This is a genomic window from Sphingomonas sp., assembly GCF_029239295.1.
GTDB lineage: Bacteria > Pseudomonadota > Alphaproteobacteria > Sphingomonadales > Sphingomonadaceae > Sphingomonas.
On record NZ_JAQZBC010000003.1, the window covers coordinates 111,308 to 167,845 of the forward strand.

Annotated in this window: 55 protein-coding genes, 1 tRNA gene and 1 pseudogene (2 of these 57 only partly in view); 30 read left to right on the forward strand and 27 right to left on the reverse strand. The window is 66.6% G+C overall.

The window, feature by feature from the left end:
• Together K0S66_RS04390 and hemE are read right to left on the reverse strand one after the other, a co-directional pair.
• Nucleotides 1-10 carry the 5' end (the start) of a CopD family protein gene (locus K0S66_RS04390; RefSeq protein ID WP_301073926.1) on the reverse strand. The gene continues 449 nt to the left of window position 1, outside the view, so the window shows 10 of its 459 coding nt (coding positions 1-10); it begins with the start codon at nt 8-10; its stop codon lies beyond the left edge, outside the window.
• Nucleotides 10-1,056, reverse strand: coding sequence for a uroporphyrinogen decarboxylase (hemE, locus tag K0S66_RS04395; RefSeq protein WP_301073927.1), 1,047 nt, complete (start codon nt 1,054-1,056; stop codon nt 10-12). Before hemE ends, K0S66_RS04390 begins: the two co-directional genes overlap by 1 nt.
• Before the next feature lie 287 nt (nt 1,057-1,343).
• On the opposite strand from hemE, the gene K0S66_RS04400 reads away from it, so the two are divergent.
• The 21 genes from K0S66_RS04400 (at nt 1,344) to K0S66_RS04500 (ending at nt 21,909) form a co-directional block, all read left to right on the forward strand.
• Nucleotides 1,344-2,177, forward strand: coding sequence for a pyruvate, water dikinase regulatory protein (locus K0S66_RS04400; protein WP_301074034.1), 834 nt, complete (start codon nt 1,344-1,346; stop codon nt 2,175-2,177).
• Nucleotides 2,178-2,222: 45 nt separating this feature from the next.
• Entirely contained in the window at nt 2,223-2,813 is a 591-nt protein-coding gene (locus K0S66_RS04405) for a nucleoside triphosphate pyrophosphatase (protein ID WP_301074035.1), read from the forward strand.
• Nucleotides 2,810-3,631 carry a shikimate dehydrogenase gene (locus tag K0S66_RS04410; protein ID WP_301073928.1) on the forward strand — a complete coding sequence of 274 codons (822 nt, stop codon included), beginning with the start codon at nt 2,810-2,812 and terminating at the stop codon, nt 3,629-3,631. The genes K0S66_RS04405 and K0S66_RS04410 overlap by 4 nt, the downstream gene beginning before the upstream one ends.
• A 50-nt stretch (nt 3,632-3,681) precedes the next feature.
• On the forward strand, nt 3,682-4,275 hold the full coding sequence (gene coaE / locus K0S66_RS04415) for a dephospho-CoA kinase (protein ID WP_301073929.1): 594 nt from the start codon (nt 3,682-3,684) through the stop codon (nt 4,273-4,275).
• Nucleotides 4,276-4,282: 7 nt separating this feature from the next.
• Nucleotides 4,283-4,972 carry a DNA polymerase III subunit epsilon gene (gene dnaQ, locus K0S66_RS04420; protein ID WP_301073930.1) on the forward strand — a complete coding sequence of 230 codons (690 nt, stop codon included), beginning with the start codon at nt 4,283-4,285 and terminating at the stop codon, nt 4,970-4,972.
• A 51-nt stretch (nt 4,973-5,023) separates the two neighbouring features.
• On the forward strand, nt 5,024-5,614 hold the full coding sequence (raiA, locus tag K0S66_RS04425) for a ribosome-associated translation inhibitor RaiA (RefSeq protein WP_301073931.1): 591 nt from the start codon (nt 5,024-5,026) through the stop codon (nt 5,612-5,614).
• A gap of 12 nt (nt 5,615-5,626) precedes the next feature.
• Nucleotides 5,627-6,106 (forward strand): PTS sugar transporter subunit IIA, encoded by a 480-nt coding sequence (locus tag K0S66_RS04430; RefSeq protein WP_301073932.1) that lies wholly within the window; start codon nt 5,627-5,629, stop codon nt 6,104-6,106.
• Nucleotides 6,096-6,548: a PaaI family thioesterase gene (locus K0S66_RS04435; RefSeq protein WP_301073934.1), complete on the forward strand. Its 453-nt coding sequence runs from the start codon at nt 6,096-6,098 to the stop codon at nt 6,546-6,548. The genes K0S66_RS04430 and K0S66_RS04435 overlap by 11 nt, the downstream gene beginning before the upstream one ends.
• 27 nt (nt 6,549-6,575) lie before the next feature.
• Nucleotides 6,576-6,902 (forward strand): DUF1491 family protein, encoded by a 327-nt coding sequence (locus tag K0S66_RS04440; protein ID WP_301073935.1) that lies wholly within the window; start codon nt 6,576-6,578, stop codon nt 6,900-6,902.
• Between the two features lie 166 nt (nt 6,903-7,068).
• Entirely contained in the window at nt 7,069-7,701 is a 633-nt protein-coding gene (locus tag K0S66_RS04445) for a cell wall hydrolase (RefSeq protein ID WP_301073936.1), read from the forward strand.
• A gap of 50 nt (nt 7,702-7,751) precedes the next feature.
• A complete protein-coding gene (locus K0S66_RS04450; RefSeq protein WP_301073937.1) occupies nt 7,752-8,261 on the forward strand; it encodes an MmcB family DNA repair protein in 510 nt (169 codons plus the stop codon).
• 90 nt (nt 8,262-8,351) lie between these two features.
• Complete coding sequence (locus K0S66_RS04455) at nt 8,352-9,842, forward strand: carboxyl transferase domain-containing protein (RefSeq protein ID WP_301073938.1); 1,491 nt, start codon at nt 8,352-8,354, stop codon at nt 9,840-9,842.
• Nucleotides 9,843-9,857: 15 nt separating this feature from the next.
• Nucleotides 9,858-10,649 carry an enoyl-CoA hydratase-related protein gene (locus tag K0S66_RS04460; protein ID WP_046409474.1) on the forward strand — a complete coding sequence of 264 codons (792 nt, stop codon included), beginning with the start codon at nt 9,858-9,860 and terminating at the stop codon, nt 10,647-10,649.
• Between the two features lie 123 nt (nt 10,650-10,772).
• Nucleotides 10,773-11,108 carry a lysozyme inhibitor LprI family protein gene (locus K0S66_RS04465; protein ID WP_301073939.1) on the forward strand — a complete coding sequence of 112 codons (336 nt, stop codon included), beginning with the start codon at nt 10,773-10,775 and terminating at the stop codon, nt 11,106-11,108.
• Between the two features lie 14 nt (nt 11,109-11,122).
• A complete protein-coding gene (gene bioB / locus K0S66_RS04470) occupies nt 11,123-12,130 on the forward strand; it encodes a biotin synthase BioB (protein ID WP_301074036.1) in 1,008 nt (335 codons plus the stop codon).
• Nucleotides 12,131-12,149: 19 nt separating this feature from the next.
• Nucleotides 12,150-14,111, forward strand: a complete 1,962-nt coding sequence (locus tag K0S66_RS04475) for an acetyl-CoA carboxylase biotin carboxylase subunit (RefSeq protein ID WP_301073940.1) — start codon at nt 12,150-12,152, stop codon at nt 14,109-14,111.
• A gap of 104 nt (nt 14,112-14,215) precedes the next feature.
• The gene (locus K0S66_RS04480; protein ID WP_301074037.1) at nt 14,216-15,688 is read left to right on the forward strand and encodes an efflux transporter outer membrane subunit; all 1,473 of its coding nucleotides are present in this window, start codon (nt 14,216-14,218) and stop codon (nt 15,686-15,688) included.
• The gene (locus K0S66_RS04485; protein ID WP_301073941.1) at nt 15,688-17,073 is read left to right on the forward strand and encodes an efflux RND transporter periplasmic adaptor subunit; all 1,386 of its coding nucleotides are present in this window, start codon (nt 15,688-15,690) and stop codon (nt 17,071-17,073) included. Before K0S66_RS04480 ends, K0S66_RS04485 begins: the two co-directional genes overlap by 1 nt.
• Before the next feature lie 71 nt (nt 17,074-17,144).
• Nucleotides 17,145-17,858, forward strand: a complete 714-nt coding sequence (locus K0S66_RS04490) for an ABC transporter ATP-binding protein (RefSeq protein WP_301073942.1) — start codon at nt 17,145-17,147, stop codon at nt 17,856-17,858.
• A gap of 36 nt (nt 17,859-17,894) precedes the next feature.
• The gene (locus tag K0S66_RS04495) at nt 17,895-19,103 is read left to right on the forward strand and encodes an ABC transporter permease (protein WP_301073943.1); all 1,209 of its coding nucleotides are present in this window, start codon (nt 17,895-17,897) and stop codon (nt 19,101-19,103) included.
• Between the two features lie 58 nt (nt 19,104-19,161).
• Entirely contained in the window at nt 19,162-21,909 is a 2,748-nt protein-coding gene (locus tag K0S66_RS04500) for a [protein-PII] uridylyltransferase (protein ID WP_301073944.1), read from the forward strand.
• Between the two features lie 145 nt (nt 21,910-22,054).
• Here K0S66_RS04500 and K0S66_RS04505 read toward each other — a convergent pair whose 3' ends face one another.
• The 3 genes from K0S66_RS04505 to K0S66_RS04515 form a co-directional block, all read right to left on the reverse strand.
• Nucleotides 22,055-24,811 (reverse strand): TonB-dependent receptor, encoded by a 2,757-nt coding sequence (locus K0S66_RS04505; RefSeq protein ID WP_301073945.1) that lies wholly within the window; start codon nt 24,809-24,811, stop codon nt 22,055-22,057.
• Nucleotides 24,812-25,051: 240 nt separating this feature from the next.
• A complete protein-coding gene (gene infC / locus K0S66_RS04510; RefSeq protein WP_301073946.1) occupies nt 25,052-25,570 on the reverse strand; it encodes a translation initiation factor IF-3 in 519 nt (172 codons plus the stop codon).
• A 140-nt stretch (nt 25,571-25,710) separates the two neighbouring features.
• Nucleotides 25,711-27,345, reverse strand: coding sequence for an alkaline phosphatase D family protein (locus tag K0S66_RS04515; protein ID WP_301073947.1), 1,635 nt, complete (start codon nt 27,343-27,345; stop codon nt 25,711-25,713).
• 85 nt (nt 27,346-27,430) lie between these two features.
• On the opposite strand from K0S66_RS04515, the gene K0S66_RS04520 reads away from it, so the two are divergent.
• Nucleotides 27,431-28,840, forward strand: a complete 1,410-nt coding sequence (locus K0S66_RS04520) for a hypothetical protein (protein WP_301073948.1) — start codon at nt 27,431-27,433, stop codon at nt 28,838-28,840.
• Nucleotides 28,837-29,868, forward strand: coding sequence for a hypothetical protein (locus K0S66_RS04525; protein ID WP_301073949.1), 1,032 nt, complete (start codon nt 28,837-28,839; stop codon nt 29,866-29,868). Before K0S66_RS04520 ends, K0S66_RS04525 begins: the two co-directional genes overlap by 4 nt.
• On the opposite strand, the gene K0S66_RS04530 is transcribed toward K0S66_RS04525, so the two are convergent.
• From K0S66_RS04530 to K0S66_RS04540, 3 genes are read right to left on the reverse strand one after another with little or no spacing between them, the layout of a single operon-like run.
• Nucleotides 29,865-31,043: a glycosyltransferase gene (locus tag K0S66_RS04530; RefSeq protein ID WP_301073951.1), complete on the reverse strand. Its 1,179-nt coding sequence runs from the start codon at nt 31,041-31,043 to the stop codon at nt 29,865-29,867. The two genes, K0S66_RS04525 and K0S66_RS04530, sit on opposite strands and share 4 nt — an antisense overlap.
• A 2-nt stretch (nt 31,044-31,045) precedes the next feature.
• Entirely contained in the window at nt 31,046-31,567 is a 522-nt protein-coding gene (locus K0S66_RS04535) for a DUF2141 domain-containing protein (RefSeq protein WP_301073952.1), read from the reverse strand.
• The gene (locus K0S66_RS04540) at nt 31,555-32,502 is read right to left on the reverse strand and encodes a hypothetical protein (RefSeq protein WP_301073953.1); all 948 of its coding nucleotides are present in this window, start codon (nt 32,500-32,502) and stop codon (nt 31,555-31,557) included. Before K0S66_RS04540 ends, K0S66_RS04535 begins: the two co-directional genes overlap by 13 nt.
• A gap of 120 nt (nt 32,503-32,622) precedes the next feature.
• Here K0S66_RS04540 and K0S66_RS04545 point away from each other — a divergent pair, with 120 nt between their 5' ends.
• Nucleotides 32,623-33,681, forward strand: coding sequence for a glycosyltransferase (locus tag K0S66_RS04545; RefSeq protein WP_301073954.1), 1,059 nt, complete (start codon nt 32,623-32,625; stop codon nt 33,679-33,681).
• On the opposite strand, the gene maiA is transcribed toward K0S66_RS04545, so the two are convergent.
• From maiA to pyrE, 6 genes are read right to left on the reverse strand one after another with little or no spacing between them, the layout of a single operon-like run.
• The gene (gene maiA / locus K0S66_RS04550) at nt 33,668-34,297 is read right to left on the reverse strand and encodes a maleylacetoacetate isomerase (RefSeq protein WP_301073955.1); all 630 of its coding nucleotides are present in this window, start codon (nt 34,295-34,297) and stop codon (nt 33,668-33,670) included. The two genes, K0S66_RS04545 and maiA, sit on opposite strands and share 14 nt — an antisense overlap.
• Nucleotides 34,294-35,370 carry an AI-2E family transporter gene (locus K0S66_RS04555; protein ID WP_301073956.1) on the reverse strand — a complete coding sequence of 359 codons (1,077 nt, stop codon included), beginning with the start codon at nt 35,368-35,370 and terminating at the stop codon, nt 34,294-34,296. Before K0S66_RS04555 ends, maiA begins: the two co-directional genes overlap by 4 nt.
• Nucleotides 35,367-36,290 carry a signal peptidase I gene (gene lepB / locus K0S66_RS04560; protein ID WP_301074038.1) on the reverse strand — a complete coding sequence of 308 codons (924 nt, stop codon included), beginning with the start codon at nt 36,288-36,290 and terminating at the stop codon, nt 35,367-35,369. Before lepB ends, K0S66_RS04555 begins: the two co-directional genes overlap by 4 nt.
• 31 nt (nt 36,291-36,321) lie before the next feature.
• On the reverse strand, nt 36,322-36,726 hold the full coding sequence (acpS, locus tag K0S66_RS04565) for a holo-ACP synthase (protein ID WP_301073957.1): 405 nt from the start codon (nt 36,724-36,726) through the stop codon (nt 36,322-36,324).
• Nucleotides 36,723-37,451 carry a pyridoxine 5'-phosphate synthase gene (locus K0S66_RS04570; protein ID WP_301073958.1) on the reverse strand — a complete coding sequence of 243 codons (729 nt, stop codon included), beginning with the start codon at nt 37,449-37,451 and terminating at the stop codon, nt 36,723-36,725. The genes acpS and K0S66_RS04570 overlap by 4 nt, the downstream gene beginning before the upstream one ends.
• Nucleotides 37,448-38,032 carry an orotate phosphoribosyltransferase gene (gene pyrE, locus K0S66_RS04575; protein WP_301073959.1) on the reverse strand — a complete coding sequence of 195 codons (585 nt, stop codon included), beginning with the start codon at nt 38,030-38,032 and terminating at the stop codon, nt 37,448-37,450. Before pyrE ends, K0S66_RS04570 begins: the two co-directional genes overlap by 4 nt.
• 193 nt (nt 38,033-38,225) lie before the next feature.
• On the opposite strand from pyrE, the gene coxB reads away from it, so the two are divergent.
• Together coxB and ctaD are read left to right on the forward strand one after the other, a co-directional pair.
• A complete protein-coding gene (gene coxB, locus K0S66_RS04580) occupies nt 38,226-39,386 on the forward strand; it encodes a cytochrome c oxidase subunit II (RefSeq protein WP_301073960.1) in 1,161 nt (386 codons plus the stop codon).
• Nucleotides 39,387-39,390: 4 nt separating this feature from the next.
• Nucleotides 39,391-41,070, forward strand: coding sequence for a cytochrome c oxidase subunit I (gene ctaD / locus K0S66_RS04585; protein WP_301073961.1), 1,680 nt, complete (start codon nt 39,391-39,393; stop codon nt 41,068-41,070).
• Nucleotides 41,071-41,370: 300 nt separating this feature from the next.
• Here the strand turns inward: ctaD and K0S66_RS04590 are convergent.
• The 8 genes and pseudogenes from K0S66_RS04590 to murI all read right to left on the reverse strand — a co-directional run bounded on the left by K0S66_RS04590 (nt 41,371) and on the right by murI (nt 46,778).
• Nucleotides 41,371-41,446, reverse strand: a tRNA-Phe gene (locus tag K0S66_RS04590).
• Nucleotides 41,447-41,476: 30 nt separating this feature from the next.
• Nucleotides 41,477-41,646: pseudogene (yacG, locus tag K0S66_RS04595) on the reverse strand (DNA gyrase inhibitor YacG).
• A complete protein-coding gene (locus tag K0S66_RS04600; RefSeq protein ID WP_301073963.1) occupies nt 41,643-42,569 on the reverse strand; it encodes a ribonuclease in 927 nt (308 codons plus the stop codon). Before K0S66_RS04600 ends, yacG begins: the two are co-directional and overlap by 4 nt.
• Nucleotides 42,562-43,137 (reverse strand): nucleoside triphosphate pyrophosphatase, encoded by a 576-nt coding sequence (locus K0S66_RS04605; RefSeq protein WP_301073964.1) that lies wholly within the window; start codon nt 43,135-43,137, stop codon nt 42,562-42,564. Before K0S66_RS04605 ends, K0S66_RS04600 begins: the two co-directional genes overlap by 8 nt.
• Nucleotides 43,138-43,166: 29 nt before the next feature.
• A complete protein-coding gene (gene infA, locus K0S66_RS04610) occupies nt 43,167-43,412 on the reverse strand; it encodes a translation initiation factor IF-1 (RefSeq protein ID WP_026325702.1) in 246 nt (81 codons plus the stop codon).
• Between the two features lie 181 nt (nt 43,413-43,593).
• Complete coding sequence (locus K0S66_RS04615; protein WP_301073966.1) at nt 43,594-44,463, reverse strand: 3-hydroxyacyl-CoA dehydrogenase NAD-binding domain-containing protein; 870 nt, start codon at nt 44,461-44,463, stop codon at nt 43,594-43,596.
• Nucleotides 44,464-44,631: 168 nt separating this feature from the next.
• Nucleotides 44,632-45,876 carry a 5-aminolevulinate synthase gene (gene hemA, locus K0S66_RS04620; RefSeq protein WP_301073967.1) on the reverse strand — a complete coding sequence of 415 codons (1,245 nt, stop codon included), beginning with the start codon at nt 45,874-45,876 and terminating at the stop codon, nt 44,632-44,634.
• Nucleotides 45,877-45,989: 113 nt separating this feature from the next.
• A complete protein-coding gene (gene murI / locus K0S66_RS04625; RefSeq protein WP_301073968.1) occupies nt 45,990-46,778 on the reverse strand; it encodes a glutamate racemase in 789 nt (262 codons plus the stop codon).
• Between the two features lie 157 nt (nt 46,779-46,935).
• On the opposite strand from murI, the gene plsY reads away from it, so the two are divergent.
• On the forward strand, nt 46,936-47,541 hold the full coding sequence (plsY, locus tag K0S66_RS04630; RefSeq protein ID WP_301074039.1) for a glycerol-3-phosphate 1-O-acyltransferase PlsY: 606 nt from the start codon (nt 46,936-46,938) through the stop codon (nt 47,539-47,541).
• Nucleotides 47,534-48,649: a DNA-processing protein DprA gene (gene dprA, locus K0S66_RS04635; protein ID WP_301073969.1), complete on the forward strand. Its 1,116-nt coding sequence runs from the start codon at nt 47,534-47,536 to the stop codon at nt 48,647-48,649. Before plsY ends, dprA begins: the two co-directional genes overlap by 8 nt.
• Nucleotides 48,650-48,664: 15 nt before the next feature.
• Here dprA and K0S66_RS04640 read toward each other — a convergent pair whose 3' ends face one another.
• On the reverse strand, nt 48,665-49,330 hold the full coding sequence (locus K0S66_RS04640) for a Crp/Fnr family transcriptional regulator (RefSeq protein ID WP_301073970.1): 666 nt from the start codon (nt 49,328-49,330) through the stop codon (nt 48,665-48,667).
• A 196-nt stretch (nt 49,331-49,526) separates the two neighbouring features.
• Between K0S66_RS04640 and murA the strand changes: the two genes are divergently transcribed.
• Entirely contained in the window at nt 49,527-50,825 is a 1,299-nt protein-coding gene (murA, locus tag K0S66_RS04645; protein WP_301073971.1) for a UDP-N-acetylglucosamine 1-carboxyvinyltransferase, read from the forward strand.
• 45 nt (nt 50,826-50,870) lie between these two features.
• Here murA and K0S66_RS04650 read toward each other — a convergent pair whose 3' ends face one another.
• The 4 genes from K0S66_RS04650 to K0S66_RS04665 all read right to left on the reverse strand — a co-directional run bounded on the left by K0S66_RS04650 (nt 50,871) and on the right by K0S66_RS04665 (nt 55,889).
• On the reverse strand, nt 50,871-52,331 hold the full coding sequence (locus tag K0S66_RS04650; RefSeq protein WP_301073972.1) for an NAD(P)/FAD-dependent oxidoreductase: 1,461 nt from the start codon (nt 52,329-52,331) through the stop codon (nt 50,871-50,873).
• Between the two features lie 145 nt (nt 52,332-52,476).
• On the reverse strand, nt 52,477-52,884 hold the full coding sequence (locus tag K0S66_RS04655) for a hypothetical protein (RefSeq protein WP_301073973.1): 408 nt from the start codon (nt 52,882-52,884) through the stop codon (nt 52,477-52,479).
• 172 nt (nt 52,885-53,056) lie between these two features.
• Nucleotides 53,057-55,321 (reverse strand): NADP-dependent malic enzyme, encoded by a 2,265-nt coding sequence (locus K0S66_RS04660; RefSeq protein ID WP_301073974.1) that lies wholly within the window; start codon nt 55,319-55,321, stop codon nt 53,057-53,059.
• Between the two features lie 73 nt (nt 55,322-55,394).
• Nucleotides 55,395-55,889 (reverse strand): methylated-DNA--[protein]-cysteine S-methyltransferase, encoded by a 495-nt coding sequence (locus K0S66_RS04665; RefSeq protein ID WP_301073975.1) that lies wholly within the window; start codon nt 55,887-55,889, stop codon nt 55,395-55,397.
• 203 nt (nt 55,890-56,092) lie between these two features.
• Here K0S66_RS04665 and mutS point away from each other — a divergent pair, with 203 nt between their 5' ends.
• Nucleotides 56,093-56,538 carry the beginning of a DNA mismatch repair protein MutS gene (mutS, locus tag K0S66_RS04670; RefSeq protein WP_301074040.1) on the forward strand. 2,149 nt of this gene lie beyond the right edge of the window, so only the first 446 of its 2,595 coding nucleotides appear in the window; it begins with the start codon at nt 56,093-56,095; the stop codon falls past the right edge of the window.

Below are 56,538 nucleotides of genomic sequence, written 5' to 3' on the forward strand. Positions count from 1 at the left end.
CTGCACCCATCAGCCGTGTGCTCCCGACCCACGTACCCTGGCAATCACCTGCTCGACGTGCGCGATCGGCGTGTGCTGATCGATGCCGTGGCCGAGATTGAAGATATGCGGTCGCTGCGGGAAGGCCGCAAGGATGCGATCAACCGCCTCGTCGAGCATCGTGCCGCCGGCGATGAGCGCGAGCGGATCGAGATTGCCCTGGACGGGCAGCGATTCCGGGAGGTTGGCGTCGGCCCAGAGCGGATCGACGGTTTCGTCGAGCCCGAGCGCGTCGACCCCGGTTTCGCGGGCATAGGCCGGCAATTTGCCCCCTGCCCCCTTCGGAAAGCCGATGATCGGTGTGTCTGGGTGGCGTGCCTTCAGCGCGGACACGATCGCGGCGTTGGGCGCGATGACCCAGCGTTCGAACTGCATTGGCGAGAGCGTTCCCGACCAGCTGTCGAACAGCTGCACCGCCTCCACCCCGGCGTCGATCTGCGCCGACAGATAATTGACCGTGCTGGCGACGATCGCATCGATGATCGCGCCGAATGCGACAGGATCGCGATACGCCATGCCGCGCGTTTCGGCCTGATCACGACTGCCCTGCCCGGCGACCATGTAGGTGGCGACGGTCCAGGGCGAACCGGCAAATCCGAGGAAGGTCGTTTCGGCCGGAAGCGCAGCGGCGACGCGGCGCACGGTGGCGTACACCGGATCGAGCCGCTCAGGCACCGGCCGAAGCGAAGCGAGCGCGTGATCGACCAGCCGCGGGGTGAGGCGAGGTCCCTCGCCCGGTCCGAAGGTCAGATCCTGGCCCAGCGCCCAGGGCACCATGAGGATGTCGGAGAACAGGATCGCGCCATCGAAGCCGAAGCGGCGGATCGGTTGCAGCGTGACCTCTGCTGCGGATTCCGGATCGGTGGCGAGCGCGAGGAATCCGCCCTTCTCGGCCCGGATCGCGCGATATTCGGGCAAATAGCGGCCCGCCTGGCGCATGAGCCACATCGGTGGCCGCGTGCGGCGCTGCCCTTTCAGGACACCCAACAGCGGTTTGGAATCGGTTTGGGCGTCCATGCTTCTACTCAAAAGTAAGATTCACAGGGTTGTGAGATGATGTTGGCGCGTTGGTGCCGGGGCTTATGCGTTCGTCCCCCGATTGCCAACAGGTTGACCCAGGAAGAGTCGCGGACTCCCGGGGATTCGATTCATCTGTCCCCGTTATCCACAGCCTGTGGGTGAAACCATCCGGCGTGGACGGGATTGTGGATAGATGATCGGTTTTCCACGATCCGTCCGCCCGCTTGGCCGAGGGCTACGGTTACGCTACCACTTACCCACATGTTATCCACAGATTCATGCCGATGACGGTTAAGCTGCATCTGCACCTGCTGTCGGATTCCACCGGCGAGACGCTGGAGAACATCGCAAAGGCTGCGTTGTCGCAATATGACGACGTCGAAACGGTGCGCCATTTCTGGCCGATGGTCCGCACCGAGGCGCATCTCGACCGCATCCTGCAGGAAATCGCGCAAAATCCCGGGCTGGTGATCTACACGCTGGTTAATCCGGCGACGCGGCGCGCGCTGGAACAGCGCTGCCAGTCGCTTGGCCTGCCGATGGTTGCGCCGCTCGATCCCGTCAACGATGCCCTGTCGGCGTTGCTGGGGCAGCAGGCCAAGAACAAGCCGGGGCGCCAGCACGTGCTGGACGCGGCCTATTTCGCGCGGGTCGACGCGATCCAGTTCACCATCGCGCACGACGATGGCGTGTTGTGGGAGGAATGGGAGGACGCCGAGATCCTGCTGGCGGGCGTCTCGCGATCATCCAAGACGCCGACGTCGATCTACCTCGCCAATCGCGGGTTCAAGGTCGCCAACATCCCGATCGTGGTGGAAAGCCCGCCGCCCGCCACACTGTTCACGCTGAAGAAGCCGCTGATCGTCGGGCTGACCACCAGCCCCGACCGGCTGATCCAGGTGCGGCGCAATCGATTGCTGTCACTGAACCAGGCGCCCGAGACGCCCTATGTCGATCAGGAAGCGGTGATCCGCGAGCTGAGCTACGCCCGGCGCATGTTTTCCGACCATGGCTGGCCAGTGATCGACGTGACCCGGCGGTCGATCGAGGAAACCGCGGCCGCGATCATCGCCTTGTTCAACGAGCGCGAAGGCGGCATCGGCAGGATCGAACGCTGAAGGAAGACAACCGACGTGACGCCTGCTGCCCCCGGTTCGAGCACGCTGACGCTTGTGCTTGCCTCGCAATCCGCCTCGCGCATGGCGATGCTGACCGCCGCTGGCGTGCCCTTTCAGGCGCAGCCGGCGATGGTGGATGAGGATGCGGCCAAGGCGGCGCTGGGCGATATCGCGCCGCGCGACCTCGCCGATGCGTTGGCCGAGATGAAGGCGCTGAAGGTATCGCAGCGTAACCCGCAGGCGCTGGTGCTGGGGTCCGACAGTCTGGCGGTGCTGGAGGACGGCACGATCCTGTCCAAGCCCGAAAGCCGCGAGGATGCGGCGCGCCATCTGGCGATGATGTCGGGCAAGCGCCACGATCTGGTCAGCGCGGCGGTGATCGCCGAAGGTGGCCGGCCGGTGTGGCGGCATGTCGATCGCGCGCGGATGATGGTACGTCCATTGTCCGACGCATTCATCGACACGTATCTCGACGCCGAATGGCCGGCGATTGCGGGGTGCGTCGGCTGCTATCGGATCGAGGGGCCAGGCGCCCAATTGTTCAGCCGGATCGAGGGGAGCCAGTTCACCGTGCTTGGCATGCCCCTATTACCGGTGCTGTCCTATTTGCGCGAACGGAGTGTGTTGCCGGCATGACGAGGCCCTATGCCGAGGTGATCGGCGATCCGATCGCGCATTCGAAATCGCCGATCATCCATGGATTCTGGCTGGAGAAGCTGGGCATCGACGCGGATTATCGTGCGACGCGCGTCGCCAGCGAGGATCTGCCGCGCTTCATCGATGAGCGGCGCAGCGATCCGGCATGGCGCGGCTGCAACGTCACCATCCCGCACAAGGTGGCGATGCTCGACCTAGTCGATGATCCGGGCGGGGTGCGCGACAGCATCGGCGCGATGAACACGGTGGTGCGGCAAGGGCCGGACGCGCTGTTCGGGACCAACACCGATGCGGCGGGATTCTATGCGCCGATCGCCGACGTCGACCTGACCGGCGCGCCCGTCGCGATCGTCGGTGCCGGCGGCGCGGCGCGTGCGGTGCTGTTTGCGCTGGCGCGGATGAACGTCGGGCCGGTGACCATCCTGAACCGATCACCGTTGAAGGCTGCGGCGCTGCTCAGCCGCTTCGGGCTGAAGGGCGATGTGCTGCCGCTGACCGGGCGGCTGCCGGCGGCCAAGCTGCTGGTCAATACCAGCGCGCTGGGCATGGAGGGACAGCCGCCGCTCGACCTCGATCTGCTGCCGTTGCCGGCCGACGCGCTGGTCTATGACATTGTCTATGCGCCGCTGCACACGCCGTTGCTCGACGCGGCCGAGGCGCGCGGGCTGGAGACGATCGACGGGCTGGAGATGCTGGTCGGGCAGGCGGCGGCGGCGTTCGAGCTGTTTTTTGGCCAGCCCGCGCCGCGCGAGCATGACGCGGAATTGCGCGAGCGGCTGATCGGTGCGGACGCCTAGCCAATCAATGAAGCGCCGCCGAGCGAGCGGCCGGGGACAGGAGACCAGCAATGCTGAAAGTGGGGCTCACCGGATCGATCGGCATGGGCAAGTCCACCGTCGCCGCGATGTTTGCCGAGGAGGGCATTCCGGTGTTCGACGCCGATGCCGAGGTGCACAAGCTGCAGGGACCGGCGGGGCGGGTGGTCGCCGCGATCGAGGCGCGCTTTCCGGGCACCACCGGAGAGCAGGGGGTCAACCGCACCGCCCTGGCCGAGGCGGTGCTGGGCGACGATGCCGCGATGAAGGCGCTGGAGGCAATCGTCCACCCTGCGGTGGGTGAGGAGCGGGCAACGTTCCTGGCGGCGAATGCCGATGCGCCGGTCGTCATTTTCGACGTGCCGCTGTTGTTCGAGACCGGCGGTCAGCGCGCGATGGACAAGGTGGTGGTGGTATCCGCCGCCCCGGGGGTGCAGCGCGCCCGCACGTTGCAACGCCCCGGCATGTCGGAGGGGAAACTGGATGCGATCCTGGCGCGCCAGGTGCCCGATGCCGACAAGCGCGCGCAGGCTGATTTCGTCATCCCGACCGACGTGCCCCTCGAGGAAACACGTAGCCATGTTCGCCGGGTGATCGCTTGCCTGACGGGGGTGGAAGGCCGATAAACGCATCATGCGCGAAATCGTCTTCGATACCGAAACCACCGGCTTCACCTTTGGCGAGGACCGGATGGTGGAGATCGGGTGCGTCGAGCTGGTCAATCGCTGCGAGACGGGGCGCACCTTTCACGCCTACTTCCATCCCGAGCGGACCATGCCGCCCGGCGCCCTTGCGGTTCATGGACTGTCGGACGCCTTTCTGGCGGACAAGCCGCTGTTCCCCGCGGTGGCGGAGGAACTGATCGCCTTCATCGGCGATGCGCCGCTGATCGCGCACAACGCCTCGTTCGATTTCGGCTTCCTCAACGGCGAGCTGGGCCGCTGCGGGCGCGAGCTGATCTGCACCAGCCGGATGGTCGACACGCTGGCGATCGCCAAGCAGCGGCATCCGGGCGCCAAGCTGACGCTCGATGCGCTTTGCTCGCGCTATGGCATCGATCGGTCGCATCGCGTGCTGCACGGCGCGCTGCTCGACGCGCAGCTGCTGGCGCAGGTCTATGTCGAGCTGAGCGGCGGGCGGCAGATCGGCCTGACGCTGGTCAGCGAAATGGTGGTGGAGGAGACGATTGTCGCCAGCGCATCGTCGCGTCCGATGCGCGCTCCGCGGCATTTCGCGCCCAGCGATGAGGAACTAAGCGCGCATGCAGCGTTCATGACAAAGATCAAGAATCCGATCTGGGGAGGGGCCGTGGCGTCCGGTTGACGCCCAACGCACCGGCGCAAGCACGCCGGGCCAGCAATGGAGAATGAGTCGATGGAAATCCGGGTATCTGGTCACCAGGTCGAAACAGGTGACGCGCTGAAGGATCATGTCGACACCCGGCTACAGGGCATGGCCGAGAAGTATTTCAGTCGCGCGATTTCCGCGCAGGTTACGTTCGGCACCGGGCCCAATTCGGGGTTCAGTTGCGACATCGTGGCGCATGTGATGCAGGGGCTGGTCCTGAAAGGCCGGCATGACGCGCAGGACGCGCACCTGGCATTCGACGGCGCGGCGGAAAAGATCGAAAAGCAGCTGCGCCGCTACATGCGACGCCTGAAGGACCGCAACGCCGGGCAGGTGCAGGCGCTGGCGGAGAACGGTGCCTATGACAATCTGGACAACGCCGGATACACGCTGTTCGCCGAACGGATCGGCGAGGAAGAGGAAGCCGATGCGCCGCTGATCGTCGCCGAAACGCGCGTCGACGTGCCCGATGCCTCGGTATCCGATGCGGTGATGATGCTCGATCTGCGCAACACCACCGCGCTTTTGTTCAAGAACAGCGGGACGGGCGCCTACAACATGGTCTATCGGCGCGGCGACGGCACGATCGGCTGGGTCGAGCCGCAACGAGCGGGGTAACGCCGAACCACGATGGCGAGTGATTTAAGTGACCTCCTCCACCCCGACCTGGTCGTGGTCGGGGTGATGGCGAACAACAAGAAGATCCTGTTCCAGCAGCTGGGCGCGCTCGCGGGCCCGGCGCTGGGGCTTGATGCGTCTTTGGTGACCAATGCGCTCGCCGATCGTGAGAAGCTGGGATCGACCGGCTTCGGCGGCGGGGTGGCGATCCCACATGCGCGCCTGCCGGGCCTGTCGCGCATCGTGCTGATCGTCGCCCGGCTGGCGCAGCCGATCGAGTTCAATGCGATCGACGACATGCCGGTCGACCTGGCGGTCGCAATGCTGTCTCCCGCCACGGCGGGAGCGGAGCATCTGAAGGCATTGGCGCGCGTGTCGGGGCGGTTTCGCGACCATGGTTTCGTTGCGAAGCTGCGCGGCGCCGGATCGCGCGATGCGATCTATGCGCTGCTGACGGCGGACGAGCCGGGGAGCGGGCGGAATGCAGCCTGAAGGCGCCGAGGCGCATCACCGCGCGCTGGAATCGCTGTACGCCGCCGCACCGATCAACCGCCTGTTCGCCTCCACCCTGTCGATTCCCGAGCCCGGCGTGGCGCGGATCAGTTTCGAGGTGACCCGGGATCATTACCACGCCGCCGGCGCGGCGCATGGCACGACCTATTTCAAGATGCTGGACGACGCGGCCTTTTACGCGTGCAACAGCCTGATCACCGATCGCTTCCTGCTGACGACTCAGTTCAATCTGCTGCTGACGCGCCCGCTGTCGGCGGGGCCGGTGGTGGCCGAGGGGCGCTGGGTGAACGGCCAGCGCCGCGTGTTCCTGGGCGATGCGCGGCTGATCACCGCCGATGGCGAGGAAGTGGCGCGCGGCACCGGCACGTTCATGCGCAGCCGGATCTCGCTGGCGAGCCTGCCGGGTTACCGCAGCGCGTGACGACGCCGCAGCCATGACCGGGCGCCCGTGAGCCGCCGGCTGCCCACCCATCTGCTGGTCGGCGCGTTGATCCGCCGGGTCAACGATGCCGGCGGAATCGCGGTCGTCCGTGCGCGCGGCGATGCTGATTCAGGCGCGATCCTGCTCATCCTGGAGCGCGAAAATGCGGTTGTGGAGCGCGCGATCGGGCCTGATGGCGGCGATATCCTGATCACCAGCGGACCCGCCGCGACGAGCGACGAGTCGATCGAGGATTATTGGAAACGGCGGCGTCAGCGCGATCCCGATCTATGGGTAGTGGCTCTGGACGTCGCGGACTCACAACGGTTCGCCGCTGAAACGATCCTGGGTTGATTGACTCCCCGCGCCGCTGCGGCAAATCCCGCAAGCATAGTTTGAAAGCGTTGTGCCGCGGTGGGTGCGATCCACATCGGTGACGCAGTCGGGGGGGTCCCGGGCGATCGCTGTTCCTGAGGGAACCCGATCGCGTCCGCGTAACCACCGCACTTGAATGTAGAAGATGTCGTTTCTTTCGCGGGCCGCGCTTGCCGCAGCCATGACGATCACGTTTTTCGGCCTGACTGCCCAGAGCACGGCCGGACTGGCTGCCGAGGTTGAGCATCTGCTCCCCCAGCCGACCGCTACGGCGGCGACCCCGACGGTTTTCACACCGACGCCGGTCAAGCTTTCAGATCCTACCGATCTTGCCACTGATGAACTCGCGAGCGACGAAACGGTTGCATATCCGTCGCTTGCCGCCGCAGTTGCCGCCCAGTCGACGCATGATGGCGACGACGAAGCGCTGCAGTGCCTGGCAGGCGCGATCTACTTCGAAACCCGCGGTGAACCGCTGTCGGGCCAGCTGGCGGTGGCCGAGGTCATCCTGAACCGCGCCAAGTCGGGGCGTTTCCCGTCGGACGTGTGCGAAGTGATCACCCAGCGCGGCCAGTTCGGCTTCGTGCGTGGTGGTCGCATCCCGAACATCAACGAGGACAGCAAGTCCTATCGTACTGCCGTCGCGGTGGCCAAGGTGGCGCTGAACGACGCATGGGACGATCAGGCCGGTCCGGCGCTGTATTTCAACCGCGGCCGTGCGCCTGCGTCGGGCCTGAAGAAGGTCGCGTCGATCGGCAACCATATCTTCTGGCGCTAAGCCGCTTTTTGATGCCGATTACGGGCTGAGCCCTTCTCATTGTTCCTGCAATGTTCTATGAAGCGGGCGTGCTGACCACGCCCGCTTCTTGCGTTGACGATCCCGATTCGCCGCTGTGCGCCGCCGACGTGGCGCGCGGAGTGACGCGATTGCTGTTGCGCCACGAACTGGTCGCGATGCCCGAGGTGCCGCTGGACGGCGGCCGGCGGGTCGACCTGATGGCGCTCGACGTGCGCGGGCAGATCACGATCATCGAGATCAAGGTGTCGCGCGCCGACCTGCTGGGCGACAACAAGTGGCAGGATTACCTGCCGCATTGCGACCGCTTCTTCTGGGCGGTGCCGGCGGGGTTTGATCATGGACCGATCGCCGGGCCCGCCTTCCTGCCCGAGCGGACCGGGCTGATCGTCGCCGATCGCTATGACGCCGCCGTGGTGCGCGAAGCGAAGACCGAGGCGATGAACACCCATAGTCGCAAGAAATGCACGTTGGCCTTTGCCCGGCGTGCCGCCCGGCGCCTGATCGCTCAGGTTGATCCGGACGCGATCCAGGGCTGGTAGCCGCGCGCTGACGGCCATTGCGCCCAGCCGCGGTGCCCCCTGTCCGATTCGTCATTTGCCTCCTTCGCTGCGACGGCGCAGGACGAACCCATGAGCGAGGGGGCGGACGATCAGCGCGCCGGCGATGCACGGCACGGAGGGCTTTCGCCCGACGCGCTGCGTGATCGTTTCGCCGTTGCCGCGTGCCAGCATGACAAGGGGCGGCTTGCTGCCTGCGAGCGGCTCGACATCCTGTTCGACGAAGGAACGCTGACCGCGCTAACGACCGGCGACGGGCTGATCACGGCATGGGGCCAGATCGGTGGCCGCGCGATATTCGCCTTCGCGCAGGATGTGACCGACGGGCAGGGGATCGTCACCGCGCAGCATGGCGCGCGTATCGTTGAGCTGCTGGAACGGGCGGCCGCCGCGCAAACACCGGCGGTGGGCCTGTATGATTCGGCGGGGCTCGCGGTTGAACAGGGATTGGCGGCGCTGGCGGGGCAGGGGGCGGTGCTCCGCGCGCTGGCCGCCCGCAGCGGCGCCGCGCCGCATATCGCACTGGTATTCGGGGACGCGATCGGCCCGGCCGCCTTCGCGCCCGCCATGGCGGATGTCACCTTCATGCTGGCGCGCGCCGCGAAGGTCTGTGTCGCCGGGCCGGCGGTGCTTCGCGCGGCGACCGGGGAACTGGCGACGGCCGAGGCACTGGGCGGGGCATCGCTTCATGCCACCACCACCGGGCTGGTCGACCGTGTCTTTGCCGATGAGATCGAGATGGTGTTCGCCGCGCGCAGCGTGGTGGGATGGCTGGCGGCGGAGCGGTCGGCAGCCGATGGCGAGCCGCCACTGGCGTTGCACCTCGACACGCTGGTGCCGACCGACGCCGCTGAACCCTATGACATGCGCGAACTGGTGCTGGCGATCGCCGATCGGGGTGACTGGTTCGAGCTTCAGCCCGATCATGCCGGTGCGATGCTGTGCGGGCTGGCGCGGATCGATGGCCGCAGCGTCGGTATCGTCGCGAACCAGCCACTGGTCGCCGGCGGGGTGATCGACCGCCTGGGGATCGCCAAGGCCAATCACCTGGTGACGCTGTGCGCCGCGCAGGGCCTGCCCATCGTCACGCTGGTGGATTCGCCCGGGTTGATGCCCGGCGTCAACGAGGAGGCGGGCGGGATTGTGGCGGCGGCGGCGGGCTTGATCGCGGCTTATGCGCGCGCCGACGTGCCGGTGATCAGCGTGGCGACGCGGCGCGCGATCGGCCCGGCCTGGCTGCTGATGGCGCCGCGGGCAGGGGAAGGCTCGGTGGCGCGTGGTGCCTGCTTCGCCTGGCCGAGCGCGGAGATCGGCGCGATCGGCGCTGCGGCTGGCGCACGCCTCCTGTTCGGGGGAGGCGAGGACGCGGGGACGCGCGAGAAAGTGCGTGACTATGCCGCGCGCATCGCTGATCCGGAGCATGCCGTAGCGGCAGGCGTCATCGACGCGGTGATCCGGCCCGCCGCAACGCGGGCGACAATCGCGCTGGCGCTCGGCCGAATTGATGCGCAAGGTTCCGGCAGATCACTGCCACACCCAGCTCCACAGGGAGCGGGACAATGAAGGAGAGAGACCGAAATGGCTGATTACGAAACGATCCTGACCGAGAAGAAGGGCGATGTCCTGGTCATCACGCTCAACCGTCCCGAGCGTCTGAATGCGGCGTCGATCCAGCTGGCGGAGGATCTGACGGTCGCGCTGTACGATCTTCAGGGCGCGCGCGCCGTGCTGCTGACCGGCGGGGGCCGGGCGTTCTGTTCGGGCGCGGACCTGCAGGCACGCGGTGGCGGCGAGACCCGCATCAAGGGCGGCGACACCAGCCACCGGGCGCTGATGAACTTCTACAACCCGCTGATGAGCCAGATCCTGAACCTGTCGGTGCCGGTCGTCACCGCGGTGAACGGCCCGGCGGCGGGCGTCGGCTGCTCCATGGGCTTGGCGGGCGATTTCGTGTTCGCCGGCAAGAGCGCCTATTTCCTCCAGGCGTTCGTCAACATCGGGCTGGTGCCCGACGGCGGATCGACCTGGCTGCTGGCCAAGACGATCGGCAAGGCGCGCGCGACGCAGATGATGATGCTGGGCGAGCGGATCAGCGCCGAGCAGGCCGAGCAATGGGGCCTGATCTACAAGGCGGTCGACGATGCCGTGCTGATGGACGAGGCGCTGGCGCTGGCGACGCGCCTGGCCGCCGGCCCGACGGTCGCGCTGTCGGCGATGCGCCGCAACATCATGACCGCGCTGGACGGCACGTTCGACCAGGTGCTGCGCGCCGAGGCCGAGGGCCAGCGGCTGGCGGGCGGATCGGAAGATTCGCGCGAGGGCGGCATGAGCTTCCTCGAAAAGCGCAAGCCCGTGTTCAAGGGGCGGTGAACCGTTGGCGGCCATCGTGCCGCCAGTGAACATCCATGGCGTTCCGGTGCGTTGAGCATCGGAACCGCTATGGAGACGATGATGATCAGGATGCTCACCCTTGCGACCGCGGCAACGCTGTCGATGGCGGCGCCGGCCGGCGCGCAGACCCAGGCGAGCATGAATGCGCAGGCCGGGCAGGATCTGCGCCGCGCCGATGCGGCGCTCAACGCGCAATGGAAGCGCACCTATGCCCAGATGAAGCAGCGTGACGCGCGCGACCGCTCCGGCGGTTTCAACTATGCGGCCGCGACGCTTGCCAGCCAGCGCGCGTGGCTGCAATTCCGCGACAAGCAATGCGTGATCGAAGGCGCCGAGTTCGCGGGCGGATCGCTGCAGGCGATGACGCGTGCGCAATGCCTGACCCGGCTCACCCAAGAGCGGACGGCGCAATTGAGGAAGATGATGTGGACACGTTGAACCGGACGCACGCGATGCCCAACGACGGGACCCGCAACGACTGGATCCGCGAGGAAATCGCCGCGCTGTTCGACCTGCCGTTCGATGACCTGATGTGGCAGGCGCAGGGGGTGCACCGCGCGCACCACGCCGCCGGGCAGGTGCAATTGTGCACGCTGTTGTCGATCAAGACCGGCGGCTGCCCGGAGGATTGCGGCTATTGCTCGCAATCGGTGCATGCCGACAGCGGGGTGAAGGCGACCAAGCTGATGGACGTGCGCGCGGTGCTGCAGCGCGCGGCCGAGGCGCGTGACGCGGGCAGCCAGCGGTTCTGCATGGGTGCGGCGTGGCGCAATCCGAAGGACCGCGACATGGACGCGATCATCGCGATGATCGAGGGCGTGCGCGCGATGGGGATGGAAACGTGCATGACGTTGGGCATGCTGACCCCGGCGCAGGCGCAGCGGCTGAGCCAGGCCGGGCTCGACTATTACAACCACAATATCGACACCGCGCCCGAACGCTATGGCGAGGTGATCACCACGCGCAGCTTCGACGAGCGGCTCGACACGCTGGAGCATGTTCGCAACGCCGGGATCAACGTGTGCTGCGGCGGGATCGTCGGCATGGGCGAGACGCGCGCCGATCGCGTCGGCTTCGTCCATGCGCTCGCGACGCTGCCGCGCCATCCGGAAAGCGTGCCGGTCAACGCGCTGGTGCCGGTAAAGGGTACCGTGCTGGGCGACATGCTGGCCGATACGCCGCTGGCGAAGATCGACGACATTGAGTTCGTCCGCACGGTGGCGGTGGCGCGCATCACCATGCCGCGCTCCATGGTGCGCCTGTCCGCCGGGCGCGAATCGATGAGCGAGGCGACCCAGGCCTTGTGCTTCATGGCGGGCGCCAATTCGATCTTCACCGGCGACAAGCTGCTGACGGCGGGCAACCGCGGCGACAGCGCGGACGCGTCGCTGTTCGCCAAGCTGGGGTTGCAGCCGATGGTGGCGGAAGAGCCGATGCGGGTGTGCGAAGCGGCCGCCTGATCGGGCGGGGGCGGCGCGAGTGTTCGGGAAGATCCTGATCGCCAACCGGGGCGAGATCGCGTGCCGCGTGATCCGCACCGCGCGGCGGATGAACATCGCCACGGTGGCGGTCTATTCTGACGCGGACGCGCGTGCGCCGCATGTCACGATGGCCGATGAGGCGATCAGGATCGGCCCCGCGCCGGCCAGCGACAGCTATTTGCGCGGTGACCTGATCCTGGAGGCGGCAAAGCGGACCGGGACGGAGGCGATTCACCCGGGCTACGGCTTTCTTTCCGAACGCGCCGATTTCGCCGAGGCCTGCGCCGCCGCCGGAATCGCCTTCATCGGCCCACCCGCGGCGGCGATCGCGGCGATGGGCGACAAGATCCAATCGAAGAAGATCGCAGAAGCCGCCGGGGTGAATGTGGTCCCCGGCCATCCGGGCCCGGTCTCCGACACGGCCGAGGCGCTGCGGGTGGCGGCGGCGATAGGCTACCCGGTGATGATCAAGGCGTCGGCCGGCGGCGGGGGCAAGGGGATGCGGCTGGCGCATGACGAGGCGGGCGTGCGCGACGGCTTCGACGCGACCCGGCGCGAGGCGGCGGCCGCCTTTGGCGACGACCGAGTACTGATCGAGAAATTCATCGAGCGGCCCCGCCATATCGAGATCCAGCTGCTCGGCGATCAGCATGGCAATCTGGTGTATCTGGGGGAGCGTGAATGTTCGATCCAGCGCCGCCACCAGAAAGTGGTGGAGGAGGCGCCATCCCCCTTCGTCACGCCAGCGATGCGCCGTGCGATGGGGGAGCAGGCGATCGCGCTGGCGCGGGCCGTTGGCTATCATAGTGCCGGCACCGTTGAGCTGATCGTATCGGGCGGCGATCCGAGCGGCGCCGGTTTCTACTTCCTGGAAATGAACACGCGGCTTCAGGTCGAGCATCCGGTGACCGAGGCGATCACCGGCGTCGACCTGGTCGAGCAGATGATCCGCGTCGCGGCCGGCGAGCGGCTGGCGCTGACGCAGGATCAGGTGGCGCTGAACGGCTGGGCGATCGAGACGCGCATCTATGCCGAGGATCCGTATCGCGGTTTCCTGCCCAGCACCGGGCGGCTGATCCGCTACGCGCCGCCAGCGGCCGGCGCCGATCCACACGGCGCCCGTATCCGCATCGACGATGGCGTGGCCGAGGGAAGCGCGATCACGCGATTCTATGATCCGATGATCGCCAAGCTGATCAGCTGGGCACCGGACCGGGCGGGCGCGATCGATGCGCAGGCGCGGGCACTGGAGCAGTTCGAGATCGAAGGGCCGGCGACCAACATCGATCTCGCCGCCGCGCTGATGCGTCATCCACGCTTTCGTGCGGGAGATCTGGAAACCGGCTTCATCGCGCAGGAATATCCCGGCGGGTTCGACGGTGCGCCGATCGATCCGGTGCGGCGGCGCGCGCTGATCGCGCTGGCGGTGCGGCTCGCCGCCGCGGATCTAAACGGTGCCGGCGTGCGCGATTGGTCGGTACGGATCGGGAGCGAGGATGTGGCCGCTGCGATCACCGGCAACGCCGTGACGGTCGAGGGGGGGACGCTGTCGATCGATCCTGTCGCGGTGCCCGGCTCCGCGATCGTGCGGGCCATGGTCAATGGCGATCCGCTGACCGCGCATGTCACGCGGACGCCATTGGGCATGGTGTTGCGCAGCGGCGGCGCGCGGCTGGACCTGCGCGTGCTGCCGGCGCGCATCGCGACCTATGCCGATCATCTCACGAACGGTGACAAGGACGCAGGCCCACCGGGCATCGTGGCGCCGATGGCGGGGGTGGTGGCGCAGGTCATGGTGCGTCGCGGACAGCACGTACAGGCAGGCGAGCCGATTGCTGTTATCGAAGCCATGAAGATGGAGAATGTCGTGCGCGCGGATCGCGCCGGCATCGTGGCGACAGTGATGGTGACGACAGGCCAGAACATCTCGGCCGATCAGGTGATGATCGATTTCGCCTGATCTGCGTTGTGGAGCGTTCCGGGGCGTGGGATTTCAACCGTGCGACAATTCGCGACACTAAAGTGCTGGACCGTTTTCGCGGGCACGGTCATGCCGTGATGATGATGCGATATGGGTCATCGTTCCTGCTGGCCGCGATCACGCTGGGCGGCTGCACTGTCGGGCCGGATTATCGCCCGCGCGCCGCCGCTGAATTGGGCGTGCCGGATGCCTATTCGGTCACCGCGCCGCCGACGCGACAGGATCTGACGCGCTGGTGGCGCAGCTTCGACGATCCGGTGCTGGGCGATCTGGTGGAGCAGGCGGCGGACGCCAATCTGGACATCGTCCAGGCGACCGCGCGGCTGCGCCAGGCACGGGAGGCGCTGGTGCAAAGCCGTGCCAGCCTGCTGCCGTCGATCAACGGATCGGGCGGCTATAGCCGGTCGGAGACGCTGCGCGGTGGCCAGACGCTGATCACCCTTCCTGACGGCACGACGCAGAGCATCGGCGGTGGCGGCGGTTCCAACTTCTCGCTGGGGCTGGATGCGCAATATCAGCTGGGCCTATTCGGCGAGATCCGCCGCACGGTGGAGGCGAGCCGCGCACAATATGAGGCGACGGGCTTCGACCAGGCGACGGTGCTGTTGTCGGTGCAGGCGGAGGTCGCGCGCAATTATGTGCTGGCGCGGCTGTACCAGCTGCAGCTCGCCAATGCGCGCAACAGCCTGGCGCTGCAGGACGACAATCTCGAGATCGCCGGGTTTCGCGTGCAGGCCGGCCTGGTGTCGAGCCTCGACCAGGAACAGGCGCGCGTGCAGCGCGCGCAGACCGCGGCGTCGGTGCCGCTGATCGAACAGCAATATAATGCGGCCGTCTCCCGCCTCGGCGTGCTGACGGCGCAGGCGCCGGGCGCGCTGAAGCCGATGCTGGCCGCGACCAAGCCGATCCCGCGCGGTCCCGACACCGCAGGCGTCGGAATCCCGGCCGATGTGCTGCGCCAGCGCCCCGACGTGCGCGCTGCCGAACGCAACCTTGCCGCGGCGACGGCGCAGATCGGGGTGGCCAAGGCGCAACTGTATCCGGCGCTGGCGATCAGCGGCAACATCAGCACGCGGGCAGGCAATCTTGGCGGGCTGCTCGACACGATCACCGGCGGCCTGTTCGCCGGACTGACGCAGGCGATCTTCAACGGCGGGCGGCTGACCAGCCAGGTACGCAGCGCACAGGCGGCGACCGACGCCGCGCTGGCGGCGTACAAGCAGGCGGTGCTGACCGCGCTGGAAGATGTCGAGAACGCCGTGGTGGCGCTGCGCACCGCCGAGGCGCGCGAGCGCGAGTTTGCCGTGGCGCTGGAAGCGGCGAACAACTCCGCCATCCTGAGCCGCAGCCAGTATCGCACCGGCCTCACCGATTTCACCACGCTCAGCCAGCAGGAGGCGGCGTTGCTGTCGGCGCGCAACAGCGAGGCGCAGGCCCGCGCCGATCATGCCAATGCACTGGTGCAGCTGTATTCCGCGCTGGGTGGCGGCTGGGACGCCAATATCATTCCGCAGGCTCCGGAAGCCCGGGGCATTAGCCAGGACGAGAACCGCTGATGGCGACCGAGCAACTCGACGATTTCCTCGGGACCAAGGCGCAGCCGGCCTGGCGGCGCTGGGCCAAATGGGCGGCGATCGCGGTTGGCGTGATCCTGCTGATCCTGCTGGCGTTCCGCCTGTTCGGCACGGCGGAGACGCCGGGCTATGCAACCGCGCCGGTGCGGCGCGGCGACCTGACCGTCACGGTGTCGGCGACGGGCAAGCTCGCGCCGACGAACCAGGTGACGGTCGGTTCGCAATTGTCGGGTCTGGTCACCCGCGTCGTCGTCGACGTGAACGATCGCGTGAAGGCTGGCCAGGCGCTGGCGCTGATCGATCCGGAGCAGATCGACGACCAGATCCGCGCCGGGCAGGCGCAGCTCGCGGCGCAGGTCGCTGGCGTCAATCAGGCGCGCGCCACGGTGGCGGAGGCGCAGGCGCAGCTGGCGCGATTGCAGGAAGTGTACAGGCTGTCGAACGGGCGCGTCCCGTCCAAGACCGAGCTTCAGACCGGGCAGGCCAATGCACAGCGCGCGGTGGCGGCCTTGCGGGTTGCCGAAGCGAACGTCGCCGCGGCACGCGCAACGCTGGCGCAGAGCCAGACGCAGCGGCAGCGCGCGATCATCGTGTCGCCGGTGAACGGCGTCGTGCTCGCCCGGCAGGTCGATCCCGGCCAGACCGTCGCGGCATCGTTCAACACGCCGACGCTGTTTGTGATCGCGGAGGATCTCAGCAAGATGAAGCTGGAGGTCGCGATCGACGAAGCGGACGTCGGATCGGTGAAGGAGGGGCAGCCCGCGACCTTTACCGTCGACGCCTTCCCCGGGCGCACCTTTCCCGCGGCGATCACCCGCGTTGACCTGGGGTCGAACCTGACCGCGAGCACGGCCAGCGCCTCGAGCAGCAGCACGACCGGCGCGACCAGCACGGCGGGGCAGGTGGTGTCCTATGCCGCCGACCTGTCGGTCGCGAATCCGACGATGGAGCTTCGCCCCGGCATGACGGCGACGGCGGACATCATCACCAGCGACAAGAAGAACGTGCTGCTGGTCCCCAATGCGGCGTTCCGGTTCAAGCCGACGCAGGCGGCGGCCGGTGGCGAACAGGGCGGCATTGCCGGATCGCTGACCTTCCGCCCGCGCCGTGGCAGCCGGCCGGAACGAGAGGCGACGCTGGGCCGCGGCGCGCAGCAGACGGTGTATGTGAAGGGTGCCGACGGGCAGCCGCAGGCGGTTCAGGTGACCACCGGTGACACCAACGGCAATGTGACCGAGGTGCTGTCTGGCGGGCTGAAGCCGGGGATGGAAGTGATCACCGGTCAGCTTTCGGGTGACGAAGGTGCAGCCGCGGCAAAGGGCGGTGGCCAGCGGCGGCAGCGCCCGGGAGGCGCCGGTGGCGCCTGACGCCCCGGTTCTCGCCGTGGCCCTAGCTCCAGGCCGACACGCGCCCTCGCCGATGCGGGCAGGAGCGGCGCGTGGCTGAACCGATCATCTCGCTGCGCAACGTGACCAAGGTGTACGGCACGGGGCCGACCGCCTTTCAGGCGCTGAAGGGCGTCGACCTCGACATTGCGGCGGGTGATTTCGTCGCGGTGATGGGGCCGTCCGGATCGGGCAAGTCGACGACGATGAACATCCTCGGCTGCCTCGACGTGCCGAGTGGCGGCACGTTCCTGTTTCGCGGCCACCATGTGGAAACGCTGAACCGCGACCAGCGCGCCTTGCTGCGGCGCCGCTATCTCGGCTTCGTGTTCCAGGGGTTCAACCTCTTGAGCCGGACCAGCGCGCTGGAGAACGTCGAACTGCCGCTGATCTACCGCGGCGATGATCGCAAGAAGCGGCGCGAGGAAGGGATGGCGGCGCTCGACAAGGTCGGGCTGGCCGATTGGTGGGACCATACGCCTGCCGAACTATCCGGCGGGCAGCAGCAGCGAGTCGCGATCGCGCGCGCGATCGTCACCCGGCCTGAAGTGCTGCTGGCGGACGAACCGACCGGCAACCTCGATTCGGAGCGATCGATCGAGATCATGCAGCTGCTCACCAGCCTGAACCAGGAAAGCGGGATCACCGTGCTGATGGTGACCCACGAGCCGGACATGGCGGCGTTCGCGCACACGGTGGTCCATTTCAAGGACGGACTGGTGGAGCGGATCGAGGCGAACCATCATCAGGGCGAGCAGGTGGCATGATGACGGCGCTTCACACCGCGGATCGGGGATAGGCGCATGTTCGGCACCACCTTTGTCCTCGCGATCCGTTCGATCCGGCGCCACTTGCTGCGCTCGTTCCTGACGACGCTGGGCATCGTCATCGGCGTCGCCGCCGTCGTCGCGATGGTCACGCTGGGCAAGGCGACGACCAGCGCGGTGCAGGAGCAGATTTCGGCGCTGGGCACCAACGTGCTGCAGATCCGCCCCGGCCAGGGCTTCGGCCGTGGCGGCGGCGGCCCGCGACCGCCCGATTTCGATCCCGAAGACGTGACTGCGATCGAGCGGCAGGTGGCCGGCGTCACCGCCGTCGCCCCACAGGTGTCGACCACCGCGACCGCGATCTATGAGGGCGCGAACTGGTCCACCACGGTGCAGGGCACAACCAACGCGATCTTCACCGTTCAGCCCTGGCCACTCGCCATGGGCCGGACGTGGACGCCGGCCGAGGAGCAGGCGGGAAAATCGGTCTGCATCATCGGCAATACCGTGCGGCAGAACCTGTTCCGCGGCGGCGACCCGGTCGGGCGGCGGATGCGGATCGGCGCGATCAGCTGTGACGTGATCGGGGTGCTGAGCGCGCGCGGGCAGGCAGGCTTCGGCGGTGACCAGGACGATACGGTGGTCATGCCGATCAAGGCGGTGCAGCGCCGCTTCACCGGCGATCGCAAGATCCGGCTGATGATGGTTGGCGTCAATCAGGCCTATTCGACCCAGGCCGTGCAGGCGGCGATCACTGATCTGCTGCGTGAGCGGCGGCATATCAGCGGTACCAAGCAGGACGATTTCAACATCTTCGACACCAAGCAGATCAGCGACACGCTGACCGGCACGACGACGCTGCTGACCCGCATCGTCGCGGCCGTGGCGGCGATCAGCCTGGTGGTGGGCGGGATCGGCATCATGAACATCATGCTGGTGTCGGTGACTGAGCGGACACGCGAGATCGGCATTCGCCTGGCGATCGGCGCCGTCGCCAATGAGGTACTGATGCAATTTCTGGTCGAGGCGGTGGTGCTGTCGATGCTGGGCGGGTTGATCGGGCTGGCGCTGGCACAGCTGGTGATCCTGATCGCGACGCCGCTGATGCAGGTACCCTGGACGTTCGACCCGCAAATCAACATCATCGCCTTCGGCATCTCGGCAGTGATCGGCGTCGTCTTCGGCTATTTCCCGGCACGCCGCGCCGCCTCGCTCAATCCGATCGATGCGCTGCGCCACGAATAGCGCCGCCTGACCGATCGGGCGGTGGCCGTCGGTGCGCGGCTGGCCTACATCGGTGGGCATGAACACGCGCTTCGACAATGTGCCCAACCGTCGTGCGATCGTGGATCGCCGCGCGCTGGCGGAAGAGATCGCCGCGATCGCCACCAACGATCCCGCGCTGCTGCGTCGCGACGCGATCGGCAAGTTGAAGGACGCGCTGGACGCCGGGCGGGCGGAGATTGCGCGGCGCCTCGCCGACCGGCCATCGCGCGGGCTGGAGGCGGCAAACGCGCAGGCGTTCCTGGTCGATCAACTGCTGAGGCTGCTGTACGATCTGGCCACGCAGCGGCTGTACCCGCTGAGCAACCCCACGGCGTCCGAACGACTGACGTTGATGGCGGTCGGTGGCTATGGCCGCGGCGAGATGGCGCCGTTTTCGGACGTCGACATTGCCTTCCTGACGCCATGGAAGCAGCCGCCCTGGGCCGAGCAGGTGATCGAGACGCTGCTGTATTCGCTGTGGGACATGGGGCTGAAGGTGGGCCATTCGTCGCGCTCCCTGGACGAGATGGTGCGCCAGGCGAAGAGCGACGTGACGATCCGCACCGCGCTGCTCGAGGGGCGCTACGTCTGCGGCGACACGCCGCTGTACGAAGAGGCGATCGCACGCTTCAAGGCGGAGGTGACTCGCGGCACCGAGCGGCAGTTCATCGCCGACAAGCTGGCCGAACGCCAGGCCCGCCATGTGAAGATGGGCGACACGCGCTACGTCGTCGAACCCAATGTGAAAGAGGGGAAGGGCGGCCTGCGCGATCTCCACGCGCTCTTCTGGATCGGCAAATACGTCTATGACGTCGACCGCGCGGCACAACTGGTCGATGTCGGGCTGTTCACGCCGGCCGAATACAAGCTGTTCCACCGTGCCGACAATTTCCTGTGGGCCGTGCGCTGCCACCTGCATCTGGCGGCGGGACGGGCGGAGGACCGGCTGACCTTCGACATGCAGCGCGAGATTGCCGAGCGGATGCGCTACGCCGACCGGCCGGGGAAGGCCGCGGTCGAGCGGTTCATGCAATATTACTTCCTGCAGGCGAAAACCGTCGGCGCGCTGACGGGCACGTTCCTGACGCATATCGACGAGCAATTCGCCGCGCGCGGCCGGCGCTTCGGGTTGCCGCAGCTTCGCCGGCGTCCACGCAAGCTCAACGGCTTCGTGCTGGAACGCGGCCGGCTGGCGCTGCCGAGCGACGATTTCTTCGTTGAGGATCCGGTGCGGCTGATCGAGATCTTCCATCTCGCTGACGTGCACGAACTGGAGATCCATCCGCAGGCGCTGCGCGCCGCCACGCGCGATGCCAAGCTGGTCGACGATGTGCGCACCGACCCGCGTGCCAATGCGCTGTTCCTCGACGTGCTGACATCGCCGCGCGACCCGGAACTCGTGCTGCGATGGATGAACGAGACGGGCGTGTTCGGCCGCTTCGTGCCCGATTTCGGCCGCGTCGTCGCGCAGATGCAGTTCGACATGTACCACCATTATACGGTGGACGAGCACACCATCCGGGCGATCGGGCTGCTGGCGCGGATCGAGCGTGGTGATCTGGCGGTGGAGCATCCGCTGGCCACCGCGATCATGCCGCAGATCGTGTCGCGCCGCGTGCTGTATGTCGCGGTGCTGCTGCACGATATCGCCAAGGGGCGGGGGGGCGACCATTCGATCCTGGGTGCCGCGGTGGCGCAGAAACTGTGCCCGCGCTTCGGCCTGACCCGCGCGGAGACCGAAACGGTATCCTGGCTGGTCCGCTATCACCTGCTGATGTCGGCAACGGCGTTCAAGCGCGACCTGTCGGATTTCAAGACGATCCTGGATTTCACCGCCACGATCCAGTCGCCCGAGCGGCTGCGCCTGCTGCTGGTGCTGACCATCGTCGATATCCGCGCCGTCGGCCCCGGCACCTGGAACGGGTGGAAACGGCAGTTGCTCGGCGACCTGTTCGAGGCCGCGGAGGAAGTGCTTCGGCTGGGCCACAAGCAGCGCGGGCGCGAGGAGCGGATCGCCGCCAAGCAGGAGGCGCTGGCGCAGGCGACGGGGTGGAGCGAGGCGCAGATGGCCGCCTATGTCCGCCGCTTTCCCGAGGCGTATTGGATCGCCGAGCCCGACGACATTCTGGAGCATAACGCGCGCTTCGTCGCGGCGGCGGGGGAGGCGAGGCTGGCGATCGATGCGCAGGTCTATGCCCAGCGCGGCGCGACGCTGGTCACCGTCTATGCCGCCGACCATCCCGGCATCTTCTATCGCATCGCCGGGGCGATCCATGTCGCGGGCGGCAACATCATCGATGCGCGGATCCACACCACGCGCGACGGCATGGCGCTGGATAATTTCCTGGTTCAGGATCCGGTCGGCCGCCCGTTCGACGATGAAGGGCAATTGGCGCGGCTGAAGACCGCGATCGAGGATGCGCTGGCCAATCGCGGCAAGCTGGTCGAGCGGCTGAAGGCAAAGCCGCTGCCGCGGATGCGCGCCGATGCCTTCCGGATCGAGCCCAATGTGCTGGTGGACAATCGCGCCTCGAACCGATTCACCGTCGTCGAGATCAATGCACGCGACCGGCCAGCGCTGCTGAACCAGCTGGCGCATGCGCTGTTCCAGTCGAAGGTGACGATCCATTCGGCGCATGTCGCGACCTATGGCGAGCGCGCGGTCGATACCTTCTACCTGACCGATCTTACGGGCGACAAGATTGCCGGCGGACCGCGGTTGAAGACGCTGGAGCGCCGATTGCTCGATGCCGCTGCCGGAAAGACGCTGGAAGAAGCCGCCTGATCAGGAACGGCTGACTGCGGTTGCGGCTGATCGCGGGCGGCGCCGCGCGGCGTTGCGAACAGGGCAAAAAGAAACCCCCGGGCGTCGGCCCGGGGGTGAAAAGTCGTAGCGGTGGTCGGGCGCCGCCGTGCGGCGCCCGATCCGATCAGAAGCGCTTGCGCAGCGTCAGACCATAGGTCCGCGGCTCGCCCAGGAACGACGAGAAGATCTGGTTCCCGACGCCGCCGAAGCGCTGCACCTGTGCCAGGCTGCCTGCACCCTGGAACGGCGCGTTGAACGCGACCTGCTGGTAGTTTTCGTTGAGCAGGTTCTGCGCGAAGGCTTCGATCGCCCAGTTGGAGTCGAGCCCGCGCAGGCCGATACGCGCGTTCATCACGAAGAAGCCGTCCTGCTCCTTCTCGATGAACAGGTCGGAGCCGGTGTTGTAGTCGCTCGACAGACGACCATCGACATAGAACAGCGCGCTGAGGCCCGAGTCGCCGATTTCCGGCGTCCAGCTGACCGACGAGGTCACCACGTTGCGCGGTGCGTTCGACATCTGGCGACCGGCGAGCAGGAACAGCGCCGGATCGAGCGGCTCACCGATGGCCGAGCCGACCAGGTTACGGCGGAACTTGGTGTCGGCCAGCGTGTAGCCGAGGTTCACCGCGAAGTTGCGCGCCGGGTAGATGCCGAGTTCGAGCTCGACACCCTGGCTGCGCACACCCGGACCAACGTCACCCGAGCAGGCGCCGGTGGTGGCCGAATTGTCCTGATCCGCACCGTTCAGGCTGACCGAGCACGAGCCGATGTTCTGAACGACGAAGTTGGTGCCGTTGAACGTGTTCAGCTGGAAGTTGTCGAAGTCCGAACGGAACACCGTCAGGTTGGCGGTGAACTGACGCGTGGCGTACTTGATGCCCGCTTCGTAGCTGTTCACCAGTTCCGGATCGAAGCGGAGGCGCGCGGCGCCTGCGTTGGTCACCGGGGTGAAGGCGTTGGGTGCCAGTTCCGAACGGTCGAGGTTGTAGCCGCCCGCCTTGTAGCCGCGCGAGTAGCTTGCATAGACCATCAGGTCGCGCGTCGGCTTCCACGAGATCACGCCGGTGCCGGTGAACTCGCTTTCGCTGAAGCTGTTCTGCAGATCCAGCGCGTTGAGGGCGACCGACGAGTTGCCGGTGCAGCCCAGCGTGATGATGCCGCCGGCAAGCGCCGCGGTGGCGGCATTGCCGAGCAGCGGGCCGAGGCCCTGCTGAAGCTGCGGGCAGACATTGTTGGTGTTGTCGAAGTTGGCGCGGAAGTCCTTCGACTCATGCGTCCAGCGCAGACCAGCGGTGATCGACAGTGTGTCGGTCAGCTTGAAGATGTTATGCGTGAAGAACGCATAATTCTCGCTGTCCTGATAGTAGCGCGCGTTGCGATCGCCCAGGTTGTTGAGCGTCGACAGCGTGCGCAGGCCGTTGATGAGCGCGGGTCCGGCGGTCGGACCGAAGGCGCCGCTCAGCGTTGCCGAACCGGCCGGGCTGAGACAGCCCGGTGCCGCCGGATTGCGCAGCGCCGCAACCGGACTGACCGTCGCGACGATGCGGCAGGCGGCGAAGGCGCCATATTGCGAACCGAACTGGAGGTTGTCGCCAATCACCAGGTCCTCGTTCGAGTAGAAGCCACCGACGAGCCAGTCGAGGCGATCGTCGAACAGCGAACCCTGCAGGCGGACTTCCTGCGTGAAGGTGTGGAACTGACGGAAGGCGCGGCCGTCGTCGGCGCGGAAGCCGAGGTCGACATTGCCATAGTCGATGTCGGCCGCGTTGCCGGCCTTGTACTCACGATAGGCGGTGATCGACGTCAGCGACGCATTGCCGAAGTTATAGTCGATCTGCATCGACCCGCCGTAGTCCTTCGTCTCGTTCGAATAGGCGCGGCCCGGCGAGAAGGCGATGCGACGGTTGTACGGATCGCCCGCGCTCGGGAACACGCCGCCGAGGCTCTGCAGCACGTCGACGATGCGGTTGCCGGCCGGGTTGATCGTGACCTCGCCCGGTTGGCCCGGAACGGCCTGCTTCTCGCGCAGGTCGACGTAGACCGCGCCGCAGCACTTTTCGTCACGCCACGTATAGTCGCCGATCAGGCGGACCGACAGGTCGGTGGTCGGTTCGAACAGCAGCTGGCCGCGAACGAACCAGCGGTTGCGGTTGTTGTAATCGGTGTCGTTGACGACATCGCGATAGAAGCCGTCACGCTTGTTCCACACACCATCGAGGCGGAACGACAGCACGTCCTCCACCACCGGGCCGGTGATCGCGCCGGCGATGCGGACGTTGTCGTAATTGCCGTACGTACCCTCGACATAGCCGCCGAAGGTCTGCGACGGTGCCTTGGTATAGACGTTGATCGCACCCGCCGAGGCGTTGCGGCCGGACAGCGTGCCCTGCGGACCGCGCAGCACTTCGATCCGGTCGACTTCGCCGATGTCGTTCAGGCCCGAGCCGGTGCGGCTGCGGTACACGCCGTCGATGAACACCGCGACCGAGCTTTCGAGGCCGGGGTTGTCACCCACGGTGCCGATACCGCGGATACGGGCCGAGGCGTTCGCTTCGCTGCCGGTGGAGGAGATCAGCAGCGACGGTGCAAGCTGCACCACGCCGCGGATGTCGGTCGCGCCCGAATTCTGCAGCGCTGCCTGGCTGACCGCGGACACCGCGATCGGCACGTCGGCGAGACGCTCTGCACGGCGCGTCGCCGTTACGACGATGTCACCGGCGCCACCCTGGCCCTGGTTGAGATCGGTGTCGGCGGCGGGGGCGTCCTGCGGCTGCTGGACCGAACCAGCGGCGAGCGGATCAGTGCTGGGCTGTTCCTGCGCGAGCGCCGGCAGGGCAACGAAGATCGCGGCAGTAGATAGAAGCGAAGCGACGCGGCGCATGAACTCTCCTGGATCTTGTTTTTGAACATTGAGTTTGGAGCGCGCCGTGTAATCTGAGCCGCGTTCACACCTAAGCGGTTTTCACGCAAACACTTGTTTTCGAACGAAGCTGTCGCGGAAATGCAACCATAGGTCCGGAACGGTACTGTCGCAAATGACAGTTGACGCTACGGCAACACGCAAAAAAGCCGCGCCTTGGTGGAGGCGCGGCTCTTTCCAGCCAGCAATGGCGAAAAAATTCTACTTCGGCGCGAGGACCATCAGCATCTGACGGCCTTCCATACGCGGATAAGCCTCGACCTTGGCGACCTCGGCGACCTCCTCCGCGACGCGCTGCAGCACGTTCATGCCGAGCTGGCCGTGGCTCAGTTCGCGGCCGCGGAACCGCATGGTGACCTTCACCTTGTCGCCTTCACCGATGAACTCGGCCACCTTCTTCATCTTGGTGGCATAGTCGTGGTCATCGATGTTCGGACGCATCTTGATCTCCTTGATCTCCTGCGTCTTCTGGCTCTTGCGGGCGAGATTCGCCTTTTTCTGGGCCTCGTACTTGTACTTGCCGACGTCCAGGTACTTGGCGACCGGCGGATCGGCGTTGGGCGACACCTCCACCAGGTCAAGCCCGACCTCCTTCGCCTGCGCGATTGCCTCGCGAGTGTACATCACGCCGAGATTCTCGCCCTCGTGATCGATCACGCGAACCTTCTGGCTTTGGATCCACTCGTTGAATCGCGGGCCGTTCATCGGCGGCGCCTGCATTGGCCGGCGCGTTTGGGGCGGACGTATGGTCAATTCTCCTGTTGCTTCAATCTCCCTTATATAAGGCCAGACGCAGCCAATCAAAAGACATCAATCACCGGATTGACACAGCATCGCCCAATGGATGGGTCAGGGGGGCGTCAGGCGCTCATCCGCCGGCGGTTGCGCTGCACGGTTGCGGTGTGTCCAATCGCCGCGCGCGGGCTGCGGGTGCGCACCGTATCGACGAAGAGCCAATCGTTGCTGACGCGATCGGGCGTCACCGTCAGCGTCATGTAGCCGCGGCGGCTGGTGTCGCACCATTTCAGCTCCGGACTGGCGGCGACCAGCGCGCGGGCGACGGTTTGCGGATCCACCGTCAGCGCATTTTCGAAACCGCCGGATGTGACTGACTGGCCCGCGAACTCGACCCCCGCCGCCGCGCCGCGCCCGCCGTCCAGCGCCAGATCGAACGCCCAGGCATTGTGGCTGTCGCCGCACAGGACGACCAGATTCGCGTCCGCCGCCTGCGCGGAGGCAAGGAAACGCTGACGCGCGGCGGGATAGCCGCCCCAATTGTCGAGATCCGACGGCAGCCCCGCCTTCCCCGCCGCGACCGCCGCCTGGATGTAGGGCGCGGCGCCCGGCCTGGCCTGAGCGATCCAGCCGGCAGTTTCGTTGGGCACGCGCATCGTCCCCATGATCGTGCCGAACCCGACGAGCTGCCACGCCGCGCCGCGCTTCACCGATTGCGCCATCGCATGGTGCAGCCACGCCTCCTGCTGGGTGCCCAGCATGGTGCGGGCGGGATCATGCCAGGCGCCGTCGCGATATTGCATCAGCGCGCGGACGGGATCGCCGGCGCGCAGCATCGCGCCAAGCTCCGGCGAGGCGGACCGGCCGGCCAGCCGCGTGTCGGTGCGCATCAGCGTGGCGAGCGTGCCGATGTCATACGCCTTCCACGGCTCATCGGAGACCGGCATCCATTCGCGCCACGCCTGCACCGCCGCAGCCCGGCGGGCGTGCCATTCGCCCTCCGTCGCCGGATCGTGATTCTGCGCGCCGCCTTCCCAGCTGTTGTTGGCGCTTTCGTGATCGTCCCACGATACGATCATCGGCAAGCGGGCGTGGAGCGCCTGCAAATCGGGATCGGCGCGATAGCTGGCATAGCGCAGGCGATAATCCGCCAGGTGAATGCTCTCGCCGCGCGGCTGGGGCAGGCGATCGGCGACGACCTCGGCCAGCGCGGGATAGGTGCCATTGGCATATTCGTAGAAATAGTCGCCGAGATGGAGCGCCAGATCGATGTCGTCACGCGCGGCGGCATGGGCATAGGCATTGAAGAAGCCGAAGCCGATGTTGGAGCAGGAGAAGATCGCGGTGCGGAACCGCTGCGCGCGATCGTCGGGGAGCGTGCGGGTGCGGCCGACCGGCGAATAGCTGCCGTCGGGGGCGATGAAGCGATAGTGATAGCTGCGGCCGGGCTTGAGGCCGAGCACCGTGATCTTCGCGGTCCAATCGCGCCACGGCCCGGTCACTGCTTCCGCGCCCGCAGCGATCCGCGTGAACTGCGGACTTTCGCTCAGCTCGACGCGCAGCCGCGCATGGTCCCCCCTGGCGGGGACATAGCGGGTCCACAGCAGCATCTCGTCAGTGCCGGGCTCACCGCTTGCGACCGAATGGGTGAAGCCGCGCGCCGCCAGGATCGTGTCCGCCGCGGCAAGCCCGCTGAAGCCGAGCGCGCCTGCGCCGAACATTCCCGTCGCCAGCAGATTCCGGCGGCTCAGCTCGATCATTCCTTCGCTCCCGACACAGGGGTTGGTCAGCGGCCAATGGCTGATGAAGGTGACAGATCGGTGTCGGCTGTCATAGTCCGCGGTGATGGAATGGCGCGACGCTGATCGGCATCGCCTGGCGATATTCGCCGCGACAGCGGTTGCGGCGCGCGCGGGGACGTTCGGCAACCCCAACGTCCATGTCGACGAGCAATTCTATCTCTACGTCGCGCGGCGGATGATCGACGGCGCGCTGCCGTTCGTCGACGTGTGGGATCGCAAGCCGATCGGCCTGTTCGCGCTGTACCTTCCTGCCGCGGCGCTGCCTTATGGCTGGTCCATCTGGGCCTATCAGATCCTCGCGCTGATCGCGGTGATCGCAACCGCATGGCTGGCGGCGCGGATCGCGGCGCAGGTCGGCTGGGTGCGCGGCGCGACGGCGGCGGGCATTGGCTATATCCTGTTGCTGAACTGGTTCGGTGGGCAGGGCGGACAGGCGCCGATATTCTGCAATCTGCCGATGGCGTTCGCGATGCTGCTGATCCTGCGCGGCGGTGCGCGGCGGGAGGTCGCCGCGATGGCGGCGATCGGGATCGCGCTTCAGATCAAATATTCGGTGGTGTTCGAGGGGGTGTTCGCCGGCCTGTACATCCTGTGGCGCCACTGGCGCGCGGGGGAGCGCGGCGCGCTGATATGGCGCGGCGTGCTGCTCGTCGGCGTGGCGCTGCTGCCGACGGCGGCGGTATGGCTGTGGTACGCGGCCCATGGCCATGCGCAGGCGTTCCTGTTCGCCAATGTCGTGTCGATCCTGCAGCGCGGCGGCGATCCGGCGGACGAACGGCTGGCGATGCTGGCGACGCTGCTTGGCTGGATGGTGCTGCCGGTCGCGCTGGCGGTTGCAGGACTGCGTGGCGGCGATTCGCCGGGCGGCGATCGCCAGGGCCGACGGTTCCTCGCCGGGTGGCTCGCGGCGGCGCTGGCGGGGATCGCGATCCTGGGCGGATGGCTGCTTCACTATGCGCTGCCCGTCATGCTGCCGGTGTCGGTGGCGCTCGCCGGGCTGTTCTGCATCCGTCCGCGGCTGACGATCGGCTTCCTCATCGTCGCCGCATTGGTCGGGCAGGGCGTGTTGTGGAGCAATCGCCATGGGCGCGGCACCCCGGCGGCGTTCGACACGCTGGTCGCGCGGATCGCCGCCGCGCCGGCCGGCTGCCTGTATGTCTATTCCGGCCCACCGGGGCTGCAGGATGCGAGCGGGCGCTGCGCCCTGTCGCGCTACGTCTTCCCCGGCCATCTCTATCGTGTGCATGAGGCGCGGGCGATCGGCGCCGACCAGATGCGGGAAGTCGAGAGGATCTTCGCGCAGGCACCGGCGGTGGTGATCCTGCGGCCGTCCTCACGCGGCGAACGGCGCGACATTCGCACGCTGGTGGAATCCCGCCTGCGCAGCGCCTATCGCCCGCTGCAGCCGGCACGATTGGGAAGCGAGACGCTGCAGATATGGGTTCACCGATGACGGGAGGCGCGGCGCGTTTCGGCTGGCACGCCGACAGCTACGATACCTCGCTTGCCTCGATCCGCTATCGCTTGCTGATGCCGCTGGCGGCGCTGCGCGGCGAGGGCGTCCCGATCGAACAGTTCGATTCCGCGCGCGATCCAGCCAGCTATGATGCGGTGATCTTCTCCAAATCGCATTCCGCCGGGGCGGTCGCGGCGGCGCAGGCACTGCGGGCGGCGGGGCGCGCGGTCGTGCTGGACTTGTGCGACAATCTAATCGCCGCGCACGCCGCGCGGCATGTCAGCGACGCGCGGCTGGCGCGCTTCCGCGCGATGCTGGACGCGGCGACTCACCTGACCTTTTCCACTGCCATGCTGGCAGAGCAGATCGGCGCCGCCGTGCCCTCCGCGACGATCAACCGCCGCGTCATTCCCGATGCGCTGGACATGCCCGACAGTCTGCCGCCGCCCACAACGCCCGGCGGCTTGCGCCAGATGGCTGCGCTGGACCGCTTCCTCGCGAAACACCCGGCGGCGCTTCACGCGATCTGGTTCGGCAAGAGCCTGGGCAGTGTGTCGGGCTATGCCCATCTTCATGCGGTCGCCGACCGGCTGGCGGCACAGCCGTTTCCGATCACGCTGACGGTGGTCAGCAACGCGCCGGTCCGCTGGTGGCTGGGCCGATGGCGGTGGCGCCTGCCGGTGCATTATGTCGGCTGGCGGCAGGAGACGGCGACCGCGGTGCTCCAGCGACACCGTGTCGCCGTGCTACCGGTCGCGTCGAACGACTATACCGTCGGCAAGACGATCAACCGCCCAGCGACGGCGCTGCTCGCCGGGCTTGGCGTCGTGGCAGACGCGATCCCGTCCTACGAGGAGCTGCGCCCGTTCGTCGCGCTGGACGATTGGGACGGCGGTTTGGCGCGTTACCACCATCATTGGCCGGCCGAGCAGCCGCGCCTGGCGGCCGCGCGAGAGCATCTGGCAGTGCGCTACAGCGCGCAGGCCGTTGCCCGCGAGTGGCAGGCCATGCTCGACACGATCTAGGCCGCGCGCGCCTGTTTGGCGGCCAATTGCGCTGCATAATAGGCCATCAGATCGACCGTATGCTCGCGATCGGTGCGCACCGCTGCGGCAGCGACAACGGCGGCGCGGCGCAGCAGGGCGGGGTCACGCGCCTGCATCCGCCCGATCGCCCGCGCGCAGTCGATCGGATCGCGCGCGATGTACAATTCGGCGCAATGCGGATCCGCGACCTCTGCGCAGCCGCCGGTATCCGGCACGATCAGCGGCAGGCCCGACGCCATCGCCTCCGACGCGACCAGCCCGAACGGTTCGGCCTCCGATCCGTGGATCAGCGCATCGCAGCTGGCCATGATCCGCGCCAAGCGATCGCGGTCGTAGACCGGGCGGAACAGGCGGATATGCGGCGACCCGGCGATCCGCTTCTCCATCCGCTCGGTATCGACGCCCTGGCCCAGCAGGATCATACCGACCGGCAGGGTGGCGCCGGCGCGCTCGACGGCGTCGATCACCATCGGCCAGCGCTTTTCGGGATGATGGCGGCCCAGCCCCAGCAACAGCAGGCCATCGGCGGGCAGCCCGCATTGCGCGAGCAGCGCCTCGCGCAGCCGTTCGTCGCGGAAGGTGGGGGAAAAGTGGCTTCGCTCGATCCCCAGCGCCATCGCCGCGTCGATCCGCAGGCCGCGCGCGCGCAGCCGTTTTTCCAGCGCCGGGCCGTTGGTCACCACGCAATCGTAGAGGTCGAGGAAACGCGCCATGTAGCGCGTGTACCAGCCGAACGCCCGCTCGATCCGCTCATGGCTGGCGACGCCTTCGAACCAGCGCTGCGCATAGGCGGCCATATTGTCGTTGTGCATGAAGAAGGACTTGAGCGCGCGTCCCTGCCACTGCCCGACGAACCAGGCGGGGCGCCACGGCGACGAACATTCCACCACGTCGGGATCATAATGGTCGAGCAGCCGGGTGATTGCCTCGCGATCCCAGAACAGGCCGTAATTGCTGTCGAACGGCAGGCGTGGCGAGCGGACATAGTGGATCGCCCCGCCGCCCGGACGCTCCTCGATCCGGTCCTCCGTTCCCGCGGCCAGCACGATCAGCTCGTGCCCCAGATCGTTCATGATGCCGATCTTGCGGTCGATATACGTCCGCACCCCGCCCCCGGTGGGCGAGTAGAATTCGTTGACGTCGACGACGCGCATGATCAGCGATCCACCGGGCCGAAGCTGGGGATGACGCCGCGCAGATATTGCGCGCGGACGGTGACGCGGGCCACGCCGCGCGGCACGTTGACGATGGCCTGCGACAACTTCGGCTTGGAGCGGCCGAGCCGCTCGTTCGAAGGCACGCCGGCGCCATCTGTCCACACGTTGAACTTGTTCTTGCCGTCGCGATCATGCGTCACGAACAAGGCGTAGCGGCCCGGCGCGGGCGCCTTGATGCACATGGTGATCGGGTCGTTTGCCGGCGTCGTGCTCCACACCCGGCGGAAGAATTTGCCCTGGGCGATCAGATCGCGATCGTCCTTGAGGAAATCCTCCTCCGTAGCGGGGTACAGTTCCAGCTTCAGCGATCCGGTGCGATCCTTCAGCCCCTGAATCGTCACCTCGATCGCGGAGCTGTCGCGCTGGACGCAGGAGGCGGCGTCGCTGCCCAGCACCCGCGCCTCCGCTACCATCGGCAGGCAACATGCCGCCAGTGCGGCCGCGAACATCAGGCGCCCCATAGCTTCAATCCTTTCCATCCAGCAGCGGCAGCGAACGCCGCCATCAGCAACACATGCACGCCCAGCGTCAGTGCGGAGACAAAGGCGATCATCTCGCTGAGCGCCTGATCCTGGCCGATCAGCAGGATCGCGAAGCTGGCAAACAGCAGGTCCTTGTTGGGCACCAGCGGCAATCGCGAGACGAGCAGCCGGGCGGCCGAGAGGAACAGCCACATCCACAAGGGCACATCGGGCATCGCGAAGTGCCACGCGAGCGCCACCAACAGCGAGCTGATCGCGATTCGCGCGCAATGCACGGTGAAGATGAACCACAGGTCGCGCCGCGGCAGCGAGAACACCCGCTTGGAGAAGAGCAGCAGGCCCAGGCTGATCCCCAGCGTGATGATCGCGGATCCGACAACGGCGTGAAGCACCGTCGACGGCATCAGCTGATAGCCCACCGGCAGCGCCAGCGCGCACAGCAGGATCGTCGCCGCATTGCCCGCGATGGCGGACAGCAGCGACACGTCCTTCACCGCGCCGAACGGTGCTGCGACCAGGCGGGCCCGCGCCCGCGCCCAGGCATAGAAATACGCTTCGCCCGAATAGCCGAGCACGACGTCGTTCGCGATGCGCTTCTTGTGCAGCGCCACGAAACCCGCCGCGGGAATATTCCACAGCCGACGAAAGATGATGAAATCGCCGGTCGGCGACGTCATGTAGAGCGCGAAAAAGGCGACGTAGAACCAGGGAGAGGTGGGGGTGGCGCGGCTGAGCCCGGCCAACCCCGAATCAAGCAGCTCGCGGCCGAGCATCACCACCATGGCAACGCTCAGCAGACCGCCAAGGATGGTGGGCCAGCGACGACGCAGCGTCTTGGTCGGTTCCAAAGCTGCGATGTCGGGCAGATCACTATCGATCACGCCCGCCGGCACGCTGGTGGCTTTCGCGGTCAAATCGTCGAACTTCCTATGCACGCATTCCGCACAACGCCCAGCGGAATGGTTCGGGCAAATGCCGGGGGAATGTGGTTTCTTTTCGGCGGAAACCTGGGCGGGTAGGTAGCAGGATACAAGATGAGCAGCGCTGAACACATCCTGAGCTACGCCCAAACGCTTCGCGGCGGGGGGGTGGAGCGGGCGTTGCTGCGCCTCGCCGGGGAGTGGATCACGCTGGGTCGGCGAGTCACGCTGGTGATCGGCGCGCCGGATGGGCCGCTGGCGCGCGAGTTACCCGATCGCGCCAAAGTGGTGCCGCTTGGCTCGCCGGATTATCGCGCCTTGCTGTCGTTGCCGCGCCATATCCGGGCGCAACGGCCCGATGTGATCTTCTGCGCGGGAAGCCACTATACCGGCGTTGCAGCGTGGACGCGGTGGCGGCTGGGCCGGCAAACGCCGCCGATCGTCGGCAAGGTGTCCAATGCGCTGGTCCGGCCGGATCATGGCGCGGCGACCGGGCTGGCCCATGCGCTATGGCTGCGTCAGCATCCGCGCTTTCTGGACCGGGTGGTGGCCATGACGCCGGCGAGCGCGGTGCAAACCGCCGCGATGATGCGCCTGTCGCCATCGTTGATCCCGATCATCCCCAATCCGCCGGCGCGCCCGATGGTGGGCGCGGCGCCCTTGGGCTTGCCGCTGCCGCCGCGGTACATGCTGGGGGTAGGCCGGCTTGCGCCACAGAAGAGATGGGACCGGCTGGTCACCGCCGTCGCGGCGATGCGGGAGCGGGTGCCGCTCGTCATTCTGGGCGAGGGGGAGCAGCGCGAATCGCTGGCGGCACAGGCCCGCGCGCTCGGCGTAGAGCTACTGCTGCCGGGTCATGCGGCTGATCCGCTGCCGGTGATGGCGGGCGCCGCCCTCGTCGCGTTGACATCCGACTTCGAAGGAACGCCGGGTGTGCTGCGCGAGGCACTGTCGGTCGGCACGCCAGTGGTAGCGACCGATTCGTCGCCAGCGGTGGCCGAGATCATCGCCGATCCGGCATGGGGCACTATGGTGCCGCGCGAGGATCCTGCGGCGCTTATCGTGGCGCTGGATCGATGGATGGTCGCTCCTCGCCCCGAACCGGTCACGCCACCGGGCAACGACTCCGCGGCGCGTTACCTGGCGTTGTTCGATTCGCTCATGCCAGCCTGACGCGGTCGGGCGCGGCAGCCTGCACGGCTGGCAGGGCAAGGCTGGCGGCTTCGGCGGCGAGCAGGCGGGGGTAAGGCGCCAGATCCAGGTCGAAACGGCGCGCGTTGTACAGCTGGGGGATCAGGCAGATGTCGCTGATGTCGGGACCGTCGCCGCCCAGGTAGGGGCCTTCGCCCGCCATCTGCTCCAGCGCGGCGAGCCCCTCCGCGACCCAATGACGATACCAATCGTCCTTTGCCCGCTGATCGGCGCCAAATTGTGCCTCCAGCCGCTTCAGCACGCGCAGATTGTCGATCGGATGGATGTCGGCGGCGATGACCAGTGCACGGGCGAGCTGATCGGACCGGGTGAACGGATCCTTGGACACCATCGGCGGATCGTCGAAATTGGCATCCAGCCAGTCGACGATCGCAAGGCTTTGCACCAGCGGCCGCCCGTCGACCACCAGCGTAGGCACCAGCCCTTGCGGATTGATCGCGCGGTTCTGCGGCGAGGTCTGTTCGCCAGATACGAGGTTTACCGGAACGGTTTCGTAGGTGACGCCCTTCAGGTTCAGACAGATGCGGACCCGATACGCCACTGACGAGCGCCAATAATCGTGCAGGACGATCCTCATGCCTCGTCCGCCGTCTGCTCGTCATCCTCGCCGACGGTCTCGCTTCGACGCTCCATCGCCGCCTTGATCATCGCGGTCATCGGATCGGCGAGGGCGAGGCCCAGAATGCCGAACAGCGCGCTGGCAAGGATCTGCGCGCCCAGTGTCAGCGCGGGCGGCATGTCCACCGTCCGCTTGGCCACCATCGGGATCAGCACATAGCCGTCAAAGGTCTGGACGATCACATAAGTGCCGATCGCCCACAGTCCCGTGTCGACCCCGGCGGAAAAGCCGACCGCGATCATCAGCGCACCCGAGATAAAGGCACCGATATTGGGGATGAAGGCGAGCATTCCGGTGAGGATGCCAAGGATCATCGCCATCGGCACCCCGCCGAGCATCAGCGCCAGCCAGGTCAGCACGCCCTCCGCGATCATCCCCAGGATACGGCCGAACAGCAGGCGGCGCAGCGTCTCTCCCATCCGCTCGGTGGTGATGGCGAATTCGCGGCGCTTATCCTCCGGGATCATCCACTGCAGCCCGCGCTCGTAGACGCGCGGATCGATCGCGATGAACAGGCCGATCACGATGATCATGAACAAGGTGGTGAGTGCCCCCACCGCCGTTCCGACCCATGACGTCAGCCGTCCGACCGAGCTCATCGCCTCGCGCGCCAGCCCGCTGAAATCGGAAGCGGCGGGCATCAATCCCTGGTCCGAAAGGAAGCTGGTGAGCCGGATTGCCTGCGTCTCCAGCGTGGTCCGAAGCTCGTTGACCTGTTCGGCGACCTGAACACCCGTGAGGACGAAGGTGCCGACCAGGAACACGACGGTCAGCAGGCAGACAATCAGGAGCCGCCATGCGCGGCCGATGGGAAGCACGCGGCCCAGCAGCCGCACCCCGCCGTCCAGCAGCGAGGCGAAGACCAGGCCGGCGAAGATGATGAGCAGCGGCTGCACTAGCAGAACGACGAGCGCGATCGCCGACGCCATGCCGAGCCAGACTGTCGCGCGGCGGATTTCGCGGCGGGTTTCCGGATTACGGACCTCGTTGGGGCTGGCGCCCTCCACCAACCTCACCTGCGCGTCGCTCACTCGGTTTCCTTTGGTCGCAGCGAGGTGCCGGCGCGGCCGCTTCGCAGCGATCCAAACCACGTCAGCGGGTTGATGGTTGCGGAGCCATCGACGGAGAAGGTGATAAATTCAGCGCGGCCGCCGATGTTCTCCCACGGCACGGGTCCGCCCAGCCCCTTTTCGCTGCCACCCAGGGCAAAGCGGCTGTCGGCCGAGCGATCGCGATTGTCGCCCATCAGGAAGACGTGGTCGGCGGGAATCCGGATCGGTCCGTAATAGTCGCCCGGGCTGGCGCCCAGTTCCACCGTGTCGAAACGGCGGCCGTTGGGCAGCGTCTCGGTGACGATCGGCAGTCGGCAGACGAGCTGGCCATCGGGGCGCGTGATGCGCGCGCCAGGATATTGCCACGGATCGCAGGTCGCGTTCGCATCCACCGGCATGTCGCGATAGTGGATCGGGCCACGCTCGACCGGCTTGCCGTTCAGGATAACCGTGCCCGCGCGCACCTCCAGCATATCGCCAGGCAGGCCGATCACGCGCTTGATATAGTCGCTGGTCTGGCCCGGCGGGGTGACGATGACGACATCGCCGCGCTCGGGCATCTTGCCCCATACGCGGCCGCGCCACGCCGGCAGTTGCACGGACCAGCTTTCCACCGGACGGCGCAGCACCGCTCCCTCGAAGATCGCGGCGGGATTGGGAATGGTGGGCGATACGAACGACCAGCCATAGGCATATTTGGAGACGACGAGGCGATCGCCGACCTCCAGCCCGGGCAGCATCGATTCGCTGGGGATGTAGAACGGCTTGGCCAACAGGCTGTGGAACCCGAGAACCGCGACGATCAGCCAGAACATGCCCTTGGCCTCACCCCACCAGTCGAAGCCGCGGGCACGGCGGCGCGGCGCGTCATCGGCCGGCGGCTCGCTGGTGGTCTGCAGTTTTTCGGCCAGATCGTTCACAGGATGGGGATCACTTGTCCGGGATCGCCTCGATGATCACAAAGGCCTGCGCCCAAGGATGATCGTCGGTGAGGGTGAGATGGATGGCGGCGCGGTGGCCGGCGGGGGTCATTGCATCAAGCCGCGCCTTCGCGCCGCCCGTCAGTGCCAGGGTCGGTGCACCGGACGGCGCATTCACGACCCCGATGTCCTTCATGAACACGCCGCGGCTGAAGCCGGTACCCACCGCCTTGGAGAATGCCTCCTTGGCGGCGAACCGCTTGGCATAGGTGCCCGCGACGGTGAACGGACGGCGGCGCGCCTTGGCACGCTCCACGTCGGTGAAGACGCGATTCTCGAAACGTTCGCCAAAGCGATTGAGCGAATTGCGGATCCGCTCAATATTGCAGAGGTCAGATCCCAGGCCGATGATCACCGCGCCACGTCCATCGCCGCGCGCATGCGGCGAATGCTTTCCTCGAGCCCGATGAAGATCGCCTCACCGATCAGGAAATGGCCGATGTTGAGCTCCACCACCTGCGGGATCGCGGCGATCGGCGCGACATTGTCAAAGGTGAGGCCGTGGCCGGCATGAACCTCGATCCCGTTCTTCGCCGCCAATGCGGCAGCATCGGACAGGCGGCGCAATTCTTCTGCGCGGTCCGGGCCGTCGAGTTCGCAATACCGGCCGGTGTGAAGCTCGACGACCGGTGCGCCAAGCCGCAACGCGGCGTCGATCTGCCGCGCATCGGGTTCGATGAACAACGACACGCGCGACCCGGCAGCCTTCAGTTCCGACACCATCGGCTTCAGCCGATCGTGCAGCCCAGCCGCGTCGATGCCGCCTTCGGTCGTCCGCTCCTCGCGCTTTTCGGGGACGATGCAGACGGCATGTGGACGGTGCTTCAACGCGATCGCCAGCATCTCGTCGGTGGCTGCCATCTCCAGGTTGAGTGGAATGGTCAGCTCGGCGGACAACCGGGCGATATCGTCATCGGTGATATGGCGCCGATCCTCCCGCAGATGCGCGGTGATGCCGTCAGCACCGGCGGCAGCCGCCAGCAGCGCGGCGCGCACCGGATCGGGATAGGCACCGCCACGCGCGTTGCGCACCGTGGCGACGTGATCGATGTTGACGCCGAGGCGCAGTGGCTGGGTCACGCGGCGGCCCGGCTTCCAGGCTTGATCGCCGGTATTGCGGCCAGTTCGGGCGGGACGTGATCAGGCTCGTAGGTCGGCACTTCCAGCCGGATCAATGGAAAGAAGGGGACGCCGATGTCGGCGGCGCCATTCGACCGGTCGACCAGCGCGCCGCCGGCGATGACGCGGCCACCGGCCGCCTCGATCGCCTTGATCGCCTCGCGGGAGGAAAGGCCGGTGGTGACGACGTCCTCCATCATCAGCACCTCCTGCCCCTCACGCAGTCGGAAGCCGCGCCGCAATTCAAACGTACCCGACGGCCGTTCGACGAACATCGCCTCCACGCCCAGCGCACGTGCCATTTCATGTCCGGCGATCACGCCGCCCATGGCCGGCGAGACGACCGCCGTGATCCGCTGACGCAGGTCCGCCGGCAGGCGCGCGGTCAGTGCCTCGGCAAGGCGAGCGCCGCGCCTTGGATCCATCAGGACGCGGGCACATTGCAGGTAACGGGAGGATCGCAGGCCCGACGATAGAATGAAATGGCCCTCAAGAAGCGCGTCCGCCGCGCGGAATTCGGCCAGCACATCGTCGTCGGTCACTCTACGCCCTTTCGTGATGCGTGTTGAATAAGGTCGCGGTTCACGCCGCGCAACAAAGCGCAACGGGTCGAGGGCAAATAATGCCACATGCGTGCTTGAGGCGCGCGAAACCCCTCCGTATAGGCGGCAGAGTCTAAGGGTCTGCGCAGGGGGTGCGCCGGCCGCACACCGGAGAGGTAAGGTTACCGCACGGATGAGAAGCGCGTTCAAGGGATGGGTGCTGGCCGCTGGGCTTGCGCTGGCAGGCGTCGTGCCTGCGGCTGCCCAGCCGGCAGCAACGGAGGGCAATGTCGCAAGCGCGCCTGCAGCAGCAGGCACGATCGGCAATTCGGCCAACACGGCAGAGCGGGCGCCCGACCAGGCACCCACGGCGCCGCAGGTTGCCGCCGATGGCACGCCCGTATTGTCGGCGGAGCCGATCATCGGCCAGCCGACTGATCGCCTGATGTCGATCCAGCCGCAGGTGACCAAGAACGGTCAGCGCGCGATGGGTTTCCACAACAACATCCTGCTGCCGCTGATCGTGATCATCTGTCTGCTCGTGCTGGCGCTGCTGGTGTGGGTGGTGATCCGCTATCGCCAGGCGGCGAACCCGATCCCGTCGAAGACCAGCCACAACACCGCGATTGAAGTGGTGTGGACGCTGGCGCCGGTGCTGATCCTGGTCGCCATCGCAGTGCCGTCGATCGGCCTGCTCTCCGCACAGTACAAGCCGGCTCCGGCGGGTGCGGTGACGCTGAAGGCGATCGGCAACCAATGGTATTGGAGCTACCAGTATCCCGACCATGGCGGCGTGGAAATCACGGCCAACATGCTGAAGGAAAAGAACGAGGTCGCTCCCGGTGAGCGCTTCCGTACCGATGCTGACGGCCCCCGCCTGCTCGCAACCGACAACCGTATCGTCCTGCCGGTCGGCGTGCCGATCCGCCTGATCACCACGGCCAACGACGTGATCCACAGCTGGGCGATCCCCGCCTTCTGGATCAAGCTGGACGCCGTGCCGGGCCGCCTGAACGAAACCAGCTTCACCATTGAGAAGCCGGGCGTCTATTTTGGCCAGTGTTCTGAATTGTGCGGTGCGCGTCACGCGTACATGCCGATCGCGGTTGAGGCCGTGCCGCCGGCACAGTTCGCGGCGTGGATCCGCTCCAAGGGTGGTTCGATGCCTGGCGCAGGCCAGCCGTCGTCGGCCGAGATCCCGCAGCCGGGTGCCGACAATTCGGCCAGCGCTGCCGCGGAGGCGAACACCGCCGACACGATGACCGGCCCGACGCAGAACGCGACGGCCGAACCCGCCACCTCGCCGCAGGGCGCCACCGGTAACCCCGGCGGCACCGGCGACACGGGACGCTGAGACCATGACCGATACCGCACTTCAACCATCCGCCTTCCAGGCGCATGACGATCACGCGCACCACCATGACGCGGATCACAAGCCGGCGTTCTTCCAACGCTGGTTCATGTCGACGAACCACAAGGACATCGGCACGCTCTACCTGATCTTCGCGATCTTCGCGGGGATCATCGGTGGTGCGATTTCCGGCCTCATGCGCGTCGAGCTGCGCGATCCGGGCATCCAGTATCTGCCGACCTGGCTGGCCATGCTGCACGGCCCGGGCACGTTCGATGACGCACTCCACCTGTGGAACGTGCTGATCACCGCGCACGGCCTGATCATGGTGTTCTTCATGGTCATGCCGGCGATGATCGGTGGCTTCGGCAACTGGTTCGTGCCGCTGATGATCGGTGCGCCGGACATGGCGTTCCCGCGCATGAACAACATCAGCTTCTGGCTGCTGGTCCCATCGTTCATGCTGCTGCTTGCCTCACCGTTCTTCGGTGCGGGCGCCGGCACCGGCTGGACCGTCTATGCGCCGCTCTCCACTTATGGTGAGCCGGGGCCGTCGGTCGACATGGCGATCCTGTCGCTCCACCTGTCGGGCGCGTCATCGATCCTGGGTGCGATCAACTTCATCACCACGATCTTCAACATGCGCGCACCGGGCATGACGCTGCACAAGATGCCGCTGTTCGCCTGGTCGGTGCTGGTCACCGCATTCCTGCTGCTTCTGTCGCTGCCGGTTCTGGCCGCGGCGATCACGATGCTGCTGACCGATCGTAACTTCGGCACGACCTTCTTCGATCCGGCCGGCGGCGGTGATCCGGTGCTCTATCAGCACCTGTTCTGGTTCTTCGGCCACCCCGAAGTGTACATCATGATCCTGCCGGGCTTCGGCATCATCAGCCACATCATCGCGACGTTCAGCCGCAAGCCGATCTTCGGCTACCTCGGCATGGCCTATGCAATGGTCGCCATCGGTGTCGTCGGCTTCGTTGTGTGGGCGCACCACATGTTCGCGACCGGCCTCAGCGTGAACACCAAGATGTACTTCACCGCGGCAACGATGGTGATCGCGGTGCCAACCGGCATCAAGATCTTCTCGTGGATCGCGACGATGTGGGGCGGCTCGCTCACCTTCAAGACCCCGATGGTCTGGGCGATCGGCTTCATCTTCATGTTCACCGTGGGCGGCGTGACGGGCGTCGTGCTCGCCAACGGCGGCGTCGACGATTACATGCACGACACCTATTATGTGGTGGCGCACTTCCACTACGTGCTGTCGCTGGGTGCCGTGTTCGCGCTGTTCGCGGGCTTCTACTACTGGTTCCCGAAGATGTCGGGGAAGATGTACAACGAGTTCCTCGGCCAGCTGCACTTCTGGGTGTTCTTCATCGGCGTGAACATCCTGTTCTTCCCGATGCACTTCCTGGGCCTGCAGGGTATGCCGCGGCGCTACCCGGACTATCCGGACGCCTATGCCTATTGGAACCAGATCGCGACTCACGGCTATGAGATCATGGCGCTGGGCATGGTGATCTTCTTCATCAACCTGATCTGGTCGCTGGCCGCTGGTAAGAAGGCGCCGGACAACCCCTGGGGTGAAGGCGCGACGACGTTGGAGTGGACGCTGTCCTCGCCGCCGCCGTACCACCAGTTCGAGACGCTGCCGGTGATCGAGGACAACAAGCACCATTGATCGCCAGCCGTCACGGCAACAACGAAGCGCCCCGCGAGGAAACTCGCGGGGCGCTTTCGTTTGGGCGGGTAAGGGTATTCAGGAGGGTGGGCAGAAAGGCGCCAGGATAGTGCGGCGGAGGGGCGCGGGACACCCGGGTCACGGTGATAACGCAGAGGTGTGCTGGCGCGTGAGGGCAGCCTAGCGCGGCCCCAGATCAAGCAGGGCGTTCATAGTGAAGGCGGGAGCAGGACGTGCGTAGAATACCGTATGCGCAACGGCGCTACGGTTAGGGAACCATCATCGCTGTAGAAAGGAAGATGGTGCCCAGGGACGGGATCGAACCGCCGACACTGCGATTTTCAGTCGCATGCTCTACCAACTGAGCTACCTGGGCACACCGACAGAACGTCGGGGAGCGGTCCCCCTAATCGGCCGAAGAGCCGCTGTCCAGCCCATCCGGATCGATCTGTTGTCCCGGAATGCGATATCCGTCGCCGAGCCATTGCAAAGGTCGCGATCCTTGCAGCGCCGCGAACAGAAGGGCGCGTTTTCCGGGTTGCTGGGCTTGGCACAAAGGGGGCAGGTCTCGGTCATTCGTCGAATATGGGGGTACGGCCAGTGCGTTGCACCAGCGCCGCGATCCAATCGGGCCGGCTGGTGATCCGCGCACGCACGGCAGCGGGCACACGGAAGCGATTGGGCGCGGTGGGCGGTGTACGCTCGATCTGGCGCAACACGGCCCGCGCAGCGGCGCCAACGGGGTCGCTGCGGAGGATTTCGGGTACTGACGGCCTGTTTCGGCCTCGCACGATCTGCATGAAGCCGAAGCCGTTCACGGCGGTGCGGTCGAACGGCTGCGCGAGGCGCGAATCGATCGCGGCGGCGACCGCCTGTCGCGCATCGCGACCGGTGAGCGTTGGAAAGTCGATCCCGATCGATCCACCGATATCGAGCCGCTCGATCGCAGTCGCCACGGCGGTTGCCGCGCGGATCGCGAGCGGTTCGAGCGGCGGATCGCCGTCGACATCGAACAGGGCCATGGCCGGGGTGGGCCAGAAGCGCAGCATGCCGCCCGGAAACGCGATGTCCCCCGTCATCGCTTCCTCCAGCACCTCTGACCAGCCAGCGGCCTCCAGCGCGTCTGGTTCATGCGCGCGCAGCTCGCGGACGGGGGCGCCGTCCAGCCGCTCACGCAGCGTAGGGGCAGGGCGAGGTGCCGCATCGGTGATCCGCCCCCGCGGCAGCTTCGGCCGGCCGGGCTCCGGGATCGCCGCGCGGGTGATTTCGACCCGGACCGCAGCGCCGAGGGTGATGCCACCGGCGGCGCGCGGAAGGGTGATATCCTCTCCCGTGTCGAGCCGGGCGAGATCGCGCTCGATCAGGCGGGCGGGTGCGACCAGGCCCGGCTGCGGGCCCGCATCGTCAAGCGTGATTCGGGCGCGAAGGATGTGACCGTCATCATCGATCAGGGCGGCGCGCTGCTCGCCAATCCCCGCTTCGTACCGCCACTCAGCCAAGGATGATGCCGGCGGTCGCCAGCAGGGTACGCGTTTCGAACAGCGGCAGTCCGACGACGCCCGAGTAAGAGCCATCGATGCGGCGCACATAGGCCTCGGCACGCCCCTGGATCGCGTAGCCGCCTGCCTTACCCATGCCTTCGCCGCTGGCGACATAGGCCTGGATGTCGGCATCGGTCAGGGGCTTGAAGGCGACCAGCGTGTCGGACAGGCGGGTGCGCATCTTGCCGTCAGTTCCGATTACCGCGACGGCCGACAGGCAATGATGACGACGACCGGAGAGCAGCCCGAGCATTCGCACGAGATCGGCCTCATCCGTGGGCTTCCCCAGAATGCGGGTGCCAAGTGCGATGCTGGTATCGGCAGCGAGGACGACTTCCCCGTCAGCGCGGGCAACGGCAGCAGCCTTCGCCATCGCAACCCGCAGGACGTAATCGCGCGGGCGCTCCGCCTTCAGCGGCGTTTCGTCGACGTCCGGCGCGACAACGCGCGCAGGGACGACGCCGATCTGCGCCAGAAGCGCCAACCGGCGGGGAGAAGCGGAGGCAAGGATCAGATCGGCGGACATGCACCGATCCCCAGGATCACGAACCAGGTTTATTGCGGGCCGGGGCCGCCGCGGCCGGGCATGAAGCGGTAGGTGATCCGCCCCTTGGTCAGATCATAAGGGGTCAGTTCGACAAGCACTTCATCGCCCACCAGCACGCGGATGCGGTTCTTGCGCATCTTGCCTGCAGTGTGGCCGAGGATCTCGTGATCATTCTCTAGCCGGACGCGGAACATGGCGTTGGGCAGGAGCTCGACCACCTGGCCGCGCATTTCGAGGAGTTCTTCTTTCGCCAAAAAATCGATCTTTCTGCGGATAGGGCGCGCGCGCGCTTAACCGAAGCAACGCCAAAAGGAAAGGCGCGCAGCGAAAGCGCAGGCGGCGACGCAGCCAAAATGTGGCCGGCAGGTCGAAGATTCAACCATGTCGGTGTCATTGGCCGTGACGCACCGGTCACTGCGACCGGCGCGGCAAGGCCTAGCGGCTCGGAACGGGCGTGTCGCCGCTATAGTCGTAGAACCCGCGCTTGGTCTTCTTGCCGTACCAGCCGGCCTCGACATACTTTACCAGCAGAGGTGCCGGGCGGAGCTTGGGATCGCCGGTCGTCTCGAACAGCACGCGGATGATTTCGAGGCAGGTGTCGAGTCCGATGAAATCGGCCAGCGTCAGCGGACCCATCGGGTGGTTGAGGCCCAACTGGCAGGCGAGATCGATGTCACGGATCGTGGCGACGCCCTCTCCCAGCGCGAAGCAGGCCTCGTTCAGCATCGGCATCAGGATGCGATTGACGATGAAGCCGGGCGCGTCATTGGCGTGGACCACCGCCTTGCCCAGCGCGGTGGCATGGGTTTCGACCGTCTTCACTGTCTCCGCCGTCGTGGCGAGGCCGCGAATCACCTCGATCAGCCCCATCACGGGCACTGGATTGAAGAAATGTACCCCGATGAAGCGCGTTGGGTCGGGCGATGACTGCGCCAGCCGCGTGATCGGGATCGACGAGGTGTTGGAGGCAAGGATCGCCTGGTGGCCAAGGACGGTACCGACCTGGGCGAAGATCGCGCGCTTCACCTCCTCACGTTCGGTTGCCGCTTCGATGATGAGGCCGCAGGAGGACATGCCCTGCACACCCTCGATCGGCTCGATCCGGGCCAGCGCCTGATCGCGCGCCTGGGGATCGATCTTGCCCTTTTCCACCGCACGGTCGAGTTGCTTGGCGATTCCCGCCTTGCCGGCTTCGGCGCGGGCCTTGTCCACATCGGTAAGGAGTACGCGATAGCCGGCCTGGGCGGAAACCTGCGCGATCCCCGCACCCATCTGCCCTGCGCCGATGACGCCGACTGCCTGCATGATTGTATCCCTCTTCGAACTGCGACGGGGATCCTCTAGCCGGATCGCGCCCGATTTGTCGAAGCGGGAATGGAGGAGTGCGCCGGCTCAGCCGGTCACGAGCCCATCGACGCACAAGATACGTGCTCGACCCGGGGGGAGGGACGGGCCTCTCCCCGGTAGCGCGGCTTATGCCGCCTTGCGCAGCTCCAGCCGGTCCCAGATCTCTACCAAGGCGTCGGTCAGTTCCTGCATCATCGCTTCGCTGTGTGCCGGACCCGGCGTGAAGCGAAGCCGCTCGGTACCACGCGGCACCGTGGGGTAATTGATCGGCTGAACGTAGATGCCGTATTCGGCGAGCAGCACGTCGCTGATCTTCTTCGCCTTCACCGGATCGCCGACCATCACCGGTACGATATGCGTGTCGCCGACCATCACGGGCAGGCCGGCCTCGGCCATCATCGCCTTCAGCCGTGCGGCGGCGGCCTGCTGGCCCTCGCGCTCGACCGAGGAGCTCTTGAGGTGACGCACGCTCGCCAGCACGCCGGCGACCAGCACAGGCGAAAGCGACGTGGTGAAGATGAAGCCCGGCGCGTAGCTGCGGATCACGTCGATGATCGTCTTGTCCGCGGCGATATAGCCGCCCATCACGCCAAACGCCTTGCCCAGCGTGCCTTCGATGATGGTCAGGCGGTCCGCGACATCGTCGCGTTCCGAAATGCCGCCGCCGCGCGGGCCGTACATCCCCACGGCATGCACTTCGTCGAGATAGGTCAGCGCATTATACTTGTCGGCGAGGTCGCAGATCGCCGCGATCGGGGCGACATCGCCCTCCATCGAATAGACGCTCTCGAACGCGATCAGCTTGGGCGTCGCGGGATCGTCGGCAGCGAGCAGTTCCTCGAGATGCACCAGATCATTGTGGCGGAACACGCGCTTCTCGCAGCCCGCGTTGCGGATGCCCGCGATCATCGAGGCGTGGTTCAGTTCGTCCGAATAGATGATGCAGCCCGGCAGCACCTTGGCCAGCGTCGCCAGCGTGGCCTCGTTCGAGACATAGCCGGACGTGAAGAGCAAAGCGCCTTCCTTGCCGTGAAGGTCCGCAAGCTCGGCCTCCAGATCGACATGGTAATGCGTGTTGCCGCCGATGTTGCGCGTGCCGCCCGAGCCGGCGCCGACATCATGCAGCGCCTCTTCCATCGCCGCGATTACCTTGGGATGCTGACCCATCGCGAGATAATCGTTCGAGCACCAGACGGTGATCGGTTTCGGGCCATTGTGGCCGGCGAAGCAGCGTGCGCTGGGATAGTGACCCTTGTTGCGCAGGATATCGATGAAGACGCGATAGCGCCCCTCGGCGTGCAGACGGTCAATCGCCTGAGAAAAGGCGCGTGTGTAGTCGACCGGACGCGCAGCAAGAAGTTCACTGGACATGGCCCCGTCGCTTACGCTTGTGTCAGTGGCAATGCCAGTGGATTCGCCCCTTTTGTGCTCCGCTAGGGACTTGTCCGGACCCTAGGATGCCCCTGCAGCCGCCCGGGAACGGGTCAGAGATGCACGCAGCGATTGAAGCCATAACCCGCGAGCGCCTCCTCCAGCCCGGGCGCGATCGCACCCGTAAAGACGGCTTCGTCGGGCAGGGCATGCGCAAATGACTGCCCCTGCGTCAGATGCGCGATTCGCCGTGCGATCCCGGCGCCGCCATCGACGAAGTTGACCCGGCGGCCGATCGCCGTCGCCAGTTCGGCCTCCAGCAACGGGAAATGGGTACAGGCAAGCACAATCGTGTCGATGCGATCCCCGCCCGGCGCCGCCAGCAACGGCGCGATCGCGGCGGCGACCACCTCGGGCCCGACCGGTTCGCCGCGCAGCCGTGCCTCGGCCAGCGTCACCAGATCGGCTGAACCGTGGCGGATCACCTGGCAGTCACCGGCGAATCGCGCGGCGAGATCGTCGACATAGGCCTGGCGGACCGTGGCAGCGGTGCCGAGCACCCCGATCGTCCGCGTCACGCTCAGCGCCGCCGCTGGCTTGATCGCCGGAACGGTGCCGACGATCGGAATGTCCAGCGCGCTGCGCACCGCCGCCAGTGCGATGGTGGAGGCGGTGTTGCATGCGATCACGATCAATCGCGGCTGGTAGCGCTCAGCCAAACGGCCGAGCAGCGCCGGTACGCGGCCGGCGATCTCCGATTCGTGCTTCACACCGTACGGGAAGCCCGCCGAATCGGCCGCGTAGACGAAGCGCGCGTCAGGAAGGGCGCGCCGGGCGGGGGCAACAATCGACAGGCCGCCCACACCGGAATCGAAGAACAGGATCGGACGCGGATCGCTCATGCCCGCTTCCTACGGCGCTGCAGCGTTGCGGAAAAGTGCAACACGATGGCGGCACAGGACCTGCAAACCCGCGGCATTCGCGCACCTTATACTGATGTAGGTTAGTAGTAACAGGCGTTTCGTTAGGCTAACGTCACAACCAACGGAGGAATCGTCACTGCCGACTGAGATCATCTGGGGGCCGCCAACACTCGCGCTGGTGATTGGCTATCTGCTGGGGTCAATCCCCTTCGGTGTCCTGCTCACCCGGGCCAGTGGTGCCGGCGATCTGCGGCAGATCGGTTCCGGCAATATCGGCGCGACCAATGTATTGCGGACGGGGCGCAAGGGGCTGGCAGCGGCCACGCTGCTGCTCGACCTTGCCAAGGGCTGGGCGGCGGTTGTGATCGTCGCGGCGCTGCTGCCGGGCAATGAGCAACTGGCCGCAGCGGGCGCATTCGTCGGACATTGCTACCCCGTTTGGCTGCGCTTTCGCGGTGGCAAGGGCGTGGCGACGCTGATGGGCATCGTGCTGGCGCTGCATCCGCCGCTGGCGCTGGTCTATGCGGTGGTATGGCTTGGCCTGCTCGCCACGCTGCGCATCTCCTCGGTTGCGGGCATGGCGGCGGCGGCGAGCGCGCCGGTTGCGGCGGCCGTGTTCGATCGCTTCGATCTGGTGCCGTTGCTTCTCGCGCTGGCGCTGATCGTCATCTGGAAGCACCGCGAGAATATCGGGCGGCTGCTCGACGGGGCCGAGCCGCGCGTCGGCTCCAAGGGTGGCTGACGCCGATCCGGAGCAGGTGAGCGCCGCCGCGGCGGACGATGTGGCCGATCGGCTGCGGTTGATCCGAACTGCCGGCGTTGGTCCGGTCACCTATCGCCAGTTGTTGCGCCGCTTCGGCACCGCCCGCGCCGCGATCGAGGCGCTGCCTGAACTCGCGCGCCGCGGCGGTGGCCGGGTGCGAACACCAGCCGACCCGCGAGTGATCGAGCGCGAGGTGGCGCAGGTCGCCAGGTTGGACGCCCGGCACATTTTTCAGGGCGATCGCGACTATCCTCCGCTGCTGGCGACATTGGCCGATGCCCCTGCCGTACTGACGGTACGCGGGTGCATTCCCGATCCCGCCGCCCCGAGCATTGCGATCGTCGGTGCGCGCAACGCTTCGGCGGCGGCGTGCCGGTTCGCGCGCGGGCTGGCGCACGATCTGGCCAGCGAAGGCGCCGTCGTGGTGTCGGGCCTCGCGCGCGGGATCGATACAGCTGCACACGTCGGCGCCGGCCCGGCCACGGTCGCGGTGATCGCCGGAGGCATCGACGTCGCCTATCCGCCCGAGAACGCGGCACTGCAGGAACGGATCGCGGCAGAGGCGTTGCTGGTCGCTGAAATGCCGGTCGGCACCGAACCGCGCGCGCGTCACTTCCCGCATCGCAACCGGATCATCGCCGGCTGGGCGCATGGCACGATGGTGGTGGAGGCGGCGCCGAAATCGGGGTCGCTCATCACCGCGCGTCTGGCCGGCGAGGCGGGACGCGATGTGATGGCGGTGCCCGGCAGCCCGCTGGATCCGCGCGCGCAAGGATGCAATCTGCTGATTCGCGACGGTGCGACGCTGATCCAGAATGCGCAGGACGTTTTGGAGCAGATCCGCCCGTTCGACCCGCGGGTGGTACGCGCGCCCGTTCTGCCGTTCGAGGTGCAGCCGCCGGCTGATGCCGACGATCAGGCGCGACGCGGCGTCGTCGCGCTGCTTGGCCCAGTTGCGACCCCGGTCGACGAAGTGATCCGCCAATCGGGTGTCCCCGCCGCTGTCGTGCAGATGGTATTGCTCGAACTGGAGATCGCGGGACGGCTGGAGCGCCACGCAGGCGGTCGGGTCAGCCTCGTCGGTTGACCGCCGCCTGAAAGCTCAGGCGGCCGGGGGCAGCCAGGACAGGTCTAGCCCCGACAACCGATCATTGTAATTGGCCGATCGCGCCAGCCGCTGTTCGTCGAGGAAGGTCACGCGCCCCGAATCGCGGCGGATCAATGCCTCATTCTCCAGCTGCCGCAGCATGCGGTTTACGTGCACGGCGGTAAGCCCCGTCGCGTCGCCGATCTCTTCCTGCGTCAATCCCAGGATGAAGCTGCTGTCGATCGTGGGATCGAGCCGGCGCAGGCGATTGCGAACTTCCAGCAGAACCGACGCGACGCGCGCCTTGGCGGAGGTGCGCCCGAGCGCGGCGATCCGATCGGTCAGCATGGCACGTTCGGCCTGGTCGAAGGCGACGATCACGGTGAACAGGCGCGGCTGTTCCAGCGCGAGCCGAGTCATCAGCGGTCGATCGAACGGGCACACCACGCTGTCCGCCAGCGCGCCAATCGTCTCGGGCACGCGCGAAAAGACCAGTGCCGGCAGCGCGATCACATCGCCGGGAAAGATGAAGCGCAGGATCTGGCGACTGCCATCGGGCAGGATGACATAGCTCATCATCATCCCGCTGCGCAGGATGAACAGCTCCCCCGCCGGATCATTCTCGCGCACCAGCGTGGCGCCGCGCCGCAACGCGCGCTCACGCTCCTCCAGCCGCAGCAACGCTGCGCGCTCGCAATTGGATAACGGGACAAAGTCACCGAGACGTTCGGCAAAACAGCTACTTGGCACGCGTGAAGAGCCCCCTTGGGAACAGAGAACGCTAGTCGTGTCGGGGCTGGTGCCGCATTAAAGTCGATCAACATCGTTACGCGGCCGTCGCTTGGCGAGCGTGGCCAGGTTCGGTAGATGCACCCCGATGGACCGTATCCTTATTCGCGGCGGCAATCGCCTGTCGGGCAAGCTGCCGATCTCTGGCGCCAAGAACGCAGCGCTCACCCTGATGCCTTGTGCGCTGCTGACGGATGAGCCGTTGACGCTACGGAATCTGCCGCGTCTGGCCGATGTCGATGGCTTTGGTCACTTGCTCAATCAGCTCGGCGCATCGACCGCGATCGAGGGCACACGCCCCGACGAATTCGGGCGGGTGATGACGATCCGCACGGGTCAACTGACGTCCACCGAGGCGCCGTATGACATTGTGCGAAAAATGCGTGCGTCCATCCTCGTGCTGGGGCCGATCCTGGCGCGGGCCGGCGAAGCGCGCGTGTCGCTGCCGGGTGGCTGCGCGATCGGCAACCGTCCGATCGATCTTCACCTGAAGGCGCTGGAGGCAATCGGGGCCGAACTGGAGATGAGTGCGGGCTATGTCACTGCGCGCGCGCCCAAGACGGCGTCGGGCAGTGCCCGGCTGAGCGGGGGGCGCTATCGCTTCCCGGTCGTGTCGGTCGGCGCCACCGAGAACGTCGTGATGGCCGCGGTAACGGCGAAGGGTAGCTCGCGCATCGAAAATGCCGCGCGCGAGCCCGAGATCGTCGACCTGTGCCGCTGCCTGGTCGCAATGGGCGCGCAGATCGAGGGGATCGGCACCGAGACACTGGAGATCGAGGGCGTCGATCGCCTGCACGGTGCCACCTATGCCGTGATGCCCGACCGGATCGAGGCGGGCAGCTATGCCTGCGCCGCGGCGATCACTGGCGGCAGCCTGGAACTGGTCAACGTCGATGCCGAAAGCATGGGCGCTACGTTGGCCGCGCTGGCGGATGCCGGCGTGCTGATCGAGCTGAAGAAAAATGCGGTGTGCGTAACCGCGCAGGGGCCGCTCCAGCCGCTGACGCTGACCACCGCGCCCTTCCCCGGCTTTGCCACCGACATGCAGGCGCAGTTCATGGCGATGCTGTGCAAGGCCGAAGGCGCGAGCGTGCTGACCGAGACGATCTTCGAGAACCGCTACATGCACGTGCCCGAACTGGCGCGAATGGGCGCTGACATCACCGTTACCGGAAGGACCGCGGTGGTGCGCGGTGTCGACCGGCTGGTCGGGGCGCCGGTGATGGCGACGGACCTGCGCGCCTCGATGAGCCTGATCCTCGCCGGCCTCGCCGCAGAGGGCGAGACGTCAGTCAATCGCGTCTATCACCTCGACCGCGGGTACGAGCGGCTGGAAGAGAAGCTGTCGGCCGTCGGCGCGGATATTGAACGCGTCAGCGACGGCTGACACCCACGGCCCCCCTTCCGCCGGGCAGATAGGCGGGCAAGTGACTCAGCGGAGCGCGACGGCCTCGCGGTCAAGCTCCGCGGTTTCGGCCGCGTAGCTTGCGCAATCCCCCGCCCAATTCTGATACACGCGGCCGTTCGCGGCCTTGTACCAGCTGCGGCAGTGCGGATCCGCCCATACCGTGGCGGACAGCAACTGCGTGATCCGATCGTTGAAGCGGCGCTGTCCGTCGGGTGTCACGCCTGCGGCCTTGGCCTTCTCTGCCTCCAATTCGGCCAGCGTCTTCAGCATGTAGCCCACCTGCTGCTCGATCATGAAGCTGATCGAATTGTGGCCGAGATTGGTGTTCGGGCCGTAGAGCATGAACATGTTGGGGAAGCCCGACACCATGATGCCGAGATACGCCTCCGGCCCGTCCTTCCATGTCTCCTTTAGCGTCTGACCATTTTCGCCCACGACCTCCATCGACCAGTCCCATTGCGTCGTTTCGAAGCCGGTGGCGAAGATCAGGACGTCGAGTTCGTGGAAGCCATCCTTGGTGCGCACGCCATTGGTCTCGATCCGCTCGATCGCGGAGGTTTCCAGCGTCACGTTGTCGCGCATCAGCGCGGGGTAGAAATCGTCGGTGATCAGGATGCGCTTGCAGCCGATAGGGTAATCGGGCGTGAGCTTCTCGCGTAGCTCCGGATCGGGCACCTGCGCGGCGAGATGATCCAGCGCCGTGCGCGTGTAAGCCGCGCGCCCCTCGGGCGTCCATTTGAACGCCTGCCAGAAGTAGTTGTCGGCATTGTCGAAGATCGCGGCGCGCTGCTGCGCGCCAAGCTTCATCGCCATTTCGAGGTTGGTCGCCATCAGCGCCTTTGTCTCGGGCGTCACATGCTGATCGTTGCGCGGGACGACCCAATTGGGCGTACGCTGGAACACGACCAGCTCGCCGGCGACCTTGGCCACTTCTGGGATCAGCTGCACCGCGCTTGCCGCCGATCCGATCACGCCGACGCGCTTACCGGTCAGGTCGACGCTGTCGTCCCATGCCGCCGCATGCCATTTCGCGCCCGCAAAGTCGTGCACACCGGGAATTTGGGGAAAGCAGGGCCGGCTCAGCTGGCCAAGCGCGGGTACGATCGCGTCAAAGGTCTCGCGTGCGCCCTTCTCGGTCTCGACGGTCCAGGTACCATCGCCGTCGTTCCACACCGCCTTGGTCACGCCCTCGTTCAGATGCAGGGCATCGGACAGGCCGAACTGGTCGACGAGGCTCTTGGTATAATCGTGGATCTCTGGACCACGCGCGTAATTGTGGCTCCAGTTCGGATTGGGCGCGAAGCTGAACTGATAGAGGATCGCCGGCACGTCGCAGGCGACGCCGGGATAGCGATTGGCGCGCCAGGTGCCGCCTACCGAATCGGCATGTTCGTACACGGTGACGTCGTGGCCCGCCTCGCGGCCCTTGATGGCGGCGCACAAGCCGCCCATTCCCGCACCGATTACCGCGATCCGCTTGCTCATCCACTCTCTCCGCTTGCGGTCTTTGCCGCTCGGGAAGCACGATGCCGTGTCGCGCGCTTGGAGGGAAGAGGGTTTAAGTCACTCGCGTTAGTTCGCCGCCCACTCACCCGTCCGTCGCGACGAACGGGTGAGTGCGGCCATCGGCTTAACGGCAGCGAACGTTGTTCTTGTCGATCGCCTGGCCCAGCGCGGACCCGCCCGCACCACCCAGGATCGCGCCCAGTACGCCCGAGCCACCTGGCTTGATGATGGTGCCAAGCACGCCGCCGGCAATGCCGCCGACGATCAGACCGGTCGTGCCGTCATCACGACGGCAGTAATAGCGGCCATCGCGGCCGGCATAGATGCGGTCATTTTCCGAAAGGCGACGTTCGCGATAGCGGCGGTCGTCGCGATAGTAGCGCGACGCATCATAGTCGCCGTAAGCGGGATCGGGCCGGTTGTAGTCGTAGCCGCCGTAGCCGCCGCCCCAGCCGCGACGCGGACCATCGTCGCCCGTGCACCCCGTAACCATCACCGCCGCACCGATCGCGGCCAACGCAACACTCCGCATCGTTTCCTCCGTCTTGTTTTGGATGAAACGGTAATGGCTGGCGCGGGCGAATGGTTGCGCGACTGATATTGACTTCGCGCCGATCCCGAACGGCGCTGGAGGCGCCGGTCGCTCTACGGAAAGAGGCGGGCGGCGGGCACTTCAGCGCCGCGCCGCCCGGTATCCTGTTGCGTCAGCGGGCGATTCCACCCGCGGCCAGGACGGCCAGCGTCATCAGATCGCTGGCGGTTGAGGTCATCGGTGCGATCTGCACCGGCTTTTCCATGCCGATCAGCATCGGCCCGATCACGCTGTCGCCGCCCAGTTCGCGCAGCAACTTGGCGGAGATGTGCGCGGTCTGAAGCCCCGGCATGATCAGGACGTTGGCCGGGCCGGACAGGCGCGCGAACGGGTAATTCGCCATCTGCTTGGGGTTGAGGGCGACGTCGGGCGTCATTTCCCCCTCATATTCGAAGCCGACATTACGCTTGTCGAGCTCGGTCACGGCATCGCGGATACGCTCAAGGAACGTCCCCTTGGGATTGCCGAAGGTCGAATAGCTAAGGAAGGCGACACGCGGTTCGTGACCCATGCGGCGCGCCACCGCGGCGGTCTGTTCGGCGATATCGGCCATCTGCTCGGCCGTGGGCCGCTCGTTCATCGTCGTGTCGGCGATGAAGACGGTGTGGCTCTGCCCGACCATCAGGTGGATGCCGAACGGCGTGCGGCCGGCCTCCGGATCGATCACGCGGCGCACCTCGCGCATCGACTGCGCCCAGGTGCGGGTGATGCCGGTGATCATCGCATCGGCATGGCCAAGCTGCAGCAGCACGGCGCCGAAGATGTTGCGATCCTGGTTGATCATCCGCTCGCAATCGCGGCGCAGATAGCCGCGGCGCTGGAGGCGGGCGTAGAGGAAGTCGACCATCTGCGGCACCAGCGGCGAGACGCGGCTGTTGTGCAGTTCATATTCCTCGGGATTCTGGATGCCGAGCGCGCGCAGGCGATCGGGCACGTCGTCACGCCCGATTAGCACCGGCGTGCCATAGCCCCCTTCCTTGAAGGCGATCGCGGCGCGCAGCACGACTTCTTCCTCCGCTTCCGCGAACAGCACGCGCTTGGGATGGGCGCGCGCCCCTTCATAGGCGAGGCTGAGGACCGAGGTGGTCGGGTTCAGCCGCGCCCGCAGCGTTTGGCGATACCCCTCCATGTCGAGGATCGGACGAGTGGCGACCCCGGAATCCATCGCTGCCTTCGCGACGGCGGCGGGGACGATCTCCATCAGGCGGGGATCGAACGGCGCCGGGATGATGTATTCGGGACCGAAGACGTGCTGCACGCCGTAAGCCGCGGCGACTTCCTCGGGCACGCGCTCCCGTGCGAGTTCGGCGATCGCCTGCGCGGCGGCGATCTTCATCGCATCGTTGATCGCCGAGGCACGCACGTCGAGCGCGCCGCGGAAGATGAACGGGAAGCCCAGCACATTGTTGACCTGGTTGGGATAGTCCGACCGGCCGGTGGCGATGATCGCGTCGGGACGCGCTTCCTTGGCGAGCTCGGGGCGGATTTCCGGTTCCGGATTGGCCATGGCGAAGATGATCGGCGCGGGCGCCATGTCCTTCACCATCTCCGGCTTCAGCGCGCCAGCGGCGGACAGGCCGAGGAACACATCGGCGCCGTGCAGCGCCTCGGTCAGCGTGCGGCGATCCGTGACGGCGGCATGGGCGGACTGCCACTGGTTCACATCCTCGCGCCCCTGGTAGATGACGCCGGTACGATCGCACATGATGACATTGTCATGCTGCACGCCCATCGCCTTCATCAGCTCGGTGCAGGCGATGGCCGCTGCGCCGGCGCCGTTCACGACGATCTTGATGTCGCGCAGCGAACGCTTGGTCAGCAGGCACGCATTGATGAGGCCGGCGGCGGTGATGATCGCGGTACCATGCTGGTCGTCATGGAAGACCGGGATGTTCATCCGCTCGCGCAGCGTCTGCTCGATGATGAAGCATTCCGGCGCCTTGATATCCTCAAGGTTGATGCCGCCGAACGAGGGTTCGAGCAGCGCGACGCAGTTGATGAAGGCGTCGACATCCTCGGTCGCGACTTCGAGATCGATCGAATCCACATCGGCGAAGCGCTTGAACAGCACCGCCTTGCCTTCCATCACCGGCTTCGACGCGAGCGCGCCGAGATTGCCCATGCCCAGGATGGCGGTACCGTTGGAAATCACCGCGACCAGATTGCCCTTGGCCGTATAGTCATAGGCCTTGGCGGGATCGTCCGCGATCGCCTGAACCGGCACCGCCACGCCCGGCGAATAGGCCAGCGACAGGTCGCGCTGGGTCGCCATCGGCTTGGAGGCGATGATCTCGATCTTGCCCGGGCGCCCTTCCGAATGGAACAGGAGCGCCTCGCGCTCCGAGAACTGGATGGTGTTGCTGGTCTTGTCGGTCATTGCGCCCCCGGCCGAAGGTTTCGAGCCGGACCTTTAGGGGGAAGGCGGGAGGATGAAAACCGCCGGTTTCGGTTCAAAGCAGCGCGGCTTCCCCGCGTTCGAGCGCGAGCAGCAATTGCTTGTTCGGCAGTCCGCCGCCGAAGCCGGTGAGCGTGCCGTTGCTGCCGATCACGCGGTGACACGGCGTGACGATGGGGATCGGGTTGCGGCCGTTCGCAGCGCCGACTGCTCGGGTGGCGGTGGGGCGGCCGATCGCGCGGGCAATGTCGGCGTAGCTGCGCGTTTCGCCATAAGGGATGGTGAGAAGCGCGCGCCACACGTCGCGCTGGAACTCCGTGCCGACCGGATCGAGCGGCAGATCGAAGGTGGTGCGCGTGCCGGCGAAATATTCCTCCAGCTGGCTGACGGCGGCAGCGATGACGGGATGATCCGGATCCGCGCGCCGCGGAGCATAGCGCGCCTGCATCGCCGCATCGTCATCCCACAGGATTGCGGCAAGCCCGGCGTCGCTGGCGATCAGCGTGAGATCGCCGGTGGGCGAGGGGATGGTGGCGGTCGCAAATGTCATGGCGCGGCTCCTTCGGCGTCACCTTAATAGCGGCAGGGCGAGCGTGCGTCCCGATGTTTGCGGCCAAAGCGCCACTCGTCAGCGGCGGCATGTCTGGCTAGACGGGGGGACCCGCCCGGCGGCGCTACGCCCGCCTACCCGCATCCGCATCTCATCCGTTTCGACACCCGGAAACCATGGCCGAACCCACCGCTCCCACGCCGATGATGGCGCAATATCTGGCGCTCAAGGAAGAAGCGGGCGATTGCCTGCTGTTCTATCGCATGGGTGATTTCTTCGAGCTGTTCTTCGAGGATGCGCGGATCGCGAGCGGCGTGCTCGACATCGCGCTGACGGCGCGCGGGGAACATGCCGGCGAGAAGATCCCGATGTGCGGCGTGCCGGTGCATGCGGCGACGGCGTATCTCCAGCGGCTGATCAAGGCGGGGCACCGCGTGGCGATCGCGGAGCAGACCGAAAGTCCGGAGGAAGCACGCAAGGCGCGCGGATCGAAGGCGCTGGTGAACCGCGCGATCATCCGCTTCGTCACCGCGGGGACGCTGACCGAGGAAGCGCTGCTCGATGCGCGCGCGGCGAACTGGTGCGTGGCGGTGGGCGAGGTGGCGGGCGGCGTCGGCATCGCGGCAGCCGATGTGTCGACCGGGCGGTT

What these genes read in the sequence shown, in the direction of transcription:
- hemE (WP_301073927.1), bottom strand. Translation starts at nt 1,056, where the DNA reads ATGGACGCCCAAACCGATTCCAAACCGCTGTTGGGTGTCCTGAAAGGG.
- K0S66_RS04400 (WP_301074034.1), top strand. Translation starts at nt 1,344, where the DNA reads ATGACGGTTAAGCTGCATCTGCACCTGCTGTCGGATTCCACCGGCGAG.
- K0S66_RS04410 (WP_301073928.1), top strand. Translation starts at nt 2,810, where the DNA reads ATGACGAGGCCCTATGCCGAGGTGATCGGCGATCCGATCGCGCATTCG.
- coaE (WP_301073929.1), top strand. Translation starts at nt 3,682, where the DNA reads ATGCTGAAAGTGGGGCTCACCGGATCGATCGGCATGGGCAAGTCCACC.
- dnaQ (WP_301073930.1), top strand. Translation starts at nt 4,283, where the DNA reads ATGCGCGAAATCGTCTTCGATACCGAAACCACCGGCTTCACCTTTGGC.
- raiA (WP_301073931.1), top strand. Translation starts at nt 5,024, where the DNA reads ATGGAAATCCGGGTATCTGGTCACCAGGTCGAAACAGGTGACGCGCTG.
- K0S66_RS04430 (WP_301073932.1), top strand. Translation starts at nt 5,627, where the DNA reads ATGGCGAGTGATTTAAGTGACCTCCTCCACCCCGACCTGGTCGTGGTC.
- K0S66_RS04435 (WP_301073934.1), top strand. Translation starts at nt 6,096, where the DNA reads ATGCAGCCTGAAGGCGCCGAGGCGCATCACCGCGCGCTGGAATCGCTG.
- K0S66_RS04445 (WP_301073936.1), top strand. Translation starts at nt 7,069, where the DNA reads ATGTCGTTTCTTTCGCGGGCCGCGCTTGCCGCAGCCATGACGATCACG.
- K0S66_RS04450 (WP_301073937.1), top strand. Translation starts at nt 7,752, where the DNA reads ATGTTCTATGAAGCGGGCGTGCTGACCACGCCCGCTTCTTGCGTTGAC.
- K0S66_RS04455 (WP_301073938.1), top strand. Translation starts at nt 8,352, where the DNA reads ATGAGCGAGGGGGCGGACGATCAGCGCGCCGGCGATGCACGGCACGGA.
- K0S66_RS04460 (WP_046409474.1), top strand. Translation starts at nt 9,858, where the DNA reads ATGGCTGATTACGAAACGATCCTGACCGAGAAGAAGGGCGATGTCCTG.
- K0S66_RS04465 (WP_301073939.1), top strand. Translation starts at nt 10,773, where the DNA reads ATGGCGGCGCCGGCCGGCGCGCAGACCCAGGCGAGCATGAATGCGCAG.
- bioB (WP_301074036.1), top strand. Translation starts at nt 11,123, where the DNA reads ATGCCCAACGACGGGACCCGCAACGACTGGATCCGCGAGGAAATCGCC.
- K0S66_RS04480 (WP_301074037.1), top strand. Translation starts at nt 14,216, where the DNA reads ATGCGATATGGGTCATCGTTCCTGCTGGCCGCGATCACGCTGGGCGGC.
- K0S66_RS04485 (WP_301073941.1), top strand. Translation starts at nt 15,688, where the DNA reads ATGGCGACCGAGCAACTCGACGATTTCCTCGGGACCAAGGCGCAGCCG.
- K0S66_RS04495 (WP_301073943.1), top strand. Translation starts at nt 17,895, where the DNA reads ATGTTCGGCACCACCTTTGTCCTCGCGATCCGTTCGATCCGGCGCCAC.
- K0S66_RS04500 (WP_301073944.1), top strand. Translation starts at nt 19,162, where the DNA reads ATGAACACGCGCTTCGACAATGTGCCCAACCGTCGTGCGATCGTGGAT.
- K0S66_RS04505 (WP_301073945.1), bottom strand. Translation starts at nt 24,811, where the DNA reads ATGCGCCGCGTCGCTTCGCTTCTATCTACTGCCGCGATCTTCGTTGCC.
- infC (WP_301073946.1), bottom strand. Translation starts at nt 25,570, where the DNA reads ATGCAGGCGCCGCCGATGAACGGCCCGCGATTCAACGAGTGGATCCAA.
- K0S66_RS04515 (WP_301073947.1), bottom strand. Translation starts at nt 27,345, where the DNA reads ATGATCGAGCTGAGCCGCCGGAATCTGCTGGCGACGGGAATGTTCGGC.
- K0S66_RS04520 (WP_301073948.1), top strand. Translation starts at nt 27,431, where the DNA reads ATGGAATGGCGCGACGCTGATCGGCATCGCCTGGCGATATTCGCCGCG.
- K0S66_RS04525 (WP_301073949.1), top strand. Translation starts at nt 28,837, where the DNA reads ATGACGGGAGGCGCGGCGCGTTTCGGCTGGCACGCCGACAGCTACGAT.
- K0S66_RS04530 (WP_301073951.1), bottom strand. Translation starts at nt 31,043, where the DNA reads ATGCGCGTCGTCGACGTCAACGAATTCTACTCGCCCACCGGGGGCGGG.
- K0S66_RS04535 (WP_301073952.1), bottom strand. Translation starts at nt 31,567, where the DNA reads ATGGGGCGCCTGATGTTCGCGGCCGCACTGGCGGCATGTTGCCTGCCG.
- K0S66_RS04545 (WP_301073954.1), top strand. Translation starts at nt 32,623, where the DNA reads ATGAGCAGCGCTGAACACATCCTGAGCTACGCCCAAACGCTTCGCGGC.
- maiA (WP_301073955.1), bottom strand. Translation starts at nt 34,297, where the DNA reads ATGAGGATCGTCCTGCACGATTATTGGCGCTCGTCAGTGGCGTATCGG.
- coxB (WP_301073960.1), top strand. Translation starts at nt 38,226, where the DNA reads ATGAGAAGCGCGTTCAAGGGATGGGTGCTGGCCGCTGGGCTTGCGCTG.
- ctaD (WP_301073961.1), top strand. Translation starts at nt 39,391, where the DNA reads ATGACCGATACCGCACTTCAACCATCCGCCTTCCAGGCGCATGACGAT.
- K0S66_RS04605 (WP_301073964.1), bottom strand. Translation starts at nt 43,137, where the DNA reads ATGTCCGCCGATCTGATCCTTGCCTCCGCTTCTCCCCGCCGGTTGGCG.
- K0S66_RS04615 (WP_301073966.1), bottom strand. Translation starts at nt 44,463, where the DNA reads ATGCAGGCAGTCGGCGTCATCGGCGCAGGGCAGATGGGTGCGGGGATC.
- hemA (WP_301073967.1), bottom strand. Translation starts at nt 45,876, where the DNA reads ATGTCCAGTGAACTTCTTGCTGCGCGTCCGGTCGACTACACACGCGCC.
- murI (WP_301073968.1), bottom strand. Translation starts at nt 46,778, where the DNA reads ATGAGCGATCCGCGTCCGATCCTGTTCTTCGATTCCGGTGTGGGCGGC.
- murA (WP_301073971.1), top strand. Translation starts at nt 49,527, where the DNA reads ATGGACCGTATCCTTATTCGCGGCGGCAATCGCCTGTCGGGCAAGCTG.
- K0S66_RS04650 (WP_301073972.1), bottom strand. Translation starts at nt 52,331, where the DNA reads ATGAGCAAGCGGATCGCGGTAATCGGTGCGGGAATGGGCGGCTTGTGC.
- K0S66_RS04655 (WP_301073973.1), bottom strand. Translation starts at nt 52,884, where the DNA reads ATGCGGAGTGTTGCGTTGGCCGCGATCGGTGCGGCGGTGATGGTTACG.
- K0S66_RS04660 (WP_301073974.1), bottom strand. Translation starts at nt 55,321, where the DNA reads ATGACCGACAAGACCAGCAACACCATCCAGTTCTCGGAGCGCGAGGCG.
- K0S66_RS04665 (WP_301073975.1), bottom strand. Translation starts at nt 55,889, where the DNA reads ATGACATTTGCGACCGCCACCATCCCCTCGCCCACCGGCGATCTCACG.